Below are 57,671 nucleotides of genomic sequence, written 5' to 3' on the forward strand. Positions count from 1 at the left end.
ACCGCGTCCTCGGGATCTCGCCGGACCCGGTGGACAAGCTGGCAGCCTTCGCCGGCAACGAGTCGCTGAACTTCCCGCTCCTGTCCGACGAGGACCACGCGGTCGCGGAGAGCTATGGAGCCTGGGGCGAGAAGCAGAACTACGGTAAGACCTACGAGGGGCTCATCCGCTCCACGGTCGTCGTGGACGGGGAAGGGAAGGTCGCCGTCGCGCAGTACAACGTGCGGGCCACCGGGCACGTGGCGAAGCTGCGGCGCGACCTCGGGATCGACCAGTAGGAATCGACCACTAGGAATCGACCAGTAGGAATCCACCAGTAGGGATCGACCAGTAGGGACCGGCGCCGGGATCGAAGGCTGTGCCGCTTTGGCGCTAGAGTGAAACCCGAAGGATGCCCTCCTGCTGGACGGCATCCGGGCGCGAGTGGCGGAATTGGCAGACGCGCTGGATTTAGGTTCCAGTGTCTTCGGACGTAGGGGTTCAAGTCCCCTCTTGCGCACCACGAAACCAGGAGCACCCGGGCCGCAATCCCCGGGACCGGCCCTCCAAGCCCTGCCGGGCAGCGCGCCCGGCAGGGCTTTTTCGTGCGGAACGGAGCTTTTTCGTGCGGAACCCATCCAACGCTCGACGACGTCCGAAGTACCTCCGACATCGACACGATGGGGAGCCATCGATGTCCCTGGTCCGTTCCTCTAACCCGGGCCGGGGGTCACCGACGGACCCTCCCGCCCTCGGGCGAGGGGGTCCGTCCCCCCGTGCTCATACACCGCCTTCCTGAGTGGCGCGGACAGGACCATCGCCTAGACTTGGGCTTTCCAGACACCCGGCTCCCGAAGAACCGGGAATCCCCCTGCCTTTCGGAGATCGAAGCCTGTGAAGACCCCTGCCGCGCGCCGCACCCGCGGACGGGCCCGCCGCCGCGCGACGCTGGCGGCGGTGCTGGCGGCCCTGGTCCCGCTCGTCGCCTGCACACCGGCCGAGATCGCGCCACCGCAGCCGTCGGCGACCGCCACGACCGTGCCGGGCGCCTCGACCTTCACCTTCGGGACTGCCGCCGAGCCCCGCACGCTGGACCCCGCGCTCGCCGACGACACCGAGTCCTACCGCGTGAGCCAGCAGATCCTGCAGGGCCTCGTCGGCGTCGACCCGCTGACCTCGGAACCGACAGCACTGCTGGCCGAGTCCTGGGACGAGCAGGACAGCGGCCGGGCCTACGAGTTCACACTGAGGGACGACGTCGTCTTCTCCGACGGCCGACCGTTCGACGCGGAGGCGGTGTGCGCCAACTTCGATCGCTGGTACTCGCTGCCGGAGAGCGCCCGCTCCGGCACCTCCCGCCTTCCCTTCGAGAGCGTGTTCAAGGCCTTCTCCGACCAGCCCGACGTCAGTCTGTACAAGGGGTGCACGGCGACGGCGGAGCACACCGTCCTCCTCCGGCTGAACGGGCGGATCACGGGCCTCATCCCGGCACTTGCGGCTCCGGCGTTCGCCATGTCATCCCCCGCCGCACTTGAGGCGGGGGCGGCGGACGACCTCAGTGAGTCCCGCGGCGGGGCAGCTGTCTCCCGCTACGGGCAGGCACCCGTGGGGACGGGCCCGTTCCGGCTCGTCTCCTGGGACCAGGGCAACGTCGAACTCGAATTCGTCGAAGGGTACTGGGGTGAGCGGGGCGAGGTCGACAGGGTGGTGTTCACGACCATCTCCAACCCCGATTCCAGGGCACGGGCGCTCACGTCCGGGCGGATCGACGGCTACGACTTCGTCTCCGTCGACAGTGCCGTCGACCTCGCCCGCAACGGACTCCAGTTCCTCCAACGCGACCCGTACTCCGTGCTGTACCTGGGGATGAACGCGGACTTCCCCGGCGTCGACGACATCCTCTTCCGCCAGGCCGTCGCGCACGCCATCGACAAGGACGCGCTCATCGACGGCCGCTTCCTGAACGGGACCAAGCCGGCACGCCAGTTCGTCCCGGAGAAGCTCGGGGTCAGCAACGACGACGTCGAGGACTACGGCTACGATCCCGACCTCGCGCAGGAACTGCTGACGGAATCCGGCTACGACGGACGGGAGCTGCCCTTCTACTACCCGCGCAACGTGTCCCGCGCCTACCTGCCGTCGCCGGAGAAGGCCTACGCCGAGCTGAGCCGCCAGCTGACGGCGGCAGGGTTCAACATCAAGCCCGTGCCGATCGAGTGGAGCGACGGCTATGTGGCGACGGTCCAGGAGCCCGGCGCGAGGGCCTTCCACCTCCTCGGCTGGAGTGGCGGGTACCAGGATCCTGACAACTTCGTCGGCGCCCTCTTCGGCAGCTACAACGACGAGTTCGCCTACGAGGACCCTCAGCTGTTCAGCAAGATCAACCGGGCACGCGGCCTGCCGAACGGGGAGGACCGTACGGCGGCCTATGGCGACATCAGTGCGCAGATCTCCGACCGGATCCCGGCCGTACCGCTCGCCTTCCCCATCTCCGCGCTCGCGATGAGCGCGCGCGTGACGGCCTACCCCGTCAGCCCCGTTCTGAACGAGGTCTTCAACCGGATCGACCTCGCGGATGTCGAGCCCCGGCCCGCCCCGTCGGAGTGACGCCGGGCCAGGTCGGAGGATGCCGCGCTGATTTAAGTAAGGTCACTACCAGCCGCTAGGCTTTCCCTGCTAGAACCTCGCGACTGGAGACCACGTTGACCACAAACAGCCAGGGCACACCCGCCACGTCCACCGACGTCGTCCTGATCGGCGGCGGGATCATGAGTGCCACGCTCGGCGCCTTCCTCCGGCAGCTCCAGCCCGAGTGGGACATCTCACTCTTCGAACGGCTCGACGTCGCCGGTCTCGAGAGCTCGGACCCCTGGAACAACGCCGGGACAGGCCACGCGGCGCTGTGCGAGCTGAACTACGCTCCCGCCGGCAAGGACGGTTCCGTCGATCCGGCCAAGGCCGTCGCCATCAACGAGCAGTTCCAGGTCTCACGCCAGTTCTGGTCGCACATGGTGTCCGAGGGGCACATCGGCGATCCGCGCACCTTCATCAATCCCGTCCCGCACATGAGCTTCGTCTGGGGCCAGGCCAACGCCGACTACCTGCGGAAGCGCTACGAGGCGCTCAGCCCGCAGCCGCTGTTCAACACGATGGAACACAGCGAGGACCACGACACCATCGCCGGCTGGGCACCGCTGGTGATGAAGGGCCGCAACCCCTCCCAGCCCGTCGCTGCGTCGCGTGTCGCGGGCGGGACGGACGTCGATTTCGGTGCCCTGACCCGCCAGCTCACCGGCTACCTCGAGGGAACCGGCGTCGACCTCCACTACGGCTTCGACGTGCTCGACGTCGCGCGCGCCTCCGACGGCCGGTGGGACGTCAAGGTCAGGAACAGGGCGACGGGCCAGACCACCACCGTGACCACGAAGTTCATCTTCATCGGCGCCGGCGGCGGGGCCCTGCACCTTCTGCAGCGCAGCGGCATCCCCGAGGGCCGCGGTTTCGCGGGGTTCCCCGTGTCGGGCCAGTTCCTGCGGTGCACCGACGCCGAGCTGGTCAGCCAGCACAATGCCAAGGTGTACGGCCAGGCGTCGGTCGGCGCTCCCCCGATGTCCGTGCCTCACCTGGACACCCGCTTCGTCAAGGGTGAGCGTTCGCTGCTCTTCGGCCCCTACGCGGGCTTCTCCACGAAGTTCCTGAAGCGGGGCTCCTACCTGGACCTCCCCGGCTCCATCCGGCCGTCGAACCTCGTGCCGATGCTCGCAGTGGCCAAGGACAACATGCCGCTGACCAAGTACCTCATCACCGAGGTCCTGAAGAACCGCGAGGCCAAGAACGAGTCGCTCAACGAGTTCCTCCCGTCGGCCGACGGCGGCAAGTGGGAACTGATCTCTGCCGGGCAGCGTGTACAGGTCATCAAGAAGGCTCCGAAGAAGGGCGGCGTGCTGCAGTTCGGCACCGAGGTCATCACGTCGTCGGACGGCTCGGTCGGTGCGCTGCTCGGAGCATCTCCCGGCGCATCCACCGCTGCCCCGATCATGGTGGAGCTTCTGAAGCGGTGCTTCCCCGCCAAGATGTCCGACTGGGAGCCGAAGCTGAAGGAGATGCTCCCGGGATACGGCGTTCGGCTCAACGAGAACCCGTCACTGGCCGCCGAGGTGCTGTCCCTGACCGATCGGGTCCTCAAACTCAAGTAACGACGGCGGAGCCGGCCAGCCGGGCGACCGCCAGCACCGAAGGCAGGTTCCTTGTTCCGTCTGGCGCAGCTCTCCCTGGGCAACAGGGCGCTCATCGCGCTCATCACGATCTTCGCTTCGGTCTTCGGGGTCATCACCCTCGGATCCCTGAAGCAGGAACTCATCCCGTCGCTCGAGTTCCCGCAGATCACGGTGCTGTCCACGGTGCCGGGTGCCTCGCCGGAGTACCTCGACCAGCAGGTCAGCGAGCCGTTGGAGGCTGCGCTGAGCGGCGTCGAGGGCCTCGAGTCGTCGTCGTCCACCTCACGGACCGGGGTGTCGACCGTCAGCCTGGTCTTCGTGTACGGGACAAACCTGGACCGGGCGCGCGCGCAGGTGGATCGGGCCATCTCGACGGTACGCCCCGGCCTCCCGGAAGACGTCGAACCCCAGGCCCTCGCCGGCAGCATCAGCGACCTGCCCATCGTCTTCATGGCGGTGTCCTCGGACCAGTCCCTCAGTGAACTGAACGGCGACCTCGCCCGGCTGACCGTTCCTCGCCTGCAGAAGATCGACGGCGTGAGGACCGCGGACGTCTCCGGCGGGAGCACCCAGCATGTCGCGATCCTGCCCCGGGACGGCGCTCTCGAGGACGCGGGCCTGACGGTCGGTGACCTCGCCGGGACACTCGAGGACAACGGCGCCCTGTTCCCCGTCGGAAGCCTCGAGGAGGCCCCCCGGTCCCTGACCATCCAGGCGGGCAGCCAGATCGGATCGCTGGAGGACATCGAGGCGCTCCCCGTCCTCCCCTCCTCGGAGGAGGCGGCTCCCGGCACAGCGACCCCCGGCACCCCCGCGGGCCCTGGCACTCCGGCGGCCCCGGGTAGCCCGGCGGCCCCCTCCACCCCGGCCAGCCCCGACGCACCGTCACCCGGCACCCCGACGGCCCCTGCTCCCGGCACCGTCGTCACCATCGGCCAGGTCGCCGAGGTCAGCCTCGCCGATGACGAGCCCACCTCGATCGCACGGACCAACGGGATCGAGACGCTCGCGCTGGCGGTCACCAAGGTCCCCGACGGCGACACCGTGGAGATCTCGCAGCAGATCGTGGATCTCGTCCCCGACCTCGAGGCCGAGCTCGGCAATGCCGCCGACATCACCGTGGTGTTCGACCAGGCGCCGTTCATCGAGCGCAGCATAGACGACCTCACCACCGAGGGCCTCCTCGGACTCGGCTTCGCCGTACTGATCATCCTCGTCTTCCTGCTGTCCGTCCGGTCGACGCTGGTCACCGCGATCTCGATCCCCCTGTCGCTGCTCGTCACCTTCATCGGGCTCTACATGGCCGGCTACTCCCTCAACCTGCTGACGCTCGGCGCACTGACCATCGCCATCGGACGCGTGGTGGACGACTCGATCGTCGTCATCGAGAACATCAAGCGGCACCTCGGGTACGGGGAGGAGAAGCGGGAGGCGATCCTGACGGCGGTTCGTGAGGTGGCCGGCGCCGTCACCGCCTCGACGCTCACCACGGTAGCCGTCTTCGCGCCGATCGCGTTCGTCGGCGGGCTTGCCGGGGAGCTCTTCCGGCCCTTCGCCGTCACGACGGGCATCGCGCTGCTGGCGTCGCTCGCCGTGTCGCTGACCATCATCCCGGTGCTCGCCTACTGGTTCCTGCCGCGGACGACGCCGCGTCGGCACGAGCCGCGCCATACGGCCGCCGCGGTGCCGGAAGCGGCCGGCGGGAGTTCCCCGGCAGCCTCCTCGCCCGAGCGTCCATCACTCCTGCAGCGTGGCTACCTCCCGATCCTCGCCGGGACGCAGCGGCACCCCGTCATCACGCTCATCGGCGCCGCGATCGTCCTCGGCGGCACGGCGGCGATGATCCCGTTCCTTCCAACGAACCTGCTCGGCGGGTCGGGGCAGAACAGCTTCTCCATCACCCAGACCCTGCCGCAGGGCTCCAGCCTCGGGACGACCGCGGAGGCCGCCGGCCGGACGGAGGAGATCCTGGCGGACAACCCCGACGTCCGGGACGTCCAGCTGACGGTCGGCAACCCCGCGAATGCCTTCGCTGCACGGTTCTCCGGGGGCGCCTCCGTCGCGACCTTCACCGTCATCACGCGCGAGGACGCCGATCAGGAAGTACTGCAGGAGTCGGTCCGCCGGGACCTCGAGGGACTCGAGGACGCCGGCACCTTCTCCCTGTCGAGCCAGCAGGGCGGCTTCGGGACCTCGAGCACCATCGACATCGACATCACGGCTCCCGTCAGTGCGGACCTCGACACCGCCAACAGCGCCGTGCTCGACGGGATGGCGGGGCTCGAGGGCGCTGGTGAGGTGACGAGCAACCTGTCGGCCGCGCAGCCGCAGGTCCAGATCGACGTCGACCGCGCCGCCGCGGTCGCGGCGGGGCTGAGCGAGGGCCAGATTGCGGGACTCCTCGGCGGCAGCATCAGCCCCGTGCCAGGGGGCACGGTGCGCTTCGAGGCGGAGGACCTCCCGGTGCTGATCGGCGAAGGTACCCCGATCACGAGCCTCGGCCAGCTCCGCGACCTGCGGATCCCGACGGCGCGGGGGCCCGTTCCGCTGACGGACGTCGCGTCGGTCGAGGAAGTCCAGGTGCCGCTCTCGGTGACGAGCTCCAACGGGGAGCGGACGGCCAGGGTGTCCATCACCCCGTCGGGGGACGACCTCGGAACCCTCACCGCAGCGGTCAACGAGCGCCTCGCCGACGTCGAGCTGCCCGCTGGGGCGACCACGACGGTCGGCGGCGCCTCCAGCCAGCAGGCCGAGTCCTTCGACCAGCTGTTCCTGGCGCTCTGGGCCGCCGTCGCGATCGTGTACGTCATCATGGTCGCCACGTTCAAGAGCCTCGTGCAGCCCCTCATCCTGCTCGTGTCGATCCCCTTCGCCGCCACGGGCGCGATCGCGCTGCTGCTGATCACGCGGATCCCGCTTGGGCTGCCCTCCCTCATCGGGATGCTGATGCTCGTGGGCATCGTCGTCACGAACGCGATCGTGCTGATCGACCTGATCAACCAGTACCGGCAGCCACGCGGCGGGTCCCCGGGCCTGCGCGTCGCCGATGCCATCCGCGAGGGCGCACGCCAGCGGCTCCGCCCGATCCTCATGACCGCACTGGCGACCATCTTCGCGCTCACTCCGATGGCCCTCGGCCTGACCGGCGAAGGCGGCTTCATCTCGCAGCCGCTGGCCGTCGTGGTGATCGGTGGACTCGTCTCGTCCACGGCGCTCACGCTCATCCTCGTCCCGGTCCTGTACCGCCTGATCGAGGGCCGTCGCGAAGAGCGCGCGCTGCGCAGGGCGGCGACCGGCGGCGTGTGACTCCCCGTCCCGGGCTGGCGGCGCGGGCGAGCAGGACCGGGAAGCGGGACGGGCGGATGGGACCGGCACGGGCGGGACCGGCGTACAATAGATGCAAAAGCATCGAAATTGCCGGCTGCGCCGGCAGGAGGCCGGATCACAACCATGGCTGACCACGGAGAGACCGCCGCCGAGCGGGCAGGACACTCGTCATCGGGTGCGGGCGGCACGGCAGTGCCCTCCGCCCGCGAGGCGTCGGAAGCGTGGGAGTCGCTCTTCCGGGCGCAGGTGGCCGTGATGCGGCGCATCCGGCAGGATCCGGTGTTCCGGGAACTGCCCATCGGGGAATACGACGTCCTCTTCAACCTGAGCCGCTGCCCCACGGGCTGGACCCGCCTCAACGAGCTCAACAACTCCCTGCTCATCAGCCAGCCCAGCCTGAGCCGCATGGTCGACAGGCTCGAGGCGAAGAACCTCATCCGGAAGCGACCCGCCGAGTCCGACCAGCGGGGTGTCGAACTGGCGCTGACGGACGAGGGCAGGGCACTTCAGCGGCGCATCGGTTCCGCGCACGTGCACCGCATCCACGAGGTCCTCGCGCCCGCCCTGGGTCCGGTGGAGCTGGAGCAGCTGAAGGCGCTGACGGACAAGCTCACCGCCGGACTGCAGTAACCGGCCCGGCGTCGGCCTGCAGGAGCCTGCCCGGCGTCGACCTGCCGTGGCCGGACTACGTCAGCGCAGGGAGAGCAGCGCGTCCGCCTGCTCCAGCGGGAGCTCATCGACCGTCGCGGTGACGGACAGTCCGGACAGCTGCAGCGACCCGCCGACCGTCGAGAGGAACGCCGTGTCGGCTGCATCGCGGCCCGTCGCGATGCGCAGCATCGAGGCGCGTGGGGCGAGGCCCGTGGCATCCACCAGATGCCAGGATCCGTCGACCCAGGCCTCGACCACGGCGTGGAAGTCCATCGGGCTCAGCCCCGGCGCGTAGACGGACGCGAGCCGTGCGGGGACATCCCGGGCCCTCAGCAGTGCGATCAGTAGGTGCGCGTAGTCCCGGCAGACTCCCCTGCGGGCCAGGAGGGTGTCCACGGCGCCGTCGGTGAAGCGGGACGAACCCGACACGTAGGACAGCTCGTCCGCCACCCAGTCCCGCATACCCTGGACGAGCGCAGCGCCCCGCAGGGCGGGCAACACTGTGTAGGCCGTCGGCAGGATCCTGTCCGACTCGCAGTAGCGGCTGGGCCGCACGTACCGCACCAGGTCGACGTCGTCCCCTGGTGCCGGTGCGACGGTGCCCGTCACCGTCGCCCGGTAGCGCACCTCCAGCGCTGACGCCTGCGGCGTGCTGAGCAGGTGCAGCCGGCTCCCGTCCCTGTCCTGCCGTTCACGGATCTGCGCCGGCTCACCGTCGACGAGCACGGTCAGGTGCTCGTCGACCGCCTGGTACGCCTCAGGGTTCGCGACGGCGATGGACAGGACCACCTGGGTACCCGCGATCGTCGTAGCACTGAGATCGGCGGAGACGGTGCGTTGCATGGTTCGTTGCTTCCGGTAGGCGGTGGGATCGCCTACAACTCTAAGCTGTTGGAGGCGGCGGTCCTCGACGCCGGTCGGGTACTCCCCGACCGGGCAGGACACGCTGCAGGGAAGGAATACCATGAGCGATTTTTCAGCGGACGCCATCGGCGATCTGACAGGCGAACGCGTGGTCATCACCGGCGCGAACAGCGGCATCGGACTGCAGACCGCCGTGCAGCTGGCCAGGAAGGGCGCCGAGGTGGTGCTCGCCTGCCGCAACGAGGAGCGCGGCCGCGATGCGGAGCAGAAGGTACGCTCCCTGACAGGTAGCGGCCGGGTCGTTCTGCGCGTCCTCGACCTGGCGAGCCTCGAGTCGGTCCGGACGTTCGCGGCCGGCATCACCGGCCCGGTCTCCATCCTCGTGAACAATGCAGGTGTCATGGCGACGCCGAGGTCGACGACGGCCGATGGCTTCGAACTGCAGTTCGGCACCAACCACCTGGGACATTTCGCACTGACCGGCCTGCTGCTGGAGAATCTGCACGATGCCGGGTCCGCCCGCGTGGTCACCCTCTCCAGCATCGCGCACAAGCGGGGCCGCATCAATTTCGACGACCTCCAGTCGGAGCGCGGCTACCGCAGGTGGGCCGCGTACAGGCAGAGCAAGATCGCCAACCTGTACTTCATGGTGGAGCTCGACCGGCGTGCGCGGGCCGCGGGCTGGGACCTGACGTCGGTGGCCGCCCACCCAGGCCTGGCGAACACGAACCTGACCGCGAGCATGCAGGTGCCCGCAATGCTCGACGTCCTCGGCGGGTTCGTGAAGCTGATGAGTCAGTCCGATGCCGCTGGGGCACTACCCACCCTCTATGCGGCGACCTCACCGGAGGTTCGGGGCGGGGACTACTACGGTCCGTCGGGCCCCGGGGAGACCCGCGGCGCTCCGCGGCTCGTCGCTCCCGTTCCGCGTGTCCTCGACCGGGACATCGCGGTGCGGCTGTGGAACCGCAGCGTCGAGTTGACAGGTGTCGACTACGGAGCCCTGCACCCCGTGGGATGACCCCTACCCGGCAGCGGCGGCACCGACCCGGATGGACCGGATCATCTCGCTGATCGTGGCGAACTCCGGGGTGTCGAAGTAGGCCTGGGCTTCCCCCAGGGTGCCGAAGGACAGCGTGCCCGGCCCCGTCTCGGCCGGGGCCTTCGGGGCCAGCACCTCGAGGTCCCCGAAGCTGAACCGGCCGAGGGTTCCACTGCCCTGGACGGTGTTGGGCAGCGCGCAGGCGAGTCCGTCCGCTCCCCCCACCTCGTCGGTGATGCCGTAGGCGCCGAAGAAGCGGAACCCGGTGATGAGCCTGACCACGAACCGTGGTTCGATGCCGGTGCCGGCCGGCGGTAGGCCGACGTCGAGGGGCTCGCTCCGGAGGACATGGTAGGGCGTCCGCTCCGCATCCGTGCAGGGTGCTGCCGGGCCGGCGATCCCCGGGTGCAGCTCCGCGGCGATATTTCCCTCGGAGGTGCGGACAGCGTAGTGCAGCGAGCCGGGCGCATAGTCCCCCGCCTCGTGCTCCAGCGGCTGCACCACCCACGCCTCCGGCAGTTCGAAGCTCACGAGCCGAGCCGGATCGGCGAAGACCTTCCATCCGTCCCGGGGCTCGCGCAGCGGTGCGGCCGGCTCGGCCGACGTGGCAGGGGCGGGATCGGAGGTACCGGTGGAGGGCGCGCCGGTCGCGCTGCCGTCCCCCTCCTGCGTCCCGGCGCAGGACGCCGGCAGGAGAGTGGCGAGGGCGGCCGACGCGAGAAGACCGAGGACGCGCGTGCGCCCCCGGCGGGCGGTTCCGTAGTCCATGGCGTCCCTCCGTGGCGTGGTGCCGCCAGTCTAGGGGTTCCGGCGGGAGCTTTCGGACTCTCACGGAAGGCCCGGCGCTACGGAATCGCGAACCTCGTCATCGCGGCCGCGTTCCTTGTCGTCCTCGTCACCTGGGACCTCGCAGCCGGCGGCCCCTACGCGGGCAGCGCGGCCGGACCGGCGGGTGTCGCACCCAGGGAGCGGACGGCGCTGACCGACGCGACGACGGCGCGGGCCGCCTCCTCGAGGTCCGCGCGCGTCGTGTCCTGGGTCCAGGACAGCCGCACTGCGCTGTAGGCGGTTTCGTCGTCGAGGCCGAGGGCACGGAGCACGGCGGACGGCTCCGAGGAACCCGCCGCGCAGGCCGAACCGCTCGAACACACGACGCCGCGGCGCTCGAGTTCCAGGAGCACGGACTCACCGCTGACTCCGGGGAAGCAGAACGAGGCAAGGTTCGGGAGGCGGTGCTCGGCATCGCCGGTCAGGACCGCACCGGACACGCCGTCCAGGACGGCGGCCGTGAACGCGTCGCGCATCGCGCGGGCCCTCTCGGCCGCGACCGGCAGGGCGCCCTGGGCGAGTTCCAGCGCGCGCGCCAGGCCGACGGCCCCGGCCACGTTCTCCGTGCCGGACCGGCGCCCCCGCTCCTGGCCGCCACCGTGCAGCACGGGTTCGCAGCGCGTGCCCGCCCGGAGGTAGAGCAGGCCGATACCCTTCGGCGTCCCGAGCTTGTGCCCCGAGATGCTGAGTGCCGTGACGCCCAGGTCCCCGACGTCGAGGGGCAGCCACCCCGCCGCCTGCACGGCGTCGGAGTGGAAGGGGACGCCGGCCTTCCGACAGACTGCCGCCAGCGCGGCGATGTCCTGGACGGTCCCCACCTCGTTGTTCGCATACATCACGGTGCAGAGGGTCGTCCCGTCCTCGAGCGCGGCCTCCAGCTCGGCCGGTGAGATCCTGCCGGTCGAGGACACGGGCAGGCTCGTGATGCGGAACCCGTGGAAGTCCCGGAGGTAGGCCAGGGCTTCCAGCACCGCCGGGTGCTCGATCGGACTGGTGACGATGTGCCGGCCGCGCGGCGAGGCCAGCGCGATGCCCTTGAGGGCGAGGTTGTCGGCCTCGGTGCCGCCCGAGGTGAAGACGATCTCCGAGGCCCTGCAGCCGAGCAGCGCGGCGATCCTCGAGCGGGCGCGGGAGAACTCGGCCGCGGCAGCCTCACCGTAGGCGTGGTGGCTGGAGGGGTTCCCGAAGGTGGAGGTCAGCAGCGGCCACATCTCCTCGAGGACCTCACGCCGAGCGGGCGCCGTGGCGGCGGCGTCGAGGTAGATCATGCCCGCCCCGTAGGGGTGCCCGGGGGAACGAAGTCCAGGCCGAGGTCGAGGGACCTCACACTGTGCGTCAGGGCCCCCGCCGAGATGATGTCCACGCCGGTCGCCGCGATGGCCGCTACCGTGTCGAGGCGGACGTTCCCGCTCGCTTCGACGAGTGCACGTCCGCCGACCCGGCGCACACCTTCCGCGAGGTCGTCGAGCGGGAAGTTGTCCAGCATGATGGTGTCCACCCCGGCGGCGAGCACCGGCCCGATCTGGTCGAGCCGGTCCACCTCGACTTCCACGTGCACGGTGTGCGGCAGCCTGGACCGGACCGCCAGCAGCGCGTCGGTGAGCGCCGCGGGCCCGTCGACGGCGAGCAGCGCCAGGTGGTTGTCCTTCACCATCACGGCATCGGACAGGCTGGACCGGTGGTTCGAGCCCCCGCCGCAGCGGACGGCCCAGCGCTCGAGGACCCGGAGGCCCGGGATGGTCTTGCGGGTATCGACGATGCGGGCACGCGTACCACCGGCCGCGTCCACGAAATCGCGCGTCATGGTGGCGATCCCGCTCAGGCGCTGCGTGATGTTGAGTGCCGTCCGTTCCGCCGTGAGGATGCCCGCCGCCGGTCCGCTGATCTCCGCGAGGACGTCGCCGGCGTCGAATCGGTCCCCGTCGGCCCGCGGGAAGGTGACCTCGATGCGCGGATCCGTGAGCCGCAGGGCGGCCTCGATGGCCGGCGTACCGCAGAGTACGCCGGGCTCGCGGGCCGTCACCGCCGCCGTCGTCCGCAGATCGGGGTCGATGAGCGCCTGGCAGGTGATGTCGCCCCACGGCGCGTCCTCGGCGAGTGCGGCGGCGACGATGGCGTCGATGAGGTGCTGCGGGGGTCGCGCCGGGCCCGCTTCGGTGCGCAGGGGGCTGCTGGCGGTGGAGGTCATGGCGTTCCTTCGGGGGCTCGGACGTAGGACCGGCTCGGGGCGGGCGGGCCGGCAGAGGTTTCGGGCTGGTCGGAGCGGTAGTGCGCTCCGCAGGATCCGGTCCGGTTCGCGGCCGAGTGCACGAGCAGGCGGGCACACAGCAGCAGGTTCGCCGTCCCGGGATCGGTGTCGCTGCGGTAGGAGGCGAGGTGCTTGCGTGCGATGTCGAGGCCGCTGCCCGTGCGCAGGACTCCCGCGTGGTCGGACATCAGCGCCTGCAGGTCCCTGCGCGTGAAGGACTGCGTGCCGGTCTCCTCCGCGTCGAGATCGAGCTGCTCGGCGTCGAACGCGGGCACCCGTCCCCCGTCGATGATCGCGGCCGCGCACCGTGCGCCGAACGCGGGCACCCGTCCCCCGTCGATGATCGCGGCCGCGCACCGTGCGCCGAACACGACCCCCTCGAGGAGGCTGTTGGAGGCGAGCCTGTTGGCGCCGTGCACGCCGGTGCGGGCTACCTCCCCGACGGCGAAGAGGTTCGGGACCGAGGTGCGTCCGTCCGTGTCGGTCCGCACGCCACCCATCCAGTAGTGGGCCGCCGGCACGACCGGTACGACGACGGCCGACCAGTCGTAGCCGTGGCGCGCGGTGAGGTCCGTGAGGGAGGGGAAGCGCCGCGCGAGGAACGTGGCACCGAGCGCCGTCGCATCGAGGTAGACCCGGTCCCGGACATCGGCGGTGCCGGAGGGCCGGCGTGCCAGGTGGCGTGCGATGCTGCGCGAGACGACGTCGCGAGGCGCGAGGTCACCGTCCGGGTGGTAGTCCGCCAGGAAGCGGCGTCCATCGGCATCGACGACGTGAGCGCCTTCACCGCGCACGGCCTCGGAGATGAGCGGGTTCCCGGGGACGTCGAGGGACGTCGGGTGGAACTGGAAGAACTCGAGGTCGGTGACTACCGCGCCGGCCCGCCACGCCAGTGCCACGCCGTCGCCGGTGGCAATCGCCGGGTTCGTGGTGTGCTCGAAGAGCTGCCCCGCTCCCCCGGTCGCCAGCACGACGGCGTCGGCTCCGATCCGGTGCGCGGCGCCGCCCTTCAGCACCTCGATGCCGGTGGCGCTTCCGGCGTCGTCGAGCAGTATCCGCGTCACGACGCCGTGCTCCACGACGCGGATCCCGGCGTCGGCGTGCACGGCGCCGACGAGTGCGTCGACGAGGCCGGCACCGGTCGCGTCGCCCCCGAGGTGGAGGATCCGCGCCGCGGAGTGGGCGGCCTCGCGCCCGCGTGCCGGCGACGAGGGCCGGCCGGACGCGCGGTCGAAGACGACCCCGGCCCGCTGCAGGGCATCGATGCCTTCGGCAGCGCCCCGGCAGAGGACGTCGACCGCCCCCGGGTCGGCCAGGCCGGCACCCGCAGCGAGGGTATCGGCGATGTGCGCCTCGACGGAGTCCTGCGGGGTGGCCGGGCCAGGCTCCGCTGCGCCGGCTGCAACCGCCGCCTCCGGGAGGACCGCTGCGATGCCGCCCTGCGCGTACCGCGTGTTGCTCTCGGTGAGCGCGGCCTTGGACACCAGGACCACGTCGCAGCGCGGATCGAGCCGGCGCAGCACCAGCGCGGTCTGCAGCCCGGCGATACCGGCTCCGACGACCACGACCCGTCTGGACGGGCGATCGACTCGTGCGTCGTGCGGGGCGGGATGGGCCTGCGTCACGGCTGGACCGCGAGCATTCGGTTCAGGGCCACGCGGGCGGGCTCCGCGACGCTGTCCGGCACGCTGATCCGGTTGAGCACCCGGCCCTCGACGAGCCCTTCCAGCACCCAGGCGAGGTAGCCCGGGTGGATGCGGTACATCGTCGAGCACGGGCAGATGACGGGGTCGAGGCAGAAGATGGTGTGCTGTGGGTACTGGGCGGCGAGCCGGTTCACCATGTTGATCTCCGTGCCGATCGCGAAGGTGCTGCCCGGGGCGGCCGCATCGATCGCCTTGCGGATGTAGTCGGTGGACCCGGATTCGTCGGCGGCGTCGACCACGGGCATGGGGCACTCGGGGTGCACGATCACGCGTACACCGGGCAAGTCGGCGCGCGCCTTCTCGATCTGGGCTACGGTGAAGCGCTTGTGGACGGAGCAGAAGCCGTGCCACAGGATGACCCGGGAGTCGTGCAGGGTCTGCTCGTCCGTCCCTCCCCAGGCCTTTCGGGGGTTCCACATCGGCATCTGCTCGAGCGGCACTCCCATGGCTTTCGCCGTGTTGCGGCCCAGGTGCTGGTCCGGGAAGAACAGGACGCGCTGGCCGCGCTCGAACGCCCATTCCAGCACCGCGGCGGCGTTCGACGACGTGCAGACGATTCCGCCGTGCTCACCACAGAATCCCTTCAGCGCCGCGGAGGAGTTCATGTAGGTCACGGGGATGACGGGCTGCCGGCCGCCGGCGTCGGGCTCCGAACCGAAGAGCTCCGTCAGCTGGTCCCAGCACTCCGACACCGAGTCGATGTCGGCCATGTCGGCCATGGAGCAGCCGGCGGCGAGGTTGGGAAGGATGACGGCCTGCTGCGGTGTGGAGAGCATATCCGCCGTCTCCGCCATGAAGTGCACGCCGCAGAAGATGATGGCCTCCGCGGCGCTCCGCTCGGTGGCTGTACGGGCGAGCTGGTAGCTGTCACCGACGAAGTCGGCGTACTTCACGACCTCGTCGCGCTGGTAGAAGTGGCCGAGGACGACCACGGAGTCCCCGAGTGCCTCCTTGGCCGCGACGATCCGCCGCTCGAGTTCCTCGGCAGGAGCCGTCCGGTAGGCCTCGGGCAGCTCGCCCTGGCGTGGGGTCGCGGGAGGGGCGGCATCGTGCATCGAGGCGCCGGGCCCGTAGTCGGGCAGGGGAAGGGCGTCGAAGGCCCAGGGGTCCCGCGCCAGGTTCGGCGAGCAGGTCCCCGCCGCGGGGGCCCCTGCCTCGCCGCGTGAGATGAGCTGGATGGCTGTGGTGACGGACAATGCTGCTCCCTGGGATGGGTCCGGCGCGGGTTCGTACCGGAGTCGGGTCGGGGGGGGGGGGGGTGGATGGCGGGGATGGAGGGGCGGCTAGGACGGCGGACCGGCGGACTGCCCCTCGGCGGGGAGCCGGGGTGCGGGGCCGGGGGAAGGAGCTTCGTGGTGCGGACCCGTGTAGGTGTAGAGGCGCGGCGGGCGGTTGCGTCCGCCCTGGAGCACCTCATCGGTGGCGGCGATGTCCCTTGCCGAGCGGAGCTGGCGCCGGAAGTTCGCCGGGTCGAGGTGCCTGCCGAGCACCGCCTCGTAAACGCCCCGCAACTGCGCGAGCGTGAACCGCGCGCCCAGGAAGTGGTAGGCCACGGAGCCGTACTCGATCTTGCCGCGGAGCCGCTCGAGGGCGTAGGTGACGATCTCGTCGTGGTCGAAGGCGAGCCCGGCGGCGTCGGAGGCCCGGAACCATCGCACGTTCTCGGACTCGCGGGCGAGATCGGCCTGTTCCGGCCGGACGAGCGCCCAGTAGACGATCGACACGAGGCGCTGCGTCGCTGATCGGTCGAGCCCCCCGAACGCGTAGAGCTGCTCGAGGTAGGTCGGCTCGAGCTTCGTGGTCTCCCGCAGGTTCCGGGCGGCTGCGTCCTGGAGGGATTCCCGGCCGCCGAGCGGCCCCCCGGGCAGTGCCCACTTGCCGAGGTGCGGTTGCCGGACGCGCCGCACCAGGGGAAGCCAGATCTCGGGACGTCCGGTCCCGGGGTCCGTGCGGAGCGCGAAGATGACCGTGGAGATGGCGAGAGACGGCGCCTGCGCCTGGCGCTCCGAGACGTTGGCCGAGCTGTACATGTCGGCCTTCCGTCCGAGGAATGAGGTGCCCGTTGTTAGGGTCAAAATGACTATAACTCATCGGACGCCCGTGCCCTAGCCCTCCGTGCGCCGGAAGCGAGACCCGGAGACGTGCGCCGGGTTGCCGCCCACGGCAAAAGTGTCTAAAGTCACAGGCGTCGGCCGTCCAGGCCGCGCGGCGGGGATGTGTTCAACGGTGCACATGTCTCTGCCGCCCTTACGATGGGGGCATGGACCACCACGCCGTACATCCTGTCGAGGGCGTCGATCCCCACCTGGCCATCACGCGCAGCGACCCGGACTCGCCCCGTCCCCTCCCGCCGATCCTCCTGCTGCACGGCTTCGGCTCCTCGTCCCGCCGCAACTGGATGGACTCGGGCTGGGTCCGCTTCCTCAACGACGCGGGCCGGAGCGTGATCATGGTGGACCTCCCGGCCCACGGGGACAGCGCGGCTCCCGAGGACGCGGGCGCCTACGTACCGAGCCGCATGCGGGCGGACATCCTCCAGGCACTGTTCGACGAGCGGGTCCTTCCTCTCCGCGATGGTGACCCGACCTCCGGCGTCGACATCATCGGATACTCCCTCGGGTCGCGCCTCGCCTGGGAGTTCGCCGCCACACAGCCCGAGATCGTGCGCCGGATGGTGCTCGGAGGGCCGGGCACGGCCGATCCCCTTGCGGCCTTCGACCTGGAAGGCGCCGAGCGCTTCCTCGCCGGCGGCCCTGCCTCGGAGGACCCGGCCACCATGGACCTGCTGCGCATGGCGCAGGCGGGCACGGAGGCCAACCTTCCGGCACTCCTCGCGATGGTCTCGGCCATCAAGACGGAGCCTTTCGATCCGCAGGGCGCCGTACCCAGGATGCCGCTGCTGCTCGTTGCCGGAGACCAGGACGAGTACACGCAGGGCATCCGGGACCTCGTGGCCTGGGCTCCCGGCGCCGAGATCGCGACCCTGCCGGGTAGGACCCATGCGAACGCTGTGACGTCCCGGGTCTTCAAGGAGGCGGCGCTCGCGTTCCTCGCCTGACGGCTTCCCGGAACGGGTCGGCCCCGCGCGGCGGGCGCTGGATGCCGTGCGCGTCACGTTATACTGGGAACTGATCAGCAGCCTTATCAGGCTCGGCGATGATCGACACTCACAACCTGTAGCGGGAGGACACGCATGGATGTGCTCCTTGCTGACCGGTATCAGACCACCGAACTCCTCGGGGTCGGCGGTGCCGCATCGGTGTACCGCGCGGTGGACAGGAATCTCGGGCGCGATGTCGCCGTCAAGATCTTCAACCCCACGACGTCGGACGACGACAACTACCGGCGCCAGCACACCGAGACGATGCTGCTGTCCACCCTGAACCACCCCGGCCTCGTGACGCTGCATGATGCGGGGATCCACGAGGACGAGGAAGGCCTGACCACCGGCTTCCTGGTGATGGAACTCGTGGACGGGGAGGATCTCCGACACCTGCTGAAGCGCGGCGCGCTTGCCGCCGAGGACGTCGCCCAGCTGGGTGCGGACCTGGCCGACGCCCTGGCCTACATCCACGCCGAGGGCGTCGTCCATCGCGACGTCAAGCCGGCGAACATCCTCATGTTCCACAGCGGGGACAACGGCACGCGCCTCTACCCGAAACTGACGGACTTCGGCATCGCCCGGATGGTGGATGCCACCATGGCGACGGCTGTCGGAGCGACGATCGGTACCGCGAACTACCTCAGCCCGGAGCAGGCCAAGGGCGATCAGCTGGATGAGCGCAGTGACATTTATTCACTCGGCCTCGTGCTCCTCGAGTGCCTGACCGGCGAGAAGGCCTTCCCCGGACCGATCGTCGAGGCGGCGCTGGCGCGACTGCTGCGCGATCCGGACGTACCCGACTCGCTCGGAGCGGACTGGAGCGACCTGCTGCGGCGGATGACCGCCAGGGACCCGGCTCGCAGGCCGCATGCGCACGACGTAGCACTGCAGCTCCGGAGCTATGCAGACGAGCAGTTCGATGCCCACCCGGTGACGCACGACCCCACGAGGGTGGCCGGACCTGCTACCGGGACCGACGAGACCGAGATCGTGACCGGTGGCGTGTTCACGGGCAACGTGCGGATCCCCGAACCGCCGGACCGCGCTCCCAGCATCAGCTGACGCCCGCCGGATCAGGGGCCTGAGCAGCAGCGCGTCCCGCCGGGACGAGCCCGACGGGACGGGATCCGAACTGCCGACGATCCGCGCTGCCTATGATCCGCCGTCGTCGTCGCTGTCTTCCTCCGGCTCGAAGTTGCTCGCCTCGTCCATCGCGCCTGCAGCCACTCCGTCGTCGCTCACCGGGATCGTGCCTTCGGGGCCCAATCCCTGCGACGCGTCATCAGCGTCCTCGTGCCTGGTGCCTTCGGTGCTCATGCGCCCTCCTCCATCTCGGATGTCCTTCGATCCTATGCTCGGTCCAGTGGAATTGACAGCCGACTGATGATGCCCGGCCGAGGACGGTCAGGCCCTGGCGCTGCGCTGCAGGGCGACGGCGGACACCGCTCCGAGGACGAGCAGGACGACGGCCGCCGCAGCGGGAACCACCGCGGCTCCCGGTGCACCGGAGGCCTCGGCGAGCGTGCCGGCAAGAGCCGAACCGATGGCCGTCCCGGCGACGATCCCGCTCGCGAGGAGCGTCATGACCGTGCCCAGCCGGTGCCCGGGGGCGACTGCGGACCCGATCGAGAAGATGGTGACCATCGTGGGGCCGACGAAGACCCCGAGGACGAACAGCACTGCCAGCATGCCGGGAATCGAGCCTGGCAGGACCAGTGCCGCGGCGGCCGCTGCCATTCCCGCGGCGGACGTCATCCACCGGCCCGCATCGCGGAAGCGCCGGGACCAGTAGGCGACCGACAGGGCGGCACCCGCCGAGCTCAGACCCATGACGGCGTAGAGCAGGCCCGCGGATTCGGCGATGCCGAACTGTCCGGCGAAGGCCGTGAGGAACGTCTGGGTGGAGCCGAAGAACGTTCCGATGGCGATCATCCCCGCCACGGGTACCAGGACCAGGATCGGACGGGGGTCCCGCGACGCCGGGTCGTGCTCCTGCGCGTTGCCGGCGTCGGACGCCGTCGATCCCGCATCGCTGAAGGCGACGGTCCTGTGGACGGCGAACGCGCTGACCAGGGTGAGGGTCAGTGCCGCGGCCAGGACCAGCGGAAGCCAGGGGGCGATCAGGCCGGCCAGCAGGCCGACCAGTGCGGGGCCGAGGACGAAGGTCAGCTCGTCGGCCGTGCCCTCGTACGAGAGGGCCGTGTCCAGGGCGGACCGCGGGCTGCGGCGGGTCATCGCCATCCAGCGCACTCGAGCCAGCGGACCGATCTGCGGGCAGGTGAAACCCGTGCCGAAGGACGCCGCGAGGACGAGGGCGAGCGCACCGCCGGTGAAGCCACCGCTCGTCAGCGTCACCAGCAGGAGAGCGGCGATGGCGAGGGTGTTGAGGATCGCCGCTACGAGCAGCACGATCCGCTGCCCGCGCTTGTCGGCGAGGAAGCCGAGCAGGGGCGCACCGAGGGCGGAGCCGAGGCCGACCGCTCCGGCCGCGAAACCGCCGGCTGCGTAGGAATCGCTCGCTGCGGTGACGAGCGTCAGGGCTCCGACGGTGAGCATCGCGAGCGGAAGCCGCGCGAAGAAGCCGATGACGAGGAAGGAGGTGCCCGCGAGCTGCGGGAGTACCCCGAACCTGCCGAGCCGGAACCGCTCGGGACGGCCGGGGTGGGGATTCGGGGACGGGGAGGATTCCGGCGGGGCCGGGACGGGATTCGTGTACATACGCTTTCCGGGTGCATCGAGCGCGCATCGTCCCCCCTCCCGATGCGCCCGACCCGGTAACCCGACGATTTTACACGCTGGCGGGCTGCTCCACGTAGCGGAGGCTGGAGCCCTGACGGCCCTTCACGACCTGCAATTGTGCGCTCACGCGCTGCTTCAGTTCGGGGACGTGGCTGACCAGCCCCACCACGCGCCCGCCGCTCCGCAGCCCCTCGAGCGCGTCCATGACCTGCTCGAGTGCCTGGTCATCCAGCGAGCCGAACCCTTCGTCGACGAAGAGGGTCTCGATGTCGAGGCCGCCTGCTTCCTGCTGCACCACATCGGCGAGTCCGAGGGCCAGCGCCAGGGACGCCATGAAGGACTCCCCGCCCGACAGCGTCGAGGTGTCCCTCCGGTTTCCCGTCCAGCCGTCGATCACGTTCAGGCCGAGGCCCGAACGCTTGTTGCCCGCGGTGGCGTCGCTGTGCACGAGTGCATACCGGCCGTCGGACATCTGCAGCAGCCGCTCGGTGGCAGCAGCGGCCACCTGCTCGAGGCGCGAGGCGAGGACATATGTGGCCAGGGACATCTTGTACAGGTTCTCCCCTCCCCCGCGGGCTGTGTCCGCCACGGCCGCAGCAAGCCGCGCCTGGTCACGCACCGGCGCGATCTCCTGCTCGAGCTGCGCGAGCTGGAGCGCGTACCCCTCGAGCTGTGCGACCGAGTGTCCGAGCACCTCGGCGCTGATACCCGCCCGCTGCGCACGCCCCCGGAGCTCGTCGGCGGCAGCACCGGCCACGCGTTCGTCCTCGTCGGAGGGCGGCTCGACGCCGTCCTGCTCCTCGCGCAGGCCTTCCCGGATGCGGTCGTCATCCCACGCGGCGTCGAGGCGGTGTCGACGGACCTCATGGTCCTTCACCTCCTGCACGATGCGTGCATGGCGGTCGTCCGGGAGGAGGGCGGAGCGTGCATCGTCCGCCGATGCGAACGGGGTGTCGAGCAGCGCCTCCTCGACGCGCCGCCGGTTGTCCTCCTGCCGTGACGATGCCTGGGCGAGGGCATCGAGAGCATCGCGGACCGCCTCGAAGTCGTCGTAGGCCTGCTGTACCTCCTCGATGCGCGCTGCCAGCGACGGCGCGGCCGCCTGCAGTCCGGAAAGCCGCAGCGTGAGCACGCGGTCCTGGTCCAGCAGCGAGAGCCGCCGCGAGTCGGCCGCGGTACGTTCCTCGCGCAGGGAGTTCCACTCCGCGCGGGTCCGCTCCTCGTCCTCGGTGGCACGGCGCAGACGCTCCTCGACGGCTATGCACTCGGCGTGCGCTGCCTCGGCATCCTCCAGCCTGCCGCGCGCTGCCCGCGTCGACGCGGCTGCCTCCTCCGGAGCCAGCTCACCACCGCGGGCAGCGAGTTCCGCCACCTCGAGGCGGGCCCGGTCGCGCACCTCCCGTGCCTCGTGCAGCGCCCGTTCGGCGTCCGCCTGCAGCCGCCGTGCAGCCTGTTCCTCGTCCAGGGTGATCCGGTCGCCGCCCGGGGACGTCACCGGGGCAGGATGCTCGGCGCTCCCGCACACCGGGCACGGCTGGCCGTCCGCCAGCTGTTCGGCGAGCTCCTCGGCAGCCTGCTCGAGCCGGAGCTGCAGCTTCGCGAGCCACTCCTCCTTCAGCGCCAGGAAACGCTCCGACGCCGCGGCGTGCTGCGCATCGGCTGCGGCACGGCGCTTCTCGGACGCACGGTACTGCTGGACGGTCTCCTCCGCGGCGACTGCTGCGGCGAGGTCTGCGCGTAGGTGCGCGACGCCGTCCGCTGCCTCGCGCAGGGATACCAGGGCCTCCGCATCGGCGCTGCGCCGGCGTTGCAGGTCGCTGATGGTCTCGCCGGCGCGCCCGATCCGTTCATCGAGGGCTGCGACGTCGGTGATACGCGCACCGAGCTCCGCCCGCACGTCGAGCAGTCGCTGCTCATCGGGCAGCGCCGCACGGAGAACTCCCAGCGCGGAGGAGGACGCCGCGCAGCCACTGCTCAGCACTGCACGTGGTACCTCGTCCGGGGAGTCGAGGCCGATGTCGAGGTATTCGGCGGATGCGGTGTTGTCCTGCAGGCGGCGAAGGGCCGTCCCGTACCGGGCGCGGGCGCCGTCGACCGTCGCGGCTCCCTCGTCGTCCAGGCGGAGCAGGGCGGCGAATCCCTGAGCCTGGTCGTGGCGGCGCGCCAGCTCCATCAGCCGCGCGATCTCGTCCGCGCGGCGGTCGTGGTCCTGTTGCTGCTTCCGCAACTCCACGAGGGCTTCGGCGCGGCTCCGGCGCTGCCGGAGCGCCGCCAGCGAATCGTCCGCGAGCGCGCTCCGCTCCGCGAGTTCGGTGCCCTCGCGCGCTGCTGCGTCCCTGCGATCCGTGAGGGCCGCGGCCAGCGCCTGCAGGGACGCCGCCCAGTTCTCGGAGGACTCCGGGTCGACGCCGGTATCCGCCGTCCCGAGGTCATGGCGTCCGGCCTCGTCGACCGCGCGCAGGAAGAGGTGCCGTTGCTTCGCCTCCTGCTCCGCGAGCCCCCGCGCCGCCCGCTGGCTCTCCTCGGCGAACAGCCTCTCGAGGTCCTCGAAGCGCGTCGTGGAGAACAGCCTCTGCAGGAGTTCCCGCCGCGGCTTGGCGTCCGCCCGCAGGAAGGCGGCGAACTCGCCCTGGGGCAGCATGACCACCTTGGTGAACTGTTCCTTGTCCATGCCGAGGAGGGACTGCAGTTCGAGGCCGGCCTCGTCATTCCGTGCGGACTTCTGCACCCACTCGGTGCCGATCCGTTCGCTCAGGAGGGTGCGTGTCTGCTCGGTGGTGGTGCCGCTCCCCCGCCGCGCAGGCCGTTCCCAGGCGGGCGACCGCACGACGCGGAAGCGGCGCTCCGCCACGGAGAACTCGAGGGCGACCTCCGGTGCCACGGATTCAGCAGCATGGTCGCTGCGGAGCCTCTTGGCCGCCTGGCGCGCTCCCGGGACCGAGCCGTAGAGCGCGAAGCACACGGCGTCGAGAACGCTGGACTTCCCGGCCCCGGTAGGGCCGTTCAGGAGGAACAGCCCCTGGCTCGACAGCGCATCGAAGTCGACGCTCTGCCGGTCGGCGAACGGCCCGAAGGCCTGGATCTCGAGCTGGTGGAGTCTCATGGGCCGGTCCTAGCGTTCGTGGGCGAGGCTCAGGGCGGCGTCGACCGTCGACCGGACGAGGGCTTGCTCCTCGGGTGAGGCCTTCCGTGCGCGGACGTGTTCCAGGAAGCCGCAGCAGATGTCGGCGTCGTCCCGCGCCTCGGCGATGCGCTGGCTGTACGTCCGGTTGTCGTCCCGGGTCCCGCCCTCCGGTGCGAAGACGAGCACGAGGGTGTCGGGGAACCGGGTCCTCAGGCGCTCCATGGCGCGTGCCGGACGCTCGCTGTCGGTGAGGGTGATGTGGCAGTAGGCCGCCGCGGCCCAGCCGAGGTCCTCGCGGCTCAGCAGGTCCTCGAGCGTCCCGGCGAGGACGGCGAGCTCGCGCGGTGCCGGCCACTCCACGGCGCGGATCTCCCGCACCCCGTCCGCCGTCACGTCGAGGAGCCAAGCGCCCTTGTTCTGGTTCACCTCGGAGAAGGAGTAGGCGATGGGCGACCCGGAGTAGCGCACGGTCTCCGAGAGCTTCTGCCTGCCGTGCAGGTGCCCGAGGGCGCTGTAGTCGAACCCCTCGAAGAGGGAGAGCGGGACGGACCCCAGCCCGCCGATCGCGAGGTCACGTTCACTGTCCGAGCCGGTCCCGCCGGCCGCGAAGGTGTGCGCCAGGACGATCGACACGACCCGCCGATCCGCCCGCCGGTCGTCGAGGTCCTCGCGGACCCGATCGAGGGCGGCGCGCGTCACGACCGTGTGCGTGCTGCCGTCCGCCTTCAGGGCCTCCGCGACGACGCGTGGCTCGAGGTAGGGCACGCCGTAGATCGCGAGCTCGGCAGCCTCGCCGAGGGGGAAGGTCACCGGGATGCCGATGTCCTCGATGCGCGTCCGGAGATGGACTCCGCCGCGGGAGAGGATGCGTCCTCCGAAACCGAGCCGGGTCGCCGAGTCGTGGTTCCCGCTGCTGATGACCACGTGGGCACCCGCGACCGTCAGCCGGTCCAGCGCCTCGTCGAAGAGTGTGACGACGTCGACGGCGGGCAGCGCGCGGTCGTAGACGTCCCCGGCGACCAGCACGACGTCGACGGCTTCCTCACGCACGGTCTTCTCGAGGTTATCGAGAAAGATCCGCTGGGCATCGAGGGTGCCCGTCCCGTGGAAGGAACGTCCCAGATGCCAGTCGGAGGTGTGGAGGATCCTCATGATTTTCACGCTACCGCCGCACGCCGACATTCCATGGATCAGCGCGCGGCGGGCCCCGAAATGGGCAACCGCACCGGTCCTGGCATGCCGGGAGCATCGGACGATAGGTCGCGCCCGTGCGATGCCGGCTGGTCGCAGAAGGATGCCGCAGCGTCGGAAGGCTGCTCAGCCGCGGTGACGAGCCCGTCCTGCAGCACCGGGTGATGCTGCCCGGTCTCCGGCGAAGCCGAAGACGAGCGTGGGCTGCAGTGCCGGCGGCGGCCAACCCCTCCCTAGACTGGAGAGGTGACGACTGACAGCAGCACCGACTCCACCGCGGACTCCCCTACCGACTCCTCCACCGGCTCCAGCACCGGCTCCAGCACCGGCTCCGGCACCGGGGACACTCCGTCGGACGCGTACGAGGACAGGGTCCTGGGCTGCCTCCTCGGCACGATGGCGGGTGACGCCTTCGGGGTGCTCTACGCCGCGGGGGACGAACCGGCCGCAGCTCTGGACGACCCCGGAGCGATGTGCGTGTCCGCCGCGACCCAGCTCACCCTGTACACCGTCGACGGCCTCGTCGAGGCTCTCGAGTGGGCTAACGACGGGGTCGCCGCCGACGAGACGGCGTGCCTGTGGCTCGCCTACCTCCGCTGGCTCGTCCGGCAGGGCGAGCACCTCCCGCCCGCCGCACCGGCGCCGCCCGCACGATGGCTGGATCGGCAGGACGACCTCCTGGCCGTGCACGACGCCGACGCCGACACCGTGCGCGCGCTCCTGACCGGCGCGATGGGAACGCAGGCCCGGCCGTTGAATCCCAAGGCAGAGGGACCGGGCGCGCTGATGCGATCTGCCCCGTTCGGCCTGGTCCCCCGCATCCCGGCCGGCATGGTGGAGCGCCTGACGGTCGACGCCGCCGCGCTGACCCATGGTTCCCCCGCCGCGAAGGGCACTGCCGCGCTGTTCAGCGGCATCATCCGCTCGCTCGCCATCGAGGGCCACGACCTCGACGAGGCCGTTCGCGCGGTGCGCGGGGAGGAGAACCACCTGGCGAAGGAGGCGGGGCACAATGCCGCCGGCGTCGCGGCGGGAGGCGCGGCACCTCCGCAGGCTGCCGGGGGGACGTCTGCCGGCGGAACGTCTGCCGGGGGGACGACGGCGGCGGGAACCTTCGAGGCGGCCCTGCAGGCCGTCCGCGAGACCGCGGGCTCGTCTCCCGCGGAGCATCTGGCAGCAGCGCTGGCGCACGCCGCCGCCGCAGGCCGGCCCGATGCGTCTCCCGTCATCGCCGCGTCGCTCGCGGGAGGCATCGTCGGTGCGCTCCACGGCACCCCGGCCCTTCCAGCCGCCTACCTGACCGCACCCGGGGTGGCCGAGGTCGTCCGTAGGATGGCTCGCACCCTGCTCGCCGCGACCACGGGCTCCTGACCGGGGCACCGGCACCCGCGCACACCGCATTCCGGCACGCCCCAGCGGAACAGCCGGATCCGAGGTAGCAGCCGGACTGCGGGGACGGCCTAGGCTGGAACCCATGTGGAACCCCGCCGACCTCCCCCTGCTGTCCGGCCGGCGCATCCTGGTGACGGGCGGCACCGCAGGGCTCGGCTACTTCGCCTGCGAACAGCTCGCCGGCGCAGGCGCGGCCGTGATCCTCGCAGCGCGCAGCGAGGACAGGGCACGTCGCGCCATCGGGGCCATCCGCGGCCGGTATCCCGATGCCGACGTCACCTTCCAGCCCCTCGACCTGGCCGACCTGGCGTCGATACGGGCTGCCGCGAGGACGATCGCGGCGGGGCCACCCCTGTCCGGGCTGCTCGCCAACGCCGGAGTGGTCGGATCGCCGGAGCGGCGTTCGACCGCGGACGGCTTCGAGCTGCAGTTCGGCACCAACCATCTGGGCCACTACGCCCTGATCGCACTCCTCCTGCCGGTGCTGAGCACTGCCGGGACGAGGATCGTCCATCTCGGCAGCATCAGCCACCGCTGGGCTCGCCTGACGCCGTCGTCCCTCCAGCCGTCGAAGTACCGCAATGCGAGCGCGTACGCGACGTCGAAGCTCGCGGTGATGGCGTTCGGTTTCGAACTCGCGCGGCGCCTCCAGCTGACCGGCAGCGCGGCGACGAGCGTGGTCGCCCATCCCGGCCTCGCCCTCGGCATGTTCACGCCGGACCGGCCCGGTGTCGCCACGCACAGGGAGGCACCCCGCTGGAGGCAGCGCGTGATGGAGCCGGTCGCACAGGGCAAGGACGACGGCGCCTGGCCGCTCGTGCGGGCGACGGTCGACCCCGACATCCCGAACGGCGCCTACTGCGGGCCCGACGGCTGGTTCCAGCTCAGGGGCCGCCCCGCGCTCGTGCCCGCGAAGCCCCATGCGCGCGAGAGGAACGCGGCGTCCCGGCTCATCGACCTGTCGGGCGACCTCACCGGTGTACGGCTCCGCTTCCCCTGACCGGGCGAGGCGCTACTGGCTGTCGGCGGGCCACCGGCCGCCGGTCATCTGCAGGAACTCGGCCTCGGAGAGCACCTCGATCGCCTGGCCCCGCTCGTGGAGCTCCAGGACGCGGCGCGCCTTGCCTGTCACGCGTCCGTTGCGTAGGTCGGACGCGACGAAGCCGTCGCCCACCACCAGCACGGTGGTCCGGCGGGTGACGGCACTCGCCGGCTGCGCTCCGAGGCTCGCGGCGCGTTCCTTCGCCTGAGGTCGGGAGATGCCGAGGTTCCCGGTGAAGACGACGGTCTGCCCGTAGAGCGGATGCCGCGGATCCGCCTGCGCATTGGCGTGAGGGTTCTCGCCCTCCTCCGGCCAGCCGGACCAGCCCGTCGGCGACGAGCCGCGCCCGAGCGCCGTCCGCGTCGCCTTCGACAGTTCGTCCACGCCCGGGGCGTACGGCTCCGCCCGCGACAGCGGGAGGTTGTGGCAACCGAGCGCGTCCTCCACGGTCGGCGCGTCGTACCGGCGGGCGATATCGATCATGATGCCGGCGCACGCACGCGCGTCCTCGACGGCGTCGTGATGATTCAGGAGCGGTACTCCCGCGGCCTCCGCGACGAACGGGAGCGAGTAGGAGGGCAGCGAGTAGCTCTTCCGAGCGAGCACGACGGTGCAGGCGTAGTCCCAGGCCGGACCCGCGAGGGCGGACACCTCGAGTGCGGACCGGATGACGCCGAGGTCGAAGGCCGCATTGTGCGCGACCAGGACGTCAGACCCGATGAAGCCGCCGATCTCGGGAAACAGCTCCCCGAAGCGGGGGGCGTCCTCGACCATGCCGGAGGTGATGCCGTGGATGGCGATGTTGCGGGAGTCGAAGTGGTCGTGCCCTACGGGCGGACGCATCAGCCAGGATGCTTCTTCCACGATCCGGCCGTCCCTGACCTTGGTCAGCCCGACGGCGCACGGGGAGCCGCGAAAGCCATTCGCAGTCTCGAAGTCGATGGCCGTAAACGCTATTCCCACGTCTCCCAGTTTACCGCCGCTCGTTGCATGCGTTCACGCAACGTTAACCGGGAACCCCGCGCGGCCCGGCGGCAGGGGGTCCTACGCTGAACCATGGCCCGTAATGACAGCTCCCGCCGGTGGTTCCTCTTCGACTACGGCAACGTGATCTCCACCGCCCCCACGCCCTCCGACTGGGAGGCGCTCGCGGAGGCGACCGGCATGTCGGACCTGGCGGCCCCGACGTCGGGCTACTGGCAGCACCGCCATGCCTTCGACGCCGGGGCACTCACGTCCGACGAGTACTGGTCCCTCGTCTGCGCAGAACGCGTAGGGCCGGCGAGGTCGGCGTGGCTGGACATCCTCGACGGCAACCAGTGGTCGCACCTGAACCTCGACACCCTGGATGTCCTCGAGGACCTCGACGCCCGGGGCGAGCGTCTTGCCCTGCTCTCGAACATGCCGGCGGCCATGGTGTCCCAGCTGGCCTCCGCACCGTGGGCCCCGCTGTTCCGCCACCGCTTCTTCAGCTCGTCGCTGCGGCTCGTCAAGCCCTCGACCGCCGTCTTCGACCACGTACTCACCGAACTCGCGGTGGAACCCGGCCTCGTCACCTTCGTCGACGACTCGCCGGTGAACATCGCGGCCGCACGCTCGCTCGGGATCGACGCACGGCTGTTCGACCCGGCATCCGACCTCTCGCGCGTGCTCGCCCCCGCGGCGTCCGCCGCAGGACTGCATGACACGGCGCAGGCACTCGGACCAGCGGTCAGTCGGGGACCGGAGTAAGGAAGGCGAGCGCTGCCTCGGCACCCTGCACGTCCGCGATCCAGTCCGGCCGCACGAAGTCCTCACGGGCGAGCAGGACGTTCTGCAGAACCTGCACCTCGCCGCTGCGGGCTTCCATCAGGGAGGTACCGTTCGGGACGTAGCCGAGGCGGCGTGACACCCCCAGCGACGCCCGGTTCCAGTCCGCGGCCTCGGAGGTCGCCGACGTCGCGCCGAGATGATCGAACGCGAACTGCAGCGCGGCCGCACGCATCTCCGTACCGAAGCCCTGCCCCTGCAGCGACCGCGTGAGCCAGGAGCCCGAGCGGATGCGGCGCAGCAACGGGAACGAGCGGGCCGCGAGGTCCTGGACGCCGATGACGCGCTCCTCGTGGAGCACGGCGAAGTTGAGCGTCCAGTCGGCGGCGGTGACTCCCGCCCGGAGACGCCACTGGTGCTTTGCCGTCTCGGTGACCAGGACGTCCCGCGGGGCATCGGTCCACGGGATGCTGAAGGGCATCTCCGCAGGGTCGTGGACTCCCGCGAGCACCGCGTCGACCAGGCCCGGCAGGTGCTCGTCCCGCACCGGCGTCAGGACGAGGCGGGGCGTGGTGATGACCAGTCCGAACAGCGGCCAGACCCGTACCAGCGGGTCCGGCGTTCCGGGCGTTCCCGTCACTGCACCCTTTTCTTCGCCCGGTGCTTGCGGATCTTCGAGAAGACGAAGTAGGCGGCGAACAGGACGACGGCGACGATCACGATCTTCTGGAAGGTGTCCGCGTACCGCTCGACGACGTGCCAGCTCTCGCCGAGGTAGAAGCCCGCCAGCACGAAGATGGTGTTCCAGATCAGGCTGCCCGCCGTGGTGAGCAGCAGGAACTTGCCCACGGGCATGCGCTCGATCCCGGCGGGGATCGAGATGAGGCTCCGGAAGAGCGGGATCATCCTCCCGAAGAACACGGCCCGGTAGCCGTGCCGGCTGAACCACGCCTCGACCTTGTCGACGTCCTCGATGTCGATGAGGGGCACCTTGGACACGAGCCGCCGCATGCGGTCGCGCCCGAGCCATGCTCCGAGGACGTACAGCGCGTACGCGCCGACGACCGAGCCCAGGGTGGTCCACAGGATGGCCTCGAAGAGCGAGAAGTTGCCGCGGCTCGCCGTGAAGCCGGCGAGGGGCAGGATGACCTCGCTCGGGAGCGGCGGGAAGAGGTTCTCGAGGGCGATGGCGAGGCCCGCACCGGGAGCGCCGATGGTCTCCATCAGGTTCACCGCCCAGTCCGTGACGCTGCCGAGGGCGGAGCCGTCCGACGTCGTGGTCGCCGATGCGACCTGGACTGCCTGGACTGTCTGGATGATGCTCACGGTGGTACCCGTCCCTCTCATGGTCCGTCCTGCCGGACGTGCGGTACTGGCTGTCTTCGGTGGTTCGTGCCTGCAGTCCCGGCGGCTGTGCCGGGCCCGCAGCGGTGCGGTCGAGCGGTGCGGTCAGGAGAGCGCGTCGATGAGGTGCGGCAGCAGTGCCCGGAACGCGATGCCGCGGTGGCTGATGGCGTTCTTCTCGTCGGGCGCTAGTTCGGCGCAGCTCCGGTCGAGCCCTTCGGGCACGAGGATGGGATCGTACCCGAAGCCTCCGGTTCCCCGGGGCGCCGTCAGCAGCGAGCCCCGGAGCTCACCCCGTTCGGTACGCTGTCCTGCCGGATCACCCGGGACTGCGAGGGCAGCAGCACACACGAAGGCGGCGCCCCGCCGCCCGGCCGGGATATCGGAGAGCTGCGCCAGGAGGAGTTCGAGGTTGGCGGCGTCGTCGCCGTGCCTTCCGGCCCACCGGGCCGAGAAGATCCCCGGCGCTCCTCCGAGGATGTCGACGGCGAGGCCGGAGTCGTCCGCGACCGCGATGAGACCCGTGGCCTGAGCGGTCTGCTCGGCCTTGAGCAGGGCGTTCTCCTCGAAGGACACGCCGCTCTCGACGACATCCGGCGCTCCTGCTGCGGCGGCATCGACGACCTGCGTGTCGACGTCGAGCCCGGGCACCTGGCCGCGCAGCAACTCGCGCAGTTCCCGCAGCTTGCCGGCGTTGTGGGTGGCGAGGACCAGCCGGGGAGCCTCAGGCACCGGAGGAGTCCCGGAGGGTGTCGATCTGGATCTGTGCGAGCTGCGCGGTGCCGAGCAGGGCGAGGTCCAGGAGCGCGTCGAGCTCGGCCCGGTCGAAGGGCGCACCCTCGGCTGTTCCCTGCACCTCGACGAACTTGCCCGACCCGGTCACGACGACGTTCATGTCCGTCTCGGCGCGGACGTCCTCGACGTACGGGAGATCGAGCATGGGGACGCCGTCGATGATCCCCACGCTGATGGCGGCCACCGTGTCCGTCAGCGGCGAGGCCGAGGCCGGGATGAGCTTGTTGTCCTTGGCGTAGCGGATGGCGTCGGCGAGCGCGACGTAGGCTCCCGTGATCGCTGCCGTACGGGTGCCGCCGTCGGCCTGCAGCACGTCGCAGTCGAGCACGATCGTGTTCTCCCCCAGCGCCTTCGTGTCGATGATCGACCGCAGCGACCGGCCGATCAGCCGCGAGATCTCGTGCGTCCTGCCGCCGATCCTGCCCTTGACGGATTCGCGGTCCGACCGGGTGTTGGTGGCCCGGGGAAGCATGGCGTACTCGGCGGTGACCCAACCCTTGCCCTCGCCCTTGAGCCAGCGGGGCACTCCGCTGGTCAGGGAGGCCGTGCAGAGCACGCGCGTGTTGCCGAACTCGATGAGGGCGGAGCCTTCCGCCTGCTTGGACCAGCCGCGGGTGATGCTGATGTTGCGCAGCTGGTCGGGCGTCCTGCCGTCCGCCCGCAGCACGGGCGTGGCGTTGCTGGCAGAGGGCGGCAGGGGTGTATTCGGGGGAGTCATGATTTCCAGTCTAGACGGGAGCACATGGGAGATCGCTGGCAATCACGGCGTGCGGACCGGCACGGGCCCGTCACTCACACGGTGTACGAGACTCCCGCGACCGCGACGGCGAGATGGCCGTCATAGCTCTGGCGCGCCTCGCTCACGGCGAGGCTCGCGTCGTTCCAGACCGGGAGGTGGGTCAGCAGGAGTCGCTTGGCGGATGCCCGCGTCGCGACGTCCCCCGCCCGTTTCCCCGTGAGGTGAACCCCGGAGATGGCGTCGTCGCGGCCCTCATGGAAGGCGGCCTCGCAGAGGAAGACGTCCGCGTCGCGGGCCGCATCCACCAATCCGTCGCACGCGTCGGTATCACCCGAGTAGGTGAGGACATGCGTGCGGAGCGCGCCCTGTGTATCCGCCTCGGTCACCTCCACGCGCAGCGCGTACGCCTCCTCGATGGGATGAAGGACCTGGTACGGGGTGATCGTGAACGGACCGACAGTCACCGGAGCACGGTCGCGCCAGGACTGGAAGTCGAAGTCCTCGTGCATGCCGGGGTCGAGTTCGAGCCCGTAGGCGCTCGCCATCCTGTCGGCGGTCGCGGCCGGTCCCCAGACGGGGATGCGCGGCAGACCCCAGCCCGACGGATCCCAGTGCACGGCGACATGCAGCCCGCACAGGTCCATGCAGTGGTCGGGGTGGAGGTGGGACAGGAAGACGGCGTCGATCTCGCGCAGGTCCATGTACCGCTGCAGGGCACCGAGCGAGCCGTTGCCGAGGTCGAGCAGGATGCGCCAGGTGCGGCCCTCGTGCTGCGCACTGAGGAGGTAGCAGGAGGCCGGCGACTGCGGCCCGGGAAAGGACCCGCTGCACCCCACGATGGTCAGTTTCATGCGCGGGGGAAGCCTGCGGCGGCGATCATCTCGGGTGTGATCCGGGCGAGGCTGCCGGTCGGGTACTGCGCGGCGACGTGGTCCACGTGCTGCACGCTCAGGACCTCCGGACCGAGGAAGCGGCGCGCCAGCACCTCGAAGCTCCCCGCGTCGCCCGTGGCGATGAAGCGGTGCACCGGTGGTGCGGCACTGTCCCGCTCGAGGCCGTGCGAGACGAGCGCGCGGTAGACGTCCTTCGCCGTCTCCTCCGCGCTGGACACGAGCGTGACGGCGTCGCCCATGACGTAGGAGATGACGCCGGTCAGCAGCGGATAGTGGGTGCAGCCGAGGACGACCGTGTCGACGCCGGCTTCCTTCAGGGGTTCGAGGTACTCTTCGGCGGTCCGCAGCAGGGCGGGCCCGCCGGTGATCCCGGCCTCCACGAACTCGACGAAGGCCGGGCATGCCACGGACGTGACGTCGAGGTGGGGAGCGGCAGCGAACGTGTCGTCGTACGCACGTGATCCGACGGTCGCCGTCGTCCCGATGACGCCGATCCTGCCCGACCGGGTGGACGCGACGGCACGGCGGACGGCAGGCTGGATGACCTCGATCACGGGGATGCCGTACCGGGCCGTGTAGCGTTCCCGCGCGTCGCGGAGCACCGCGGCGGAGGCCGAGTTGCAGGCGATGACGAGGAGCTTCACGCCCGAGTCCACCAGCTCGTCCATGACGCCGAGCGCATGGGCACGCACCTGCGCGATCGGGAGGGGACCGTACGGACCGTTCGCGGTGTCGCCGACGTACATGATCGATTCGTGGGGCAGCTGATCGATCACGGCGCGTGCGACGGTCAGGCCCCCGACGCCGGAGTCGAAAATACCGATCGGCGCTTCGCTGCGGTCCGTGTTTGCTGGCTCTGGGCTCATGATCCTCTGAGAATATGACGTGTCGCCGGGTAAAACTATCCGCCGTTCCGTGGGTTATGTCACAGGCTCAGCAGAGTACGCCGCGCCCCGCTCCCCCGCCAGGGGTCAGCGTTCCAGCCGAGCGGCCCTCAGCATGGCCTGCACGAGGGATTCCTGGAGCCAGGTGATGAAGTTGTAGACGAGGGCGAGGTAGGACTCGACGTCGTCGACGTCCTTCGAGTCCGCGATGTCGTGGAGCTGCTCGGCGTCCTCCTCCGTCTCGATCCGAAGCCGGTCGGCGAGGACGAGCCGGACATCGTTCAGCGCCTGCGCGAGGAGCCGGGCCTGCTCGTCGTTGAGCGTCATGGGGCTGGACTCGATCAGCAGGGCGCTGCTGCGCAGCGCGCCGATCTTCTGCTCCCGCAGGGAGCGCTCGGTCAGGCGGCGGAAGGCCAGGGCTTCGTCGTCGTCGCCGCGGACGGCGTCGGGCAGGAGGCGCCGGACGGCGGAGTCCTCGGGTGCGGTGGCGTCGGCGTCGGCACCGGACATGCCGACGAGGGCGGCCAGCGGGTCGTCGCTCGGCTCCGTCTCGGGTTCGAGCATGGAGATGACGTCGTCGAGCAGGGCGCCCAGGAGGCGCGCCTCACCCGGCTCCAGCGCCCCGGTGATGCCGCGGCGCGTCGATTTAAAGTGTTTTGCCATCGGGCCTAGTCGCTCCCGGCTTTCTCGAAGGTGGCCCACAGCCCATAGGAGTGGAGCGCCACGGTGTCCTGTTCGACCTTCTCGCGACTGCCGGAGACGACGGCGGAGCGGCCCTGCTCGTGGACCTCGAGCATCAGTGTGCGGGCCTTGGCCTCGCTGTAGCCGAAGTAGGTCTGGAAGACGAAGCTCACGTAGCTCATGAGGTTCACGGGGTCGTTCCACACGACGACCACCCAGGGCTGGTCGAGGTCCGTCTTCTCGCTCGTCCGCACCTCCTCCTGGATGTCGGTGCCGGTCGCAAAGCCTACTGTCATAGCGTCCATTCTATGTGGACGGCCCCTGCCCGGGCGGCGGGTACTCACACAGCGGACGCCCGGCTATCGTTTTGAGGGTGACCAACGCCCTGACCACGAATCCGCCATCCGCCGCCGGGCCGTCCCTGGTGAACGCGCCGAACAGCGCGCTCTTCACGGACCAGTACGAACTCACCATGCTGCAGGCCTCACTGCATTCGGGCGCCGCGCACCGCCGCGCGGTGTTCGAGGCCTTCGCCCGCCGCCTCCCCGCCGGCCGACGCTACGGGGTCGTGGCCGGCACCGGGCGCCTGCTGGAGGCGCTGGCCACCTTCCGGTTCGACGACGCGCAGCTCGGCTTCCTCAGCGATCACGGGATCGTCGACGACACCACCCTCGCCTGGCTGGCCGGCTTCAGCTTCTCCGGCTCGATCTCGGGCTACGCGGAGGGCGAGGCGTACTTCCCGAACTCCCCGATCCTCATCGTGGAGTCGTCGTTCGCCGAGGCGTGCATCCTCGAGACCCTCATCCTGTCGATCCTCAACCATGACAGCGCCATCGCCTCCGCGGCCTCCCGCATGACGGGCGCCGCCGCCGACCGCCCCTGCATCGAGATGGGTTCGCGGCGCACGCACGAGGAGGCCGCGGTCGCCGCAGCTCGCTCGGCCATCATCGGCGGGTTCGCCAGCACGTCCAACCTCGAGGCGGGCCGACGCTACGGACTCCCGACCGTGGGCACCGCGGCACACTCCTTCACGCTCCTGCACGACTCCGAGCGCGCGGCCTTCGAGGCCCAGGTCGCCTCCCTCGGTCGGGGGACCTCGCTGCTCGTCGACACGTACGACGTCGAACAGGGCGTGCGGACCGCCGTCGAGGTGGCGGGACCCGAGCTCGGCGCCGTCCGGCTCGATTCCGGCGACCTCGTCGCCCAGGCGCGCTGGGTGCGCGAGCTCCTCGACGACCTCGGCAACCACAACACCAAGATCGTGGTGACGTCCGACCTCGACGAGTTCGCCATCGGGCTCCTCGCGGCGGCTCCCGTCGACTCCTACGGTGTCGGGACCTCCCTCGTCACCGGTTCCGGCGCACCGACCGCGGGCATGGTCTACAAGCTGGTGAGCCGGCAGGACGACGACGGCACCTTCGTCTCCGTCGCCAAGGCCGCCACGAACAAGGCATCCGTCGGGGGGCTCAAGCACGCGCTGCGACGCCTCGACGCGCACGGCACGGCGGAGGCGGAGGTCGTGGGCATCGGGATCAGGCCGAACGACGACGGCAACGACCGGCCCCTGATGCACGAGTTCGTCCGGGACGGCGTCGTCCTGCCCGGGTGGACCGGGCCCGAGGCGGTCGTCCGCGCCGCGGAGTGCCACCGCCAGTCCCTTGCGGAGCTGCCCGGAGCCGTGCGGCGCCTGCAGCGCGGCGAACCAGTCATCCCCACCGAGTACGAGGAGGCACCATGACGCGCGCACTGATCATCGTGGACGTGCAGAACGACTTCTGCGAGGGCGGCTCGCTCGCCGTCCAGGGCGGCGCCCAGGTGGCGGCCGACATCAGCGACCACATCGACGAGCAGGCCGGGTCGTACGACTACATCGTCGCCACCCAGGACTGGCACATCGACCCGGGCAGCCACTTCTCCGAGACACCCGACTTCATCGACTCCTGGCCCGTCCACTGCGTCGCCGACACGAAGGGCTCGGACTTCCACCGCGACCTCGACACCGAGAGCATCGACGCCGTGTTCCGCAAGGGACAGTTCGAGGCCGCCTATTCCGGTTTCGAGGGCGTGAAGGCGCCCGACGACGAAGTGCCGACAGGCGAGCAGAAGCTCGGCGGCGGAGCAGTGGACATCGACGAGGACCCACTGACCCTCGACGACTGGCTACGCGACCACGAGGTCGACGACGTCGTCATCGCCGGTCTCGCCACCGACTACTGCGTCCGCGCCACGGCCCTGGACGCGCTGCAGGCCGGCTACTCGGTCACCGTGATGGCGGACCTCACCCGGGGCGTGCACGAGGACAGGTCCGAGGAAGCACTGGACGAATTGGAGTCGGCGGGCATCGAGCTGGTGCGCTAGCTTTCCGAACGAAAAAGGCCGGGCTGGTCTTCCAGCCCGGCCTTTTTCGTCCGCTCCTGCTTCCTTCCTGCTGCTTCTTTCCTGCTACTTCTTCCCGATGAACCAGTCCTGCAGCTTCTGCAGCCGCCGCTGGAGCTGGTCCTCGTTGGCCTGCGCCACGGCCGGTCCGCCGCACTGACGGCGCAGCTCGGTATGGACCTGGCCGTGCGGCATGCCGGTGCGGGCTGCCCAGGCCGAGACGTTCTTGGCGAGCTGCCCCCGCAGTTCCGTGAGCTGACGGTGGTCCACTACGACCGGCTCAGCGGCAGGCGCCGCCATCGGCCTGGTCTTCCGGCGGGACTGCTGTTCCTGCTGGCGCTGGCGCAGGAGCTGGCCCACCTGATCGGCGTCGAGCAGTCCGGGGATCCCGAGGAAGTCGAGTTCCTCCTCGCTGCCCATCTCGCCGCCGGTGCCGAACTCGCCGCCGTCGAACAGGACCCGGTCGAAGGAGGCCTGTGACTCGAGGGCCTCGAACTTCTGCTTGGTGAGGGAGTCCGATGCCTTGTCCTCGCGGTTCGCCGCCTCCATGAGGCCGTCCTCGAGGCCGAACCCCTCGTCATCCTTCTCGGGCCGGTCCAGGGCGTGGTCGCGTTCGAGTTCGAGCTGGTTGGCGAGCGCCATGAGGTTGGGCACCGAGGGCAGGAAGATCGACGCCGTCTCCCCGCGTCGTCGGGCACGGACGTAGCGGCCGACGGCCTGCGCGAAGAACAGCGGCGTCGCGGTCGACGTCGCATAGACGCCGACGGCGAGGCGCGGGACGTCGACGCCCTCGGACACCATGCGGACCGCGACCATCCACCGCTTGTCGCCGTCGGAGAACTCCTCGATCTTCGAGGACGCCTTCGCGTCGTCCGAGAGGATGACCGTCGGGGACTCCCCCGTGATCCGCTTGAGCTGACCGGCATACGCGCGGGCGTCGTCGTGGTCCGTCGCGATCACGAGGCCACCGGCGTCGTGCACCGTACGTCGCACCTCGGTGAGCCGCTTGTCGGCGGCGGCGAGGACCGCGGGGATCCACTCACCGGCGGGGTTGAGCGCCGTCCGCCAGGCCTGAGCCGTGATGTCCTTGGTGACCGCGGCCTCGCCGAGCGACGCGGCCATCTCCTCACCGCCGCTGGTGCGCCAGCGCATCTGGCCCGAGTAGGCCATGAACATGACCGGACGCACCACGTGGTCCCGGAGTGCCTGGCCGTAGCCGTAGGTGTAGTCGGCGCGCGAACGGCGGATGCCGTCGCGGTCCTCGGCGTACTCGACGAAGGGGATGGCGGCCGTGTCGGAGCGGAAGGGCGTCCCGGTGAGCGCCAGGCGCCGCGCGGCCGGTTCGAAGGCCTCCCGGATGCCGTCACCCCAGGACAGCGCGTCGCCGCCGTGGTGGATCTCGTCGAGGATCACGAGGGTACGGGCGGCTTCGGTCTTGGCGCGGTGCAGCATCGGCTTGCTGGCGACCTGCGCGTAGGTCACGGCGACACCGATGAAGGCACCACCGTGGCGGCCGTCCGCGTTCTTGAAGTTGGGGTCGATCGCAAGGCCCACCCGTGCAGCGGCGTCGGCCCACTGGCGCTTGAGGTGGTCCGTCGGGGCGACGACGGTGATCCGGTTGACGATGCCGCGGTCCACGAGCTCCGTGGCCACCCTCAGGGCGAAGGTCGTCTTACCAGCGCCGGGGGTCGCCACGGCGAGGAAGTCGCTCGGTGATTCCCGGAAATACTTCTCCAGCGCTTCGCTCTGCCACTGGCGCAGCTTGGGGGCGGTCCCCCATGCTGCGCGCTCCGGATATGCGGGGGGCAGGGCTGCGCCGGCACCGAACAGGGTGTCACTACTCACGCCGGGACAGTACCTTCCATTGACTTGCTGGGGGTGAGGCCGGGGCCGGCATCAGAGAACCTGGCCCCTCTCAGACCCGAAACTATACCTGCTGTCGTGAACACCCACAGAGCCAGCCAGATCGCAACAAAGGTCGGCACGTGTCCCGGGTTCGAGGGGTCGTGCAGGAGTGCGAAGAGGGCTCCCGCGCCCGCCGTCCCCACGACTCCACCGAGCTGGTCGGAGATCTGGAGCGCCGCGGAATTGCGTCCCTGCTCACTCTCCGCGGAGAGCTTCAGCACCAGGACGGACGCGCTCGAGAGCGCCATTCCCATGGCGGACCCCGCCACGCCCCACGCCGTGACCAGGACCCAGAGGGGAGCTTCGACGGCGGCGGCAAGGACGAATCCGCCAAGCGACAGCGACAGCACGGACGATCCGGCGACGAGCAGCCACTGCCGGCCGAACGTCACCCGTGCCTGGACGAAGGACCCCGCACTCCAGCCGAGAGCAGCGGAGCTCAGGGTCAGGCCGGCGGTTCCGGGATCGATGCCGCGGGAACTGACCAGCATGAGCGGGATGAAGGCCTCGACCCCGAAGAACGCGACATTCACGATCCCGCGGGTGGCGATGATGCTGGGCAGTCCGCGCGCGAGGACCAGGGTGCCTTTCGGCAGGAGCGCCGGCAGGACCATGAGGACGACGACGATCCCGGCGGCCGCCAGCAGCACGAAGCCGGTCACCGTCGCGGCACTCGGACTCTCCGTGTCGGCGAGCCGGACGACAGCCCACTGCGCGGCGAACACTCCACCGGCGAGCGCGAAGCCCCGCACCACGCGCGCCGCAGCGGAACCGGCCTCGGGCGACTCGATCGGCCCGAGGCCCCTCGTCTTCGGCCACACGATGACGACGGCGGCAAGCACGATGGGCGACACACCGAGGAACACCCAGCGCCAGCCGAACTGCTCGGTCACGAATCCCGCGATCACCGGACCGATGAGCCCCGGCACCACCCAGGCGGCCGCCAGCCACCCGAACACCACGGGCTGCGCCCGCTGGGGGAAGGCCCTGCCGATGACGACGTAGACCGCCACGATCATGAAGCCGCCGCCGAGACCGGACACCGCGCGGCCGACCGTGACGAGCCAGAAATCCGGCGCCGCTCCTGCTGCGAGCAGTCCGAGGATCATGAGGGACAGCCCGACGGCGAGGGCGGGCCGGGGCCCCTTCCGGTCACACCACGAGCCGGCGACGACGGTCCCCAGCAGCGATGCCGTCAGGTACATCGAGAACGCAAGCCCGTAGCTCGACTCGCCGGACAGTTCCCGGGCCACCGAGGGCATGGCGGTGACGACCGCCATCGCCTCGAAGGCGGCGCACGTGATGATCGCGAGGATCCCGATGATGAGCGGGCGCAGTTCGGGCGACACTGCCCGGGCGGCCTTGTTCGCGGTCTTCTTCATGGCACCTTGTGTTCTGCTGGGCGGTGGCCGTACGGGGCCGCGGTCTCAGCCCCGACGACGTATGAGGGGTTCACCTACCCGCTGGATCCTGCGGGGGCAGGAGGAACGGAAGCCCCGGCGTGCGCTGTTGCTCGCGGAGCCGGGGCTCGCCTGGCCTGCCGCCCCTTCCGAGGATGGCGGGGGGTCAGCCCTTCGGCTTGTCGTCACCCGGGCGGAGGCCGTTGTAGATCTCCTTGCATTCGGGGCAGACCGGGAACTTTTCGGGATCGCGTCCCGGGGTCCAGACCTTGCCGCAGAGCGCGATCACGGGCTCGCCAGTGAAGGCCGACTCCATGATCTTCTCCTTGCGCACGTAGTGCGCGAAGCGCTCCGAGTCGCCTGGCTCGACTTCCTGGCGTACTTCCTCACGTTCGATGGTCGCCGTGGAGCCGCCGGTGCCGGTATCGAGGGGATCGTTTGCGAAGGGATCTGCGGGCATAGTCATGGCTTCAGTCTATCGCTCGGCGGCTTGGCGGACAGGGGTGCAGGGCAGTTCGCAGTTGCGGGAATTCCGTGGCGGGATCATGCTTGGGGGCCGGACGGGTATTCCCCGGTGCCGGTTCTCCCACGGCCCCTGGCTCGCATTCAACCTGCTTTCGACCTGATATCCACATATTCCCGACTAACCCGATGATGTCGGTGGTGGACACGAGAATAGGAGCATGCGGACCCCGTTCGAGCAATTGATGGAAATGCAGCGGATATCCTCCCGGATAACCGAACTGAGTGCCGAGAAAGCACGGATCGACGCCGACATCGCCCGCGCCGCCGCCGAACTGCGCGAAGTCTTCACAGAACGCATCCTCCAGGGCTCCTACACGCCCCACCGGCACACCAACCTCGCCGACACCACCACCGCAAGCGAAATAGCCTGCCTCCTCCGCATCTCCGAACGCAGCGCCCACCGGCTCGTCCAACACTCCGTGTTGCTGGTCGACTACCACCCGAAAACTCTGGACGCCCTGCATGCAGGCACCATTTCCTGGGCGCACGCCACAACCCTCCTCTACGAATACGCCGCCTTACCGTCCGGCGTCGCCGCCGCTATGGAAGAAGCCCTGCTACCCATTGCAGCCGATACCACCGTCCCGCGCCTGGCCCACCGCGCCCGGAAACTACGAACCCAGCTCCACCCCACCAGCCTCCACGACCGCGCCCGCACCGCCACCGAGGACCGCCGCGTGGACCTCGAACCCGCGGACGACGCCATGGCCTGGCTGCACATCCACCTCCCCGCCACCGACGCCACCGCCATCGACACCCGCCTCACCACCACCGCCCGGAATCTGCAGACACCCACCGAACACCGCACCCTGCCCCAACTTCGCACCGACATCCTCACCGACCTGCTCCTCACCAGGTACACCCCCGACTACACCTGTCTCTGCCGCCTAACCCCCACAGACAGCTCCCGCCCAGACCTCGGACCAGACGCCGGTGCTGGTGGCTCTGACGGCGGCTCTGGTGATGGTGCCGTCTGTCGGTGCGGGGCGATCGGCCACGAACACCCGGACGCGTACCGGGTGCAGGCTCACATCAACGTCACCGTCCCGGTCCTGACCCTGCTCGGCCTCGACGACGCACCAGCGGACCTCGAGGGCTACGGACCCATCCCCGCGAACACGGCGCGCCACCTCGCAGCCCACGCACCCTCCTTCACCCGGCTCCTCACCCACCCCGAAACCGGAGCCGTCCTCAGCGTCGGACGCACCACCTACACTGTGCCCGCAGACCTCAAGAAATGGTTACGCGTCCGCGACCGCACCTGCCGGCACCCCGGCTGCAACACCCCCGCCTCACGCTGCGAACTCGACCACACCACCCCCTGGTCCCACCACGGCACAACAGCCCACAACAACCTCGCCCACCTCTGCCGCAAACACCACATGCTCAAAACCGAAGGTGTCTGGCACTACACCCAGCCCATTCCCGGCACCATCACCGCAACCTCGCCAGCCGGCAAAACCTACACCACCACCCCGGACCCGCCACCCTTCTGACCACCTCGGGAAGGGTTGTCCTGGACGTGCATGGCGTCGGCGAGGTGCAACTCTTTTCGCTCCCGCTCCCGCTCCCGCTCCCGGAGACCATCCTCAGCGGGCAGGGGCCTCGCAACCGATGCCGGTCGGATTCTCGATGCAGTTCTGGCTCACGTTGTGCCCCTGGGTGCGCCAGATGCTCATCAGATGAGGTACCGAAACGACTGCGGCCTCACCGGCCACCGGTTGGAATGGCCCGCCGTCCACGGAGTAGTCGCCGGCGAAGAACGTGGTCAACGTGAGGTTGAAGTCCCCTGTCCGGGCGTACTGGTGGCTCGTGGGCGTCTCAGTGTCGAAGGCGTCGCCCTGCACCGGACCGCCAGGCGTGGTGGTCGTCGCGCTTGTGCCGTCCCCGTAGTTCCACTGGTACGCGACTGGGCGGGCCTTCAGCACTATGGTGGCGTCCTGGAACTCGAAGGTGAACTCCTGCTCGCGCGCCTCTGCGTAGACGTTCGAATGTGCGTTCCTCAGACCGAAGTTCGACGGCTGGGAAACGATCACAGAGGCAAGGACTGGCTGCTTCTGGAACTCCGCGAGGGTGATGACGATGGGCGCCTCCTCCGGCGCTGCAACTCCCTCGACGGGCGGCTCGAGCGGCTCCCCCGGGTACATGCACGACGAGCGGCCGGTGGGTGTCTGGGTTGCCGGTTGGACGTTACCGTTCACCTCGATCCAGTTGACGAGTACCCCATCGTCTTGGGCATCGCACTGGGCGTTCATCTGAGGACAGGTCAGCGGGTTCAGCACATCCTGCTCACCAGCGGTGCACGCCCGCTCGTAGACATAGCTGATCCCGTCGTCTTGGGGAAGAGCAGCTGGTTGAGCTGCTGGTTGAGCAGGATCTAACCCTGAAGCGCTCCCCAGTGCAGGTCGGAGTGGCAATTCTGACTTAGCGATGCGGATGATATTCGATGCTTTCGCAGTATTATCGCCGAGTCGGACGTCGTTGTCTCCGGCTAATGACGGTGCAGCGTTTATCAGTGCACAAGATAGATGAAGGACAATCGCAGCAGCGAAACGCAATCCCGGGTTAGCCATCATCCCGTCCCTTCAGGCGCCCCGAAATCGAGCATTACCCAATGCTCATCCTCGAATATTGCAAAAATAACATTTACTTGAGACTCTCGCTCGGGATCATTCGATTCTAGTTCCCCCGATTGTGAGAAGACTTGCGAAGCTCCTTGTTCGACTTGCACGATGGCACTTATGGAACCCTGGGTATTCACCAAGAAATCCGTCGAAAAATTAGTGGCCTTGGTCGTGCCTCCGACAATCCATCCGCCAGATGTGTAGACCTGAGACACCGCACTCGTGACGTTCGCGCAGGTCCTGCATCCGGGGTCGGTCACCGCTTCAAAGGGTGCCCAGTCATTCGTCTCGTAGCCGTACGAGAACAGCTCCAGCCAGTACTTCGTGAAGGCCTCCAGGCCCTCTTTCGAATTCTCGTCCGCAAGTGCCGGCTTCACGGGAACCGGAATGTCAGCAGCCGGACCTGCCGACGAAGCAGGCGACGGTTCAGCACTCGAGGAGGCCGTCGCTGATGCGGACGCCTCCGCTGTTGTAGGTGCTGAAGTGGACGAAGGCGGGTTCTGCGTCTCGTTGGCGGACGGGTCCCCATCGCCCTGGCATCCTGTCAGGAGCATCAACGCAATCGCGGCCCCCGCCGGCAATGCTGCCCGACAAGGACGGCCACCTGTACGCATCAAGAACACGCAACTCCCCCGTCACCATCGACCAGCTACCCGGAATGGCCCCCAGCATAGCCCTCGGCCCCTTCCACCACGAGGGGTTATACACAGGTTCGGGAGGACAGGGAGCCCCGCCGTCGCGGTCGTCCTCTTCGGGCCGGTGGGAGCTACCTGAACTCAGCTGTCACGCACGGTTGCCGACGCCCCGGGGTCAGTTCCGGGAAGAACGGAGGCGGGCAGGCGGGAGGCGCAGCGACAAGCAGGGAGAGCACAGCCGTCAGCGGTTGGCCGACACCGACAGCAGAAGCTCCGGAGCCCTCCGGTCGTACCAGCGGCCGCCCGTCCGAATCCCGACGACCAGCAGGATTCCGCCGAGCACCACGCCGGCCAGCAGGGTCAGCCAACCGAACAGTGCTCGCCCCGTGACGAAATACGCGACGGTCAGGGCGATCTCCGGCAACGCCAGCAGCAGCAGCACGATCCACCCCACCATCTGCACCGCGAACATCGTGAAGCTGGTCCCCGGCGGCGTCTTGAAGGCGCTCTCGCCGGGCAGGGGGACGTTGTAGGTGTACCTCGCCGACACGACGCTGGACAGCCCGGCCCCGGTGAGCAGGACGCCGATCGCCAGGCCCAGCATCACCGGCAGATCCTCGGCCCGTCCTGTGAGCAGCAAGGGCAGCGCCGTGAACACCAGTGTGACCGGCAGCGCGAAGACCAGAAGGGCAGCGGCGCGGCCCAGACGGTCGTCCCTGCCCTTGACCCCGGTCGAGACGTGCAGGCTGAACGCGGTGTTGTCGTAGGAGATATCGGCGGCGATCGACCAGGCCAGGAGGAAGGCGGTCATGGGACCGAGGAAGGCGAAGGCGCCGTCGGACCCTCCGCCCGAGAAGTACAGAATCACCGCCAGGAAGGGGATCACCACGAGCGAGGCGAAGTACCGCGGATCCCTGAACCAGTAGGTGAGCGCCCGCGCTGCCACGGCACCGGCGGGTGTCGCGGGGAACCGGCCGAACCATCCGATCCTTCCACCGGCCCGCTTGGCGACGGCGTTATAGGGAGGAGTGACGAGCGCGCGGCTGAGGGTGCGGCTCCACAGCACCAGGAAAAGCACCAGGGTGATCACGCCGATCAGGAAACGCACGACGGCGAGCGCCGGGTGGCCGGCAGCGATGTCGGCCGGGGCCGCCCACAGCGCGCCCAGCGGAGTCCATGCGAGGACGTCGGCGAGGGACGCGGCGAAGCCGGGCGAGTTCTGGAAACCCGCTGTCACTCCCCCGATGATCGGTCCGAGGAAGATCAGCGGGATGAACGCGACGATGCCGTTCACGTCCTTGAAGCGACGGGATCCCGTGATGGAGGACACGGCCGTCGTGACGAGTCGTGACGCGACCACACACAGGAGGACCGCGACGAGGCCGCAGACCAGCGCGGCCAGGGCGGCCGCCGGGTAGCGGATCCAGGTGGTGACCTGTGCCAGGGCGGCGATCAGTGTCACCACGCCGGGGACGCCGAGCAGGCCACCGAGGACGAGTCCTGCGATCAGGTGGCGCATCGGGATCGCGAACGTCACGAAGCGCGCCGGGTCGAGGGTCATGTCGATGCCGGTGGCCGCGATGGGGATGATGATCCACCCGAGCACCGCCGCGGAGCCGCCGACCACCAGAACGGTCCGGATGAGTTCGAGGTCGGCGCTGCCGAGGAACACGAGGCCGACGACGAGGACCGACAGGAACCCCAGCCCGTAGAGACCGCCCAGGATCACGCCGATGAGTTGCGCCGTGCTCCGCCGGAGAGAATTCCGCAGCAGGAGGAGCTTCAGCCTCAGGAGGTGCGCAACCACGACAGCCCTTCCGACGTGGTGCGTCCACCGACCAGTTCGACGAAGCGGTCCTCGAGCGTCGCATCGCCCCGGACCTCGTCGACCGTTCCCGCAGCGAGGACGGTGCCCGCCGCGATGACGGCGACGTGGTCGCACATGCGCTGCACGAGATCCATGACGTGGCTGGAGACGATGACAGATCCTCCGGACTGCACGTAGCCGCCGAGGATGTCCCGGATGTTGGCGGCCGACACCGGGTCGACGGACTCGAAGGGCTCGTCGAGCACCAGCAGCCTCGGAGCGTGGATCAGGGCCGATGCCAGGGCGATCTTCTTCGTCATGCCCGCCGAGTAGTCCACCACCAGTGTCCCGGCATCGTTCGTGAGATCCAGGGCACGCAGGAGGTCGCCGGTCCGCCCGACCACGGTCTCACGGTCCATTCCCCGCAGCAGCCCGGCATACGTGACGAGCTGCTCGCCGGTCAGCCGGTCGAAGAGGCGGACGCCGTCGGGCAGGATGCCCATTAGCTTCTTGGCTTCGAGCGGCCGCTCCCAGACGTCCACCCCGTGCACGAGGGCCTGCCCGAAGTCCGGGCGCAGCAGCCCCGTCGCCATCGAGAGCGTGGTGGTCTTGCCGGCGCCGTTCGGCCCGACGAGCCCGTAGAAGGATCCGGGCGGCACCTCGAGGTGGACGCCGTTGACGGCGATCTTCTCACTGAAGCGCTTGGCCAGCCCACGGATGCTCAGCGCTGCCGTACCCGGCCCGGCCTGGGCATCGTTCGCATCGGACGGCGGTGGGACGAGGGAACTCATGCCCCCAAGCTAGCAACGCGCGCCGGGACCCCTCGTCATCCCAAAGGAGGAAAGACCCGGGTCAGAACCCGCCGGCGCGCTCGTACTGCGGGACGGGCGACAGGTCGTGACCCAGCTCGTGCGCGGCACGCATCCACCAGTGCGGATCACGCAGGGCGGCCCGAGCGACCAGGACGACGTCGGCCCGCTCGTTGCGAATCACCTCGTCCGCCTGCCGGGCGTCACTGATCAGACCTACCGCACCGGTCGGTACGCCGGAGGACCGCACCTCCTCGGCGAGCGACACCTGGTATCCGGGTCCCACGGGGATGGACGCCGATGGCACGGCTCCGCCGGACGAGACGTCGACGAAGTCCACACCCTCCTCGGCTGCGCGCTTCGCGAGCCTCGCCGACACCGCGCCGTCGAGCCCACCCTCGGTCCAGTCCGACGCCGAGATGCGCAGCAGCAGCGGCATCGACTCCGGGATGGCCCGCCGCACCTCGCGGATCACCTCGAGGGTCAGCCGGAAGCGGGCTTCCTCCGAGCCGCCCCAGCCGTCCGTCCGAGTGTTGACCAATGGCGACAGGAACTGGTGCAGGAGGTATCCGTGCGCGGCGTGGATCTCCATCGTGTCGAACCCGGCGCCGACGGCGAGCGCGGCAGCCGCACCGAAGTCCCGGATCACCTTCTCGATGTCCTCCTCGGTCATGGCACGTGGCGCCGCGTACCTGCCGAACGCCTCGTCCGTGGGACCGAGCGTCTGCCAGCCGCCCTCCGACTCGGGCACCGAGTCGTGCTGACCGCTGAAGGGCCAGTAGGTGGACGCCTTGCGCCCGGCGTGCGCGAGCTGCAAGGCGGTCTTCGTCCCGATGGCACTGTGCTCGTGGATGAAGTCGTTGATGCGCCGCCACGCGTCCGCCTGCTCCTGCGTGTAGATGCCGGCGTCGCGCGGGCTGATCATCCCCTCGTGGCTGACAGCGGCGGCCTCGGTGATGATCAGTGCCGCTCCGCCTGTCGCGAACTGCCCCAGGTGCACGAGGTGCCAATCGGTCGGCACCCCGGGAGCGACCGCGGGCTCGCAGGAGTACTGGCACATGGCCGCCACCCAGCCGCGGTGCGCGAGGTCGAGGGAACGGAGCGTGATCGGATCGAAGAGTCCGGATGTTCCGGTCGATGCAGCTGCGGGCGTCATGTCATCCTCCAGGGCGAGGGATCGGACAGATCGGGTGGGCGGGGTCAGGTCGATCGGGTGGGAACGGGAATCGGGACAGGGCCCGTCCCGACCGAACGATTCTTAGAACAGGGCCCGGGCCAGCGCGCTGCGCGCCTTGGTCACGCGCGGATCGGTGACACCGACGACGTCGAACAGCTCCAGAAGTCGCTTGCGTGCCGTCTCCTTATCCTCGCCGGACGTCCGCCCGATGAACGCGATGATGCGGTTGAACGCATCGTCGACATGACCTCCCGTGAGGTCGAGGTCGGCGACCTCGAGCTGCGCATCGACCGCATCGGGCTCGTCGGCCCCGCGCTGCCGCACCTCCGCCGCATCGAGGTCCTGGACGCGCTGCATCAGCTCCACCTGGGCGAGCCCGGCCTTGGCATCGGCGTCGGCGGGCTGCTCGGCGAGAGCGCGCCGGTACGCTGCCGCGGCGGCAGGGTAGTCGCCCTTCTCGATGGCGTCGAACGCCTCCTGGTGCAGGGGCGGCAGCGGCGGCTCCTCCCCGGCGGCGGGGCCCGACTGGGAGCCGTCGTTCAATGTCCCGGTCACGCCGTTGGCCTCGGCGACCTTCATGAGTTCGTCGAGGTAGGCGCGGATCTGGGCATCGGGAAGGGCGCCCTCGAACAACGGCACGGGCTGGCCCTTGACGACGGCGACCACGGTGGGCGCGCCCTGCGCCTGGAACGCCTGGGCGATCTGCGGCTGCGTCTGCAGGTCGACGTTGGCCAGCAGGATCCGGCCGTCGAACTCCACGACGGCGGCCTCGAGCACGGCGGTCACCTGGTTCGACTGCTCGCTCCAGGTCGCACGGAGGTTCACGACGACGGGCACCTGCGCCGAGAGCTGCACCAGCTGCGGGAACGTCTGCTCCGTGACCTCGACGATGTACGGGCTCGGGGCGGCCGGAGCCTGCCGTGCGGCGGCCGGTCGCGCTGCCGCGTCGGCACGCGCCTTGAGGGCGGACAGGTCCACCGCTCCCCTGAGGTTCATGCTCGACGGCGGCATTCCGCCCCGCTGTGCTGGTGTGGACAATGCTCTGCCTTTCTCTGACTGCTGCTGGTGGAAGCTCGGGGTGCGTCCGGCTCAGCGGAGCTTGGCGGACAGCAACTGCTGGGCGGCGCCGATGACCCGGATCTTATCGTCGCTGCCGGCCGGGGGTACGTACATCATCACGGCCTCACCGTAGTTGACGTCGATGCCCTTCCGGCTGCTCTCCTTGCCGGTCAGCGCCTTGTACACCGTCCCCTTGAGGTCGATGGTGCCGCCGAACTTCGGCACGCTGGAGTACTTGTGCGTGAGGTAGCCGAAGACCATGGCCCCGCCGTCGCCCGTCTGGAGGGCCTGCGTGCGGTCGGCCTCGGCCGCGTGGCTGAACGTGATGTTGGCCGCCTTGTTGCCGGGATCGGCCACCACCCCGGCCTGGAACTCGGTGATCGCCTCGGCGAAGGAGTTCTCCTCGAACTTCTCGGCATGGTCCCCGGACGGTTTGGTGAGAAGGTCGGCGATGGAGGCGACGGCGTCCTGCGGAGCCGTCGCGAGTGTTCCGGACTCGTCGAGCGGCACCGGGCCGGTCGCGCCGGGAGCGGGAGGCGAGGGGAACGTGCTGCCGGGGAGCATCTGGACGGCGGAGACCAGTCGATAGTTCTCGCGCGGCGTGTCCTGGACCAGCAGCAGTGCCTGCGGCACGGGATTCTCGTCGCCCTGCGTGAGCGCGACGATCGTCCGCGGCCACTCGGCGTCGGTGGGGATCATGTCGAGCAGGACGGGGTCGGCGGCCACCGGCGGCGGGACCGCGGCCTTCTTGTCCTTCGCCCGCACCGCGTAGGCACCGGTGCGGAGGTCCAGCGCCCCGCCATCGACACGCGCGGCGAGACGCTTCGCGTCGGAATCGGCATCGCCGTCGGCCACCACCGCGGCGACCGCTCCCAGGATCCGCTCGAGCTGGCTGTCGAGGACGACGGGCGGGCCGCTGGCCTTGCTGCCGGCCGACGGGGCTCCCGCAGCGGCGGTGTCGGTTGCGGTGGCTGATGCGGTGGGCTCAGCAGAAGGCGACGTGGTCGCCATCCCGGGTGCGATCCCCAGGAGCGATCCGGCGCCGACCAACCCAGCGACGACCAGGACGGAACCGGGAGCGGCAAATGCGGCCCCGCCAGGCCTGTCGGCCTGCGCTTGCCTGCGGGCGTAGGCCCGGGTGCCCTCCACCGCGTCGGCGTTCCGGCCACCGCGGTTGCGGGGGGTGAGGAAGAGGAGCGCGATGCCCAGGACGACGACGAGCGCACCGCCGATGATCAGCGGGAGCGCGAACGGGGTGGACTGGTCGTTGGGGCGCGTGACGGACACCTGCGTCGGGGCGGGCTTTTCGCCGTCGGAGGCAAGGAGGATGGACCAGTCGCCCTCGGCGGGCTCGCTCCAGCGGTAGGTCAGCGTCCCGTCACCGGGTTCCTCGCTGATCCACAGGTCACTGCCGCTGGGATCGGGCACGGAGTCCTCACCTTCGGAATACTCCGAGGTGAGCGTGTCCTCGCTGGTGCCTGTGACGCTCAGGTGCGCGGCGTCGCCTACCCAGGCCTCGACGTCCGAGGACCGCCCGACGGCCAGGGTGAACGGACCCTCCGCGTCCACCGTCACCTCGACCGATCCGCCCGCACCGTCGCGCGCGCCGGGCTCGATCACCGTGACCGGTGCAGCGCGGGCATCCTGGGCAACACTCGCGGTCACCGTCTCGGCGGGAGCCCAGACGGTCCGCTGACCGATGCCGAGGAGCATCAGCAGGAGCCCTGCCACGATGATCGGTACTGCTGTCTTTCCGCGCACTGATTGCCTATCGTCGTCCGTTACGGCGGACCACGTGGCCCCTTCCGCTCTGAGGCCGGCGCAGCGGATGCCGCGACACAGCGCATTCAGGAATAGCTCTTCAATGGTAACGAAGTTCGTCCGGCACGCCCCGCCGTACGCGGAGCCTTCCGGCCCGATGGCCGTCGGAACCGTGACGGGAGCCGCCTCGGGGGATCACGCCTCGACGGCGCGAAGCACGGCGCGTCAAGTACCTCGCCCGCCGGCCACCGGCTGTTAGGGTTTCGCTAGTCGGACCCTAACAGCGGTAGCAGCACCGCTCACGTGAAAGCAGAGCTCTTCGTTGACAGACCACCAGGACGTTCCGCTCGATCAGCCGCTCCCGCGGCCCGAGCCCGTCGGGACCAGCGACGACGGGCAGTCCAACGGTGGACAGCCGACCATCGTGACACCTCCCCCGTCGACCCTGCGGTCGCTCTTCTCCCTCGCGCGCAGGTCGCTTCCCGCGGCCCAGCCACGGCCGCGCTTCGAATTCCCCCCTGAACTCGAGCCTGCTGCCGTCGCCGTGGATCCCGATGTGACGCTCACCGACGAACGGCTGAAGTTCGGCGGCGGGTACCCGAGGACCATGCGGTCCCACCCCATCCACTTCGGCTTCATGATGAGCGTGGGCGTGGGCCTTGCCCTTCTCGCCTTCTTCATCATCACGAACGTGGGCCAACTGCTCGTCTGGATCGGAGCGGCGCTCTTCATCGCCCTCGGACTGGATCCGATCGTGCGGTGGCTCGAGACCAAGGGAGTACCGCGTCCGGTGGGGATCGCCGCGTCCCTCTCGATCCTCGTCGGCTTCGTGGCAGGCTTCTTCGCCCTCCTCATCCCGACGATCGTCAGCCAGACCTCCCAGATCGCCGACCGGGGACCGGGCTACGCGGACGACTTCCTGAACTCCGAGTTCTTCACCGGGCTGGACGCACAGTTCCAGCTGCGGGACCGCGTCACCTCGGAGATCGACAAGTTCTTCACCAACAGCGAGGCGGTGGGCGGGATCTTCGGCGGCGTGCTCGGCGTCGGAACGGTGATTCTTAACGCCCTGTTCGGCACCCTGGTGATCCTGGTCCTCGCGCTGTACTTCCTCGCGTCGCTACCAGGGATGAAGAAGTGGGCGTACCGGCTCGCCCCCCGCTCGCGCCGGCCCCGCGTGGAGGTCCTGTCGGAGGAGATCACCCGCAGCGTCGGCATGTACGTCATCGGCCAGGCATGCGTCGCACTCCTCAACGGGACCTTCGCGTTCATCGTGATGACCATCGCGAACGTCCCGTTCTCTGTGCTGCTGGCGTTCGTCGTCGCGCTGCTGGCCTTCATACCGCTGGTCGGCGGGACCATCGCGGCGGTCCTCGTCAGCCTGATCGCGCTCACGGTCGGCTGGCACACAGCGCTCCTGTTCGCCATCCCCTACATCGCCTACCTGCAGTTCGAGGCGTATTTCATCTCCCCCCGCATCATGCAGCGCGCCGTCGCCGTACCCGGGGCGGTAGCGGTCATCGCCGTGATCGCCGGCGGAAGCCTCCTCGGCGTCCTCGGTGCCCTGATCGCCATCCCGACGGCGGCGGCCGTCATGCTGCTCCTCAAGGAAGTCTTCATCGCCCGCCAGGACAGCCAGTAGCAGGACCGATCCCCCCGCAGCGAAGCCCGAGGTCCAGGTCCAGCCTGAACTCCCCTTTCAGCCCGCCTTCACTGGCGACGGGGCGACGGCGGCAGGTCCCGTCCAGTGCGAGGGCAGGGGAAGCGCGACGTCGGGGCGCACGACGCCCACGATCTCGTTAAGTGCCCGGGCCGCGTACTTCTCCCCCACCCAGAGGTGCTTCGCACCGTCGATCCCGGTCACGTCGGCCTGCGGGACACGGGAGAACCGTTCCGCTGCGTCGTCCGGGACCAGGTAGTCGTCGAACTCGGGAACCAGTACCTTCAGGGGCAGCCCGCTCGCGCCCCAGGCGTCGAGGTCGGCGTCGCCTGCCCGGTGCAGCGGCGGCGAGAGCAGGATGGCCCCTTCGATGAGCTCGGCCACCGGGTCCTGGGCGCCGTACTTGAGGCACAGCTCGGTGCCGAAGGACCAGCCCACGAGCCAGATGTTGTGGAGTCCCTGCGCCACGGCCCAGTCGACCGCCGCCTGCAGGTCCAGGCGTTCGCCCTCTCCGCCGTCGAACGTACCCTCGCTGCAGCCCCGGGGGGAGCAGGTGCCGCGCGTGTTGAACCGCAGGACCGCGACGTCGGCGAGGGCGGGGAGGCGGAAGGACGCTTTCCGATACACGTGGGAGTCCATGAATCCGCCGTGCGTGGGCAGCGGGTGGAGCGTCACGAGGGTGGCCTTCGGGTTCCGTCCCTCGGGTGCGGCGAATTCGCCCACGAGGGTCAGCCCGTCCGCGGTGAGCAGCTCGATGTCGCGGCGATCGGCGGGTAGCACCGTCGATGCCCTGATCTCTACCGGTTCGTCGCTCGTCGTGAAGGTGTACTCGGGGGTATCGCTGGCCATTCCACCAGTCTAGGTCGGGTGGGGGGCGAGCCCGGCGCGTGCACCGGGGCTCAGTAGCGGAAGCTGCGCGTCTGCCAGCACCTCACGTGCCAGTGCCGCCGGTCCGCGATCGCCGTCTCGGGCCCGAACAGCGAGTCCTCACGCCACACCACGAGGTGCGCGACCCCGGGCACGATCGCCGAGTTGCAGCCGGGGCAGGTGTAGGTCTTGGCCGCGTTCCGCTCGGTGATGCGCCGGACCGACCATTCGCCGTCGGGCGCGGACTCGCGCAGCGGCAGGCCGGCACGCGCGCGTTCGAGGTCGATGTCCGGCGGCGGGGCCCACTTGCTCCGCGCGCTGCTGCCGGGCCGGCTGGGTCGGTTGGAGCGGGGCACCGCTCCAGTCTGCCTGACCCGGGCCCGTCCGTGGAATCGGCACGAGCCCCGGGCGGAGCACGCGTTCACGAAACGGGCCTCCCCGGTGCGAACCCGCACCGGGAGAGGCCCGTTTCGCTGTTGCCCTGCTAGCAGCGGCTGGCCCGCTGCTCTGAGGTGGCGGGGTTGTTGTAACAGGTGTCACCGGTTCCGCGGGTACTCGTCGTCACGATCGGCTGTCCGGGCGCGCTGGTTTCGGTCACGATCGGGTCCATGTCCTCCCGGGTCACGGTGACCGCGGGATCGGCCGGAGTCCTAACTTCCTGCACATCATCGGTGGTCGCACCGTCCGTGACGGTTACCTCAGGGTCGGTGGCTGTGCAGACCGTGCTCACCAGGTCCGGCCCGGCGAGCGTCTGCTCGTCGATCTGCAACGGGCCCGGCTGCTCGAGGGTCGTCACCAACGGGGCAAGGGCTGTTTCGTTGACGGTTATCCGCGGGTTAGCGGCAACAGGAAATACCACCAGCACCAGTGGGGCTGTCGTGTTGAGCGCGTACCGGTAGGTGGTCACCGTGGTCGTCACGGTCCTCGTCCGCGGGATGGAGACGGTCTGCGTGCGCGTCGTCGCCTGCGTCGTGGTCCTGGTGAACGACGTGGGCTGCGTGGTGGTGGCACAGGATTCCTGCTGCTGGGTCGAAGTGAAGACCTCGGTCACCGGCGTGGTCGTCGTGGTGACGGTCTCCCGCGGCTGGCTCGTCGTGGTGACACGCTCCTGCGGGGTCGTGACCGTGGTGATCACGGTCGTCGGCGTCGTGGTGGTGGTGACGACGGTCCGCTCGCACCGCTCGACGGGCTTGGCAGACCGGTCGTCGTTGAGGCGCTTGCAGTTCCGCGTGCCGGGTGCCTCGGTGCTGATGGGCGTCCCGCGCTCGGTGCGGGTGGTCGTCACCGGTGTGCCGGCGACGACCGCCGGGACCGCCGTGGACTCCCCGGCATCGATCTCCTCGGAGCTGACCGAGGGGGTGCCACGACGCTCGGTCTCCACCACGACAGGATCTCCGACATCACGCGTCTCCGTCTCGGTCGTCGCTTCACCCGATGGTGTGGGGGGCGAATCGACGACTGTCGGAGAGCCGGAAGGCACCGCATCGCTGTACGTCGTCTCGGGTGCGCCGGACACGATGGGCGATACGGTCCTCGTGGTGACGATGCACCGGTCCTCGCTCTGCGTGGCCGCTTCTGTATAGACACCGCCGGCCTCGAGGCACGTGTGCGCCCGGGTGTGGGTGGCGTTGGCCGCCTGCGCGAGGGGCCCGACGGCACCGCCGACGAGCAGCCCGGCGGCGGCAAGACCTGTAATGAACCTGCGTGATCTCATGGGGATGTCCTGCCTCGCATCGCTGCGGGTAGTGGGCATTTCGTGCTGGAGGAAAAGCGATCCCCGTGTTCCGAAGAGTCCGCCGGAACGGAGCCGCCTTCCTGAGTGTCATATCGCGCGGCAGAACGGACAACACTTGCCCGTCACTCGTCTTTGCCCGGGTAACCACGCAGCCGCCAGGGGCAGCACTCGCTCGTGGAAGCCATTCCACGTGAAAGGCGGATCGCGTCCCCGGATCTTCCGGCACCGCCCCGGGCACTGCCGGCAGGTCGGGGCGCGGCCCCGCCGACCCCTAGAATGGACAGGTCCTACCGCCGGCGGCTCGGCTGCCCGTAGCGTGCTGTAGGGATGTCCCCCGCAGTAGATCCGAAGGTTGCCCGTGCGTTTAGTGATAGCCCGCTGCTCCGTCGACTACGTCGGTCGCCTCCGGGCGCATCTCCCGCTCGCCACCCGGCTCCTCATGGTGAAGTCGGACGGCTCCGTCCTGGTCCATTCCGACGGCGGTTCCTACAAGCCGCTCAACTGGATGAGCCCGCCCGCGACCCTCCGGGTGAGCGAGCCCGACGACGCCGACCGTGCCGACGGCATCACCGAGGTCTGGACGGTGCAGAACGCCAAGAGCGACGATCGGCTCGTCATCAACATCCGCGAGCAGCTGCACGATTCCTCGCACGACCTCGGCGTCGATCCCGGCCTCGTCAAGGACGGCGTCGAGGCGGACCTCCAGCGGCTCCTCGCCGAGCAGATCGAGCTCCTCGGAGCCGGGTTCACCTTGATCCGCCGCGAGTACATGACGGCCATCGGTCCCGTGGACATCCTCGCCCGGGACGGGGAGGGCCGCACGGTGGCGATCGAGCTGAAGCGCCGCGGGGACATCGACGGCGTCGAGCAGCTCACGCGGTACCTCGAACTGCTCAACCGCGATCCGCTCATGGCTCCTGTCCGCGGGGTCTTCGCCGCACAGCAGATCAAGCCGCAGGCCCGGGTGCTCGCCACGGACCGTGGCATCGACTGCCTCACGCTGGACTACGACGCCATGCGGGGAGTCGACGACAGCGCATCCCGCCTGTTCTAGAACGCACGGCACCGGCAGGCCTAGAACCGGACGGCCAGGAATCCCACGGGCCCGGAATCGGACGGGCCTAGAATCGGACCATGGCCCTCTCGAGCGGAACACCCACTGCCCTGTCCGGACGACTGGTGACCGACGCGGGGATCGTCGACGACGGCGTGCTGCGCTGGGACGGTTCACGCATCACCGAGGCGGGACAGGCTGCGGGCGGCGCCCCTGCGGAGAGGCTGCCCGAAGGCTTCCTCATCCTCCCGGGACTCATCGACCTCCACTGCCACGGTGCGGGCGGCGGGGACTTCACCTCGGGCTCCCCTGCCGACGTCGAGGCGGCGACAACGTATCTGCACCGCAGCGGAACGACGACGCTGCTCGCCAGCACCTGCGCTGCACCGCTGGAGGACCTCGAGGCCGCCTTCGGGAGGCTCGCCGCGGCGACCGAGGCCGGGCTGGTCGCCGGCATCCACGCCGAAGGACCCTTCCTCTCCCGGGAGCGCAACGGCGCCCACGACCCTGCGTTCCTCCTCCTGCCGACGCAGGAGGACGTCGCCCGGCTCGTCGCCGCGGGTAGGGGGCACCTCACCTCGATGACCTACGCCCCGGAACTGCCCGGCAGTGACGTCCTCGTCTACGAACTCGTCACGCACGGCGTCATCCCGTCCATCGGGCACACGGACAGCTCCACGGAGGAGACCACCGCGGCCCTCGACCTCATCAACGAGGAACTGAGCTCCACCGGCTTCGAGGGGTTCAGCGGGCGGCCGACAGCCACGCACCTGTTCAACGCGATGCCCGTGATCCACCACCGCTCCCCCGGCCCCGTACCGTTGCTCCTGCAGCGCGCCAGGGCCGGCGAGATCGCCGTCGAACTCATCGCCGACAACGTGCACCTGCACCCCGAGACGGTACGCATGGCCTTCACCATCGCGGGGTCGGAGAACATCTGCCTCGTCAGTGACTCGACGGCAGCTGCAGGGTGCGCGTTCGGCACCTACCGGCTGGGACGGAGCGAGATCGCCATCGTCGGGAACTCCGCCGTCCTGACGGCGTCGGGGGCGCTGGCCGGCGGTGCCGCGAGCCTGCTCGACGTGGTGCGCTGCACGGTGGAGGCAGGAGTCCCCGCGGAGGATGCCGTCCGCTCCGCGACGGCAGTGCCGGCGGGCGTCCTGGGACTGGCCGATGAAGTGGGAAGCCTGCGGAGCGGGCTCCGCGCCGACGCCCTGGTGGTCTCCCCCGACCTGCAGCTGAAGGGTGTGCTGCGAGGCGGGACCTGGGTCCGACCGCTCGAATATTAGATCGAATCCCGGGCCGTCCACCAGGCCGGCGTCCCTGCCCGTGCGCGCTGCCCCGCGGTCCACCTCGTGCGGGCCATGGACACCGTCAGCGCCAGGTGCCGATGCCGATCACAGGACCGGCCTCGATCCAGGAGGAGAGTCCCGCGTAGACGTCGTACTTCATGGCCAGGTCGAAGGACTTGCCCTCGTAGGCCAGCTGGACGATGATCGCCCCCGGCTGGATCCGCACGCGCTCCGCTTCGGTGGGCGCCCGCCAGCCTTCCACCTCGAGGGAACTCCGGAGGAAACGGAACTTGGGGATAGGGCTCAGCGACAGAAGGCTGAGCCATTCCAGGTTCTTGTCCGTATAACGACAAACCCCCACCCGCCAGCCCTTGGGAGGGAGGCGGATGGGGGCGTCGAAAGTGCCGAGGGCACGGTTGAGCTGATAGCGACGGAGCAGGAAGGCGC

General features: G+C 69.8%; 51 protein-coding genes and 1 tRNA gene (2 of these 52 cut by a window edge). 18 read left to right on the top strand and 34 right to left on the bottom strand.

Features of this window, described 5'->3' with window-relative positions; all coding sequences use genetic code 11:
• The 6 genes from bcp to ACX80H_RS03270 form a co-directional block, all read left to right on the top strand.
• Positions 1–278 carry the 3' portion of a thioredoxin-dependent thiol peroxidase gene (bcp, locus tag ACX80H_RS03245; RefSeq protein ID WP_459310974.1) on the top strand. The gene continues 196 nt to the left of window position 1, outside the view, so only the last 278 of its 474 coding nucleotides appear in the window; the start codon falls outside the window, past its left edge; it ends in the stop codon at positions 276–278.
• Positions 279–417: 139 nt separating this feature from the next.
• A tRNA-Leu gene (locus ACX80H_RS03250) sits at positions 418–502 on the top strand.
• Positions 503–873: 371 nt separating this feature from the next.
• Complete coding sequence (locus tag ACX80H_RS03255; protein WP_459310975.1) at positions 874–2,586, top strand: ABC transporter substrate-binding protein; 1,713 nt, start codon at positions 874–876, stop codon at positions 2,584–2,586.
• A gap of 95 nt (positions 2,587–2,681) precedes the next feature.
• Positions 2,682–4,175, top strand: a complete 1,494-nt coding sequence (locus tag ACX80H_RS03260; protein ID WP_459310976.1) for a malate:quinone oxidoreductase — start codon at positions 2,682–2,684, stop codon at positions 4,173–4,175.
• A 51-nt stretch (positions 4,176–4,226) separates the two neighbouring features.
• Complete coding sequence (locus tag ACX80H_RS03265; protein ID WP_459310978.1) at positions 4,227–7,502, top strand: efflux RND transporter permease subunit; 3,276 nt, start codon at positions 4,227–4,229, stop codon at positions 7,500–7,502.
• Between the two features lie 144 nt (positions 7,503–7,646).
• On the top strand, positions 7,647–8,153 hold the full coding sequence (locus ACX80H_RS03270) for a MarR family winged helix-turn-helix transcriptional regulator (protein ID WP_459310979.1): 507 nt from the start codon (positions 7,647–7,649) through the stop codon (positions 8,151–8,153).
• 60 nt (positions 8,154–8,213) lie between these two features.
• On the opposite strand, the gene ACX80H_RS03275 is transcribed toward ACX80H_RS03270, so the two are convergent.
• Positions 8,214–9,017: a transglutaminase-like domain-containing protein gene (locus ACX80H_RS03275; RefSeq protein ID WP_459310981.1), complete on the bottom strand. Its 804-nt coding sequence runs from the start codon at positions 9,015–9,017 to the stop codon at positions 8,214–8,216.
• A 121-nt stretch (positions 9,018–9,138) separates the two neighbouring features.
• Here ACX80H_RS03275 and ACX80H_RS03280 point away from each other — a divergent pair, with 121 nt between their 5' ends.
• Entirely contained in the window at positions 9,139–10,059 is a 921-nt protein-coding gene (locus ACX80H_RS03280; protein WP_459310983.1) for an oxidoreductase, read from the top strand.
• A 3-nt stretch (positions 10,060–10,062) separates the two neighbouring features.
• On the opposite strand, the gene ACX80H_RS03285 is transcribed toward ACX80H_RS03280, so the two are convergent.
• The 6 genes from ACX80H_RS03285 to ACX80H_RS03310 form a co-directional block, all read right to left on the bottom strand.
• Positions 10,063–10,848, bottom strand: coding sequence for a hypothetical protein (locus tag ACX80H_RS03285; protein WP_459310985.1), 786 nt, complete (start codon positions 10,846–10,848; stop codon positions 10,063–10,065).
• 155 nt (positions 10,849–11,003) lie between these two features.
• Positions 11,004–12,176 carry a cysteine desulfurase family protein gene (locus ACX80H_RS03290; protein WP_459310987.1) on the bottom strand — a complete coding sequence of 391 codons (1,173 nt, stop codon included), beginning with the start codon at positions 12,174–12,176 and terminating at the stop codon, positions 11,004–11,006.
• Positions 12,173–13,096: a carboxylating nicotinate-nucleotide diphosphorylase gene (nadC, locus tag ACX80H_RS03295; protein ID WP_459310989.1), complete on the bottom strand. Its 924-nt coding sequence runs from the start codon at positions 13,094–13,096 to the stop codon at positions 12,173–12,175. The genes ACX80H_RS03290 and nadC overlap by 4 nt, the downstream gene beginning before the upstream one ends.
• Positions 13,093–14,781 (bottom strand): L-aspartate oxidase, encoded by a 1,689-nt coding sequence (gene nadB / locus ACX80H_RS03300; protein ID WP_459310991.1) that lies wholly within the window; start codon positions 14,779–14,781, stop codon positions 13,093–13,095. The genes nadC and nadB overlap by 4 nt, the downstream gene beginning before the upstream one ends.
• Entirely contained in the window at positions 14,778–16,058 is a 1,281-nt protein-coding gene (gene nadA / locus ACX80H_RS03305) for a quinolinate synthase NadA (RefSeq protein ID WP_459310992.1), read from the bottom strand. Before nadA ends, nadB begins: the two co-directional genes overlap by 4 nt.
• A gap of 87 nt (positions 16,059–16,145) precedes the next feature.
• Complete coding sequence (locus ACX80H_RS03310; protein ID WP_459310993.1) at positions 16,146–16,892, bottom strand: NUDIX hydrolase; 747 nt, start codon at positions 16,890–16,892, stop codon at positions 16,146–16,148.
• Between the two features lie 230 nt (positions 16,893–17,122).
• Here ACX80H_RS03310 and ACX80H_RS03315 point away from each other — a divergent pair, with 230 nt between their 5' ends.
• Together ACX80H_RS03315 and ACX80H_RS03320 are read left to right on the top strand one after the other, a co-directional pair.
• Positions 17,123–17,920, top strand: a complete 798-nt coding sequence (locus ACX80H_RS03315; RefSeq protein WP_459310994.1) for an alpha/beta fold hydrolase — start codon at positions 17,123–17,125, stop codon at positions 17,918–17,920.
• A gap of 135 nt (positions 17,921–18,055) precedes the next feature.
• Positions 18,056–19,027, top strand: coding sequence for a serine/threonine-protein kinase (locus tag ACX80H_RS03320; RefSeq protein ID WP_459310996.1), 972 nt, complete (start codon positions 18,056–18,058; stop codon positions 19,025–19,027).
• A gap of 90 nt (positions 19,028–19,117) precedes the next feature.
• Here ACX80H_RS03320 and ACX80H_RS03325 read toward each other — a convergent pair whose 3' ends face one another.
• The 4 genes from ACX80H_RS03325 to ACX80H_RS03340 all read right to left on the bottom strand — a co-directional run bounded on the left by ACX80H_RS03325 (position 19,118) and on the right by ACX80H_RS03340 (position 24,980).
• Entirely contained in the window at positions 19,118–19,282 is a 165-nt protein-coding gene (locus tag ACX80H_RS03325) for a hypothetical protein (RefSeq protein WP_459310997.1), read from the bottom strand.
• Positions 19,283–19,369: 87 nt separating this feature from the next.
• A complete protein-coding gene (locus ACX80H_RS03330) occupies positions 19,370–20,683 on the bottom strand; it encodes an MFS transporter (protein WP_459310998.1) in 1,314 nt (437 codons plus the stop codon).
• A gap of 70 nt (positions 20,684–20,753) precedes the next feature.
• Positions 20,754–23,807, bottom strand: coding sequence for an AAA family ATPase (locus ACX80H_RS03335; protein ID WP_459310999.1), 3,054 nt, complete (start codon positions 23,805–23,807; stop codon positions 20,754–20,756).
• A gap of 9 nt (positions 23,808–23,816) precedes the next feature.
• Positions 23,817–24,980 carry an exonuclease SbcCD subunit D gene (locus tag ACX80H_RS03340; protein ID WP_459311000.1) on the bottom strand — a complete coding sequence of 388 codons (1,164 nt, stop codon included), beginning with the start codon at positions 24,978–24,980 and terminating at the stop codon, positions 23,817–23,819.
• Between the two features lie 285 nt (positions 24,981–25,265).
• Here ACX80H_RS03340 and ACX80H_RS03345 point away from each other — a divergent pair, with 285 nt between their 5' ends.
• Both ACX80H_RS03345 and ACX80H_RS03350 read left to right on the top strand, forming a co-directional pair.
• The gene (locus ACX80H_RS03345) at positions 25,266–26,390 is read left to right on the top strand and encodes an ADP-ribosylglycohydrolase family protein (RefSeq protein WP_459311001.1); all 1,125 of its coding nucleotides are present in this window, start codon (positions 25,266–25,268) and stop codon (positions 26,388–26,390) included.
• Between the two features lie 103 nt (positions 26,391–26,493).
• Positions 26,494–27,411 (top strand): SDR family NAD(P)-dependent oxidoreductase, encoded by a 918-nt coding sequence (locus tag ACX80H_RS03350; RefSeq protein ID WP_459311003.1) that lies wholly within the window; start codon positions 26,494–26,496, stop codon positions 27,409–27,411.
• Positions 27,412–27,423: 12 nt separating this feature from the next.
• Here ACX80H_RS03350 and ACX80H_RS03355 read toward each other — a convergent pair whose 3' ends face one another.
• Complete coding sequence (locus ACX80H_RS03355) at positions 27,424–28,416, bottom strand: exonuclease domain-containing protein (RefSeq protein WP_459311004.1); 993 nt, start codon at positions 28,414–28,416, stop codon at positions 27,424–27,426.
• A 93-nt stretch (positions 28,417–28,509) separates the two neighbouring features.
• Here ACX80H_RS03355 and ACX80H_RS03360 point away from each other — a divergent pair, with 93 nt between their 5' ends.
• On the top strand, positions 28,510–29,184 hold the full coding sequence (locus tag ACX80H_RS03360) for an HAD family hydrolase (protein WP_459311006.1): 675 nt from the start codon (positions 28,510–28,512) through the stop codon (positions 29,182–29,184).
• On the opposite strand, the gene ACX80H_RS03365 is transcribed toward ACX80H_RS03360, so the two are convergent.
• The 8 genes from ACX80H_RS03365 to clpS form a co-directional block, all read right to left on the bottom strand.
• On the bottom strand, positions 29,165–29,842 hold the full coding sequence (locus tag ACX80H_RS03365) for a GNAT family N-acetyltransferase (RefSeq protein WP_459311008.1): 678 nt from the start codon (positions 29,840–29,842) through the stop codon (positions 29,165–29,167). The two genes, ACX80H_RS03360 and ACX80H_RS03365, sit on opposite strands and share 20 nt — an antisense overlap.
• Complete coding sequence (locus tag ACX80H_RS03370; RefSeq protein ID WP_459313354.1) at positions 29,839–30,519, bottom strand: DedA family protein; 681 nt, start codon at positions 30,517–30,519, stop codon at positions 29,839–29,841. The genes ACX80H_RS03365 and ACX80H_RS03370 overlap by 4 nt, the downstream gene beginning before the upstream one ends.
• A gap of 132 nt (positions 30,520–30,651) precedes the next feature.
• Positions 30,652–31,278, bottom strand: coding sequence for an RdgB/HAM1 family non-canonical purine NTP pyrophosphatase (gene rdgB / locus ACX80H_RS03375; RefSeq protein WP_459311010.1), 627 nt, complete (start codon positions 31,276–31,278; stop codon positions 30,652–30,654).
• A complete protein-coding gene (rph, locus tag ACX80H_RS03380; RefSeq protein ID WP_459311012.1) occupies positions 31,271–32,059 on the bottom strand; it encodes a ribonuclease PH in 789 nt (262 codons plus the stop codon). The genes rdgB and rph overlap by 8 nt, the downstream gene beginning before the upstream one ends.
• Before the next feature lie 74 nt (positions 32,060–32,133).
• Positions 32,134–32,931, bottom strand: coding sequence for an MBL fold metallo-hydrolase (locus ACX80H_RS03385; RefSeq protein WP_459311014.1), 798 nt, complete (start codon positions 32,929–32,931; stop codon positions 32,134–32,136).
• A complete protein-coding gene (gene murI, locus ACX80H_RS03390) occupies positions 32,928–33,839 on the bottom strand; it encodes a glutamate racemase (protein WP_087076214.1) in 912 nt (303 codons plus the stop codon). Before murI ends, ACX80H_RS03385 begins: the two co-directional genes overlap by 4 nt.
• Positions 33,840–33,944: 105 nt before the next feature.
• The gene (locus ACX80H_RS03395; protein WP_459311016.1) at positions 33,945–34,520 is read right to left on the bottom strand and encodes a DUF2017 domain-containing protein; all 576 of its coding nucleotides are present in this window, start codon (positions 34,518–34,520) and stop codon (positions 33,945–33,947) included.
• A gap of 5 nt (positions 34,521–34,525) precedes the next feature.
• Positions 34,526–34,834 carry an ATP-dependent Clp protease adapter ClpS gene (gene clpS / locus ACX80H_RS03400; protein WP_459311018.1) on the bottom strand — a complete coding sequence of 103 codons (309 nt, stop codon included), beginning with the start codon at positions 34,832–34,834 and terminating at the stop codon, positions 34,526–34,528.
• 125 nt (positions 34,835–34,959) lie between these two features.
• Here clpS and ACX80H_RS03405 point away from each other — a divergent pair, with 125 nt between their 5' ends.
• Both ACX80H_RS03405 and ACX80H_RS03410 read left to right on the top strand, forming a co-directional pair.
• Complete coding sequence (locus ACX80H_RS03405; protein WP_459313355.1) at positions 34,960–36,276, top strand: nicotinate phosphoribosyltransferase; 1,317 nt, start codon at positions 34,960–34,962, stop codon at positions 36,274–36,276.
• Positions 36,273–36,896, top strand: coding sequence for an isochorismatase family protein (locus tag ACX80H_RS03410; RefSeq protein WP_459311020.1), 624 nt, complete (start codon positions 36,273–36,275; stop codon positions 36,894–36,896). The genes ACX80H_RS03405 and ACX80H_RS03410 overlap by 4 nt, the downstream gene beginning before the upstream one ends.
• An 84-nt stretch (positions 36,897–36,980) precedes the next feature.
• Here ACX80H_RS03410 and ACX80H_RS03415 read toward each other — a convergent pair whose 3' ends face one another.
• The 3 genes from ACX80H_RS03415 to ACX80H_RS03425 all read right to left on the bottom strand — a co-directional run bounded on the left by ACX80H_RS03415 (position 36,981) and on the right by ACX80H_RS03425 (position 40,685).
• Positions 36,981–38,759 (bottom strand): DEAD/DEAH box helicase, encoded by a 1,779-nt coding sequence (locus ACX80H_RS03415; protein ID WP_459311022.1) that lies wholly within the window; start codon positions 38,757–38,759, stop codon positions 36,981–36,983.
• Positions 38,756–40,201, bottom strand: coding sequence for an MFS transporter (locus tag ACX80H_RS03420; RefSeq protein WP_459311023.1), 1,446 nt, complete (start codon positions 40,199–40,201; stop codon positions 38,756–38,758). The genes ACX80H_RS03415 and ACX80H_RS03420 overlap by 4 nt, the downstream gene beginning before the upstream one ends.
• Before the next feature lie 184 nt (positions 40,202–40,385).
• Positions 40,386–40,685 (bottom strand): DUF3039 domain-containing protein, encoded by a 300-nt coding sequence (locus ACX80H_RS03425; protein WP_301226936.1) that lies wholly within the window; start codon positions 40,683–40,685, stop codon positions 40,386–40,388.
• Between the two features lie 217 nt (positions 40,686–40,902).
• Here ACX80H_RS03425 and ACX80H_RS03430 point away from each other — a divergent pair, with 217 nt between their 5' ends.
• Positions 40,903–42,240, top strand: a complete 1,338-nt coding sequence (locus ACX80H_RS03430; protein WP_459311024.1) for an HNH endonuclease signature motif containing protein — start codon at positions 40,903–40,905, stop codon at positions 42,238–42,240.
• 93 nt (positions 42,241–42,333) lie between these two features.
• Here ACX80H_RS03430 and ACX80H_RS03435 read toward each other — a convergent pair whose 3' ends face one another.
• The 7 genes from ACX80H_RS03435 to ACX80H_RS03465 all read right to left on the bottom strand — a co-directional run bounded on the left by ACX80H_RS03435 (position 42,334) and on the right by ACX80H_RS03465 (position 50,616).
• Complete coding sequence (locus ACX80H_RS03435) at positions 42,334–43,026, bottom strand: PKD domain-containing protein (protein ID WP_459311026.1); 693 nt, start codon at positions 43,024–43,026, stop codon at positions 42,334–42,336.
• A gap of 290 nt (positions 43,027–43,316) precedes the next feature.
• The gene (locus tag ACX80H_RS03440) at positions 43,317–43,982 is read right to left on the bottom strand and encodes a DUF6318 family protein (protein WP_459313356.1); all 666 of its coding nucleotides are present in this window, start codon (positions 43,980–43,982) and stop codon (positions 43,317–43,319) included.
• Between the two features lie 262 nt (positions 43,983–44,244).
• Positions 44,245–45,810, bottom strand: coding sequence for a transporter (locus ACX80H_RS03445; protein ID WP_459311028.1), 1,566 nt, complete (start codon positions 45,808–45,810; stop codon positions 44,245–44,247).
• Positions 45,792–46,601 (bottom strand): ABC transporter ATP-binding protein, encoded by an 810-nt coding sequence (locus tag ACX80H_RS03450; RefSeq protein ID WP_459311030.1) that lies wholly within the window; start codon positions 46,599–46,601, stop codon positions 45,792–45,794. Before ACX80H_RS03450 ends, ACX80H_RS03445 begins: the two co-directional genes overlap by 19 nt.
• Before the next feature lie 61 nt (positions 46,602–46,662).
• Positions 46,663–47,775, bottom strand: coding sequence for an NADH:flavin oxidoreductase/NADH oxidase (locus ACX80H_RS03455; RefSeq protein ID WP_459311032.1), 1,113 nt, complete (start codon positions 47,773–47,775; stop codon positions 46,663–46,665).
• A 102-nt stretch (positions 47,776–47,877) separates the two neighbouring features.
• Entirely contained in the window at positions 47,878–48,834 is a 957-nt protein-coding gene (locus tag ACX80H_RS03460) for a tetratricopeptide repeat protein (RefSeq protein ID WP_459311033.1), read from the bottom strand.
• 51 nt (positions 48,835–48,885) lie between these two features.
• Positions 48,886–50,616 carry a DUF8094 domain-containing protein gene (locus tag ACX80H_RS03465; protein WP_459311035.1) on the bottom strand — a complete coding sequence of 577 codons (1,731 nt, stop codon included), beginning with the start codon at positions 50,614–50,616 and terminating at the stop codon, positions 48,886–48,888.
• Positions 50,617–50,938: 322 nt separating this feature from the next.
• Here ACX80H_RS03465 and ACX80H_RS03470 point away from each other — a divergent pair, with 322 nt between their 5' ends.
• Positions 50,939–52,258, top strand: coding sequence for an AI-2E family transporter (locus tag ACX80H_RS03470; RefSeq protein ID WP_459311037.1), 1,320 nt, complete (start codon positions 50,939–50,941; stop codon positions 52,256–52,258).
• A gap of 57 nt (positions 52,259–52,315) precedes the next feature.
• Here the strand turns inward: ACX80H_RS03470 and ACX80H_RS03475 are convergent, their stop codons facing one another.
• From ACX80H_RS03475 to ACX80H_RS03485, 3 genes are all read right to left on the bottom strand, one after another.
• Positions 52,316–53,125 (bottom strand): alpha/beta hydrolase, encoded by an 810-nt coding sequence (locus tag ACX80H_RS03475; RefSeq protein WP_459311039.1) that lies wholly within the window; start codon positions 53,123–53,125, stop codon positions 52,316–52,318.
• Between the two features lie 50 nt (positions 53,126–53,175).
• Positions 53,176–53,499: an Rv1322 family protein gene (locus ACX80H_RS03480; RefSeq protein ID WP_459311041.1), complete on the bottom strand. Its 324-nt coding sequence runs from the start codon at positions 53,497–53,499 to the stop codon at positions 53,176–53,178.
• A gap of 128 nt (positions 53,500–53,627) precedes the next feature.
• Positions 53,628–54,857, bottom strand: coding sequence for a hypothetical protein (locus tag ACX80H_RS03485; RefSeq protein ID WP_459311043.1), 1,230 nt, complete (start codon positions 54,855–54,857; stop codon positions 53,628–53,630).
• Positions 54,858–55,236: 379 nt separating this feature from the next.
• Here ACX80H_RS03485 and nucS point away from each other — a divergent pair, with 379 nt between their 5' ends.
• Together nucS and ACX80H_RS03495 are read left to right on the top strand one after the other, a co-directional pair.
• The gene (gene nucS, locus ACX80H_RS03490) at positions 55,237–55,932 is read left to right on the top strand and encodes an endonuclease NucS (RefSeq protein ID WP_459311045.1); all 696 of its coding nucleotides are present in this window, start codon (positions 55,237–55,239) and stop codon (positions 55,930–55,932) included.
• Positions 55,933–56,012: 80 nt separating this feature from the next.
• Complete coding sequence (locus tag ACX80H_RS03495; protein WP_459311047.1) at positions 56,013–57,221, top strand: N-acetylglucosamine-6-phosphate deacetylase; 1,209 nt, start codon at positions 56,013–56,015, stop codon at positions 57,219–57,221.
• A gap of 85 nt (positions 57,222–57,306) precedes the next feature.
• Here ACX80H_RS03495 and ACX80H_RS03500 read toward each other — a convergent pair whose 3' ends face one another.
• Positions 57,307–57,671, bottom strand: partial view of a DUF2550 domain-containing protein gene (locus tag ACX80H_RS03500; protein WP_459311049.1) — the 3' portion only. 67 nt of this gene lie beyond the right edge of the window; the window shows 365 of its 432 coding nt (coding positions 68–432); the start codon falls outside the window, past its right edge; its stop codon occupies positions 57,307–57,309.

It is taken from the genome of Arthrobacter pasteuri (genome assembly GCF_054510955.1).

Bases quoted from the DNA above. Each gene is read 5' to 3' on its own strand.
- ACX80H_RS03450 (WP_459311030.1), bottom strand. From the start codon at position 46,601: ATGAGTTCCCTCGTCCCACCGCCGTCCGATGCGAACGATGCCCAGGCC.
- ACX80H_RS03455 (WP_459311032.1), bottom strand. From the start codon at position 47,775: ATGACGCCCGCAGCTGCATCGACCGGAACATCCGGACTCTTCGATCCG.
- ACX80H_RS03290 (WP_459310987.1), bottom strand. From the start codon at position 12,176: ATGATCTACCTCGACGCCGCCGCCACGGCGCCCGCTCGGCGTGAGGTC.
- ACX80H_RS03285 (WP_459310985.1), bottom strand. From the start codon at position 10,848: ATGGACTACGGAACCGCCCGCCGGGGGCGCACGCGCGTCCTCGGTCTT.
- ACX80H_RS03340 (WP_459311000.1), bottom strand. From the start codon at position 24,980: ATGAGGATCCTCCACACCTCCGACTGGCATCTGGGACGTTCCTTCCAC.
- ACX80H_RS03475 (WP_459311039.1), bottom strand. From the start codon at position 53,125: ATGGCCAGCGATACCCCCGAGTACACCTTCACGACGAGCGACGAACCG.
- ACX80H_RS03315 (WP_459310994.1), top strand. From the start codon at position 17,123: ATGGACCACCACGCCGTACATCCTGTCGAGGGCGTCGATCCCCACCTG.
- ACX80H_RS03495 (WP_459311047.1), top strand. From the start codon at position 56,013: ATGGCCCTCTCGAGCGGAACACCCACTGCCCTGTCCGGACGACTGGTG.
- ACX80H_RS03270 (WP_459310979.1), top strand. From the start codon at position 7,647: ATGGCTGACCACGGAGAGACCGCCGCCGAGCGGGCAGGACACTCGTCA.
- ACX80H_RS03430 (WP_459311024.1), top strand. From the start codon at position 40,903: ATGCGGACCCCGTTCGAGCAATTGATGGAAATGCAGCGGATATCCTCC.
- ACX80H_RS03395 (WP_459311016.1), bottom strand. From the start codon at position 34,520: ATGGCAAAACACTTTAAATCGACGCGCCGCGGCATCACCGGGGCGCTG.
- ACX80H_RS03275 (WP_459310981.1), bottom strand. From the start codon at position 9,017: ATGCAACGCACCGTCTCCGCCGATCTCAGTGCTACGACGATCGCGGGT.
- clpS (WP_459311018.1), bottom strand. From the start codon at position 34,834: ATGACAGTAGGCTTTGCGACCGGCACCGACATCCAGGAGGAGGTGCGG.
- nadC (WP_459310989.1), bottom strand. From the start codon at position 13,096: ATGACCTCCACCGCCAGCAGCCCCCTGCGCACCGAAGCGGGCCCGGCG.
- ACX80H_RS03360 (WP_459311006.1), top strand. From the start codon at position 28,510: ATGGCCCGTAATGACAGCTCCCGCCGGTGGTTCCTCTTCGACTACGGC.
- ACX80H_RS03420 (WP_459311023.1), bottom strand. From the start codon at position 40,201: ATGAAGAAGACCGCGAACAAGGCCGCCCGGGCAGTGTCGCCCGAACTG.
- ACX80H_RS03410 (WP_459311020.1), top strand. From the start codon at position 36,273: ATGACGCGCGCACTGATCATCGTGGACGTGCAGAACGACTTCTGCGAG.
- murI (WP_087076214.1), bottom strand. From the start codon at position 33,839: ATGAGCCCAGAGCCAGCAAACACGGACCGCAGCGAAGCGCCGATCGGT.
- ACX80H_RS03485 (WP_459311043.1), bottom strand. From the start codon at position 54,857: ATGAGATCACGCAGGTTCATTACAGGTCTTGCCGCCGCCGGGCTGCTC.
- ACX80H_RS03320 (WP_459310996.1), top strand. From the start codon at position 18,056: ATGGATGTGCTCCTTGCTGACCGGTATCAGACCACCGAACTCCTCGGG.
- ACX80H_RS03330 (WP_459310998.1), bottom strand. From the start codon at position 20,683: ATGTACACGAATCCCGTCCCGGCCCCGCCGGAATCCTCCCCGTCCCCG.
- ACX80H_RS03425 (WP_301226936.1), bottom strand. From the start codon at position 40,685: ATGACTATGCCCGCAGATCCCTTCGCAAACGATCCCCTCGATACCGGC.
- rph (WP_459311012.1), bottom strand. From the start codon at position 32,059: ATGACTCCCCCGAATACACCCCTGCCGCCCTCTGCCAGCAACGCCACG.
- ACX80H_RS03350 (WP_459311003.1), top strand. From the start codon at position 26,494: ATGTGGAACCCCGCCGACCTCCCCCTGCTGTCCGGCCGGCGCATCCTG.
- ACX80H_RS03385 (WP_459311014.1), bottom strand. From the start codon at position 32,931: ATGAAACTGACCATCGTGGGGTGCAGCGGGTCCTTTCCCGGGCCGCAG.
- ACX80H_RS03310 (WP_459310993.1), bottom strand. From the start codon at position 16,892: ATGTACAGCTCGGCCAACGTCTCGGAGCGCCAGGCGCAGGCGCCGTCT.
- ACX80H_RS03440 (WP_459313356.1), bottom strand. From the start codon at position 43,982: ATGCGTACAGGTGGCCGTCCTTGTCGGGCAGCATTGCCGGCGGGGGCC.
- ACX80H_RS03280 (WP_459310983.1), top strand. From the start codon at position 9,139: ATGAGCGATTTTTCAGCGGACGCCATCGGCGATCTGACAGGCGAACGC.
- ACX80H_RS03335 (WP_459310999.1), bottom strand. From the start codon at position 23,807: ATGAGACTCCACCAGCTCGAGATCCAGGCCTTCGGGCCGTTCGCCGAC.
- ACX80H_RS03325 (WP_459310997.1), bottom strand. From the start codon at position 19,282: ATGAGCACCGAAGGCACCAGGCACGAGGACGCTGATGACGCGTCGCAG.